The sequence below is a fragment of the Pseudomonas quasicaspiana genome, from assembly GCF_021147825.1.
GTDB classification, from domain to species: domain Bacteria; phylum Pseudomonadota; class Gammaproteobacteria; order Pseudomonadales; family Pseudomonadaceae; genus Aquipseudomonas; species Aquipseudomonas quasicaspiana.
Genome location: NZ_JAGTPI010000024.1, coordinates 1 through 57,671, shown reverse-complemented (window position 1 = coordinate 57,671; position 57,671 = coordinate 1). Strand labels below are relative to the sequence as shown.

Here is a 57,671-nt window from a genome sequence, read left to right as displayed (position 1 = left end):
CAGAGCAGTAAGCGCCCCCGTCAAAATGCTATAAGCTACCGCTCTAACAGGGTAAAGTGGCAGCAGATAGACCAATATTAACACAACCATGAAAACAACAATGGACCACTTAAAAAGCGTCTTTGGAATGACAGCGATTATCAGATTCACTAAAATAAATAGATAAAATACCATGTACATGGCAATCCCAATGGAAGCACCCCGAGAGGTCAAGCCACCAAAGATTACTTTGTAGAGAGAAACCCCGTAGTAATTAGCAATGGCATAAATCACGCAGGCAAAAAAATGTATTAGCAAGCCTCGCGCTATTCTGGCAATCATACTTTCAACACCGCACGCTGATCCAGAACTCCTTGCAAAATAGGATGTGGCTTCGCTGTAGAAAAGTCCCATAAGCGATTTATCCGGGCCGTGGGGTATAAAATAAAACTGTTCACCAGCGGAAAAACCCCTAATTTGACCCAAGCATTAGCTATCAAAACGAACGCTTTCGCCAAAGGAAATATGGAGAAAAAATAATGAGCTGAGTTTATTCCATCCAAACGTTTCACTGCTCCACTACTCCCCGACCACGTCATATGAGGTGTTGCTAATAAAAAAATTCAACCAATGCGATTCCCATTCGGGAAACCTGATAACGAACCGCTGGTTCTGCTTATAAAAATCAAGCCACACAATACCAAGGATCATGTCGTCCTCATGACTGCTCATATCGAGCGAGTCACTCGAATATAATGGGGAACGGAACACTGCATTCGAATCTCTCTTGTCCGTTATACGTAGATATGCTAAATCTTTAAATGGCACAAGCAACCCCCTAGCCGACACACTTTCAATAAGATATTCCCCCGTCTCACTCACTACAAAGCTACTGGCTTGACGGTGTTTAAGATTATTTATAGAAGCTACACACACGCCAACGACGGCAATTAATAAAATCAATAAAATTCTTATTTTCTTAGAAACCATTATTCCGCCCCATAAGCGCCGCACCGTATTGCTCGTCCAGCTCCCCACCGCCCAATTGGCTGAAATTCACTGAACCGGAATTGAAATAACCAAACTTCCCTGCCGCGCGCCCCTTACCGTTAAGTCTAACTGGGTAACATCCACGTCCAGACTGCTTAAAAGCAAGCGCTATTTTGGTGCCCGTTTCGGGCAGTGTTTTGGCGTGATTCCAAGCGCCACCCAAGATACGAGCAACATCTACCCTATCCGTAAACTCCGCCATCAGTTTTCTAAAACCTTATAAGGCGTATTACTGACAACAAAATCCAGCCAGTGCTCTCTAGGGTTGGGTAGTGCCAAAGTGAAATGCCTACTTTCCTTATTAAACTGTATAAAAATAATACCTACCGTACTGTGTCCCTCTTCCGTTTGCATATCCAAGGAGATATCAGAGAAAAGCGGTGTTCTATAAATCCTATCGGGATCCCTTAGGTCAGTGAATCGCAAGTAAACAGCATCTCTAGGGGTAAATAGAGAGCTTGCAGGAACCGACTCGATACGATAGTCCCCTGAAGGACTTCTTTTTGAAACATCAGGCACGCGGCTTAAAATACTGCTGACTAGAAAAGCAATTGCAATCGCCAAGCCAGTTATTACTGCCAAAAAATTTACTAAGATCTTATAGGAAGCTTTCATTTAGTAAGAATCTCGATGGACGTTGTGAACACTCTTTCGTATAGTGCGGCTCATATTGCGGCCCGCGAAATGAGTCGCTCTGCCATTAGACGAGCGACTATCGCAACCATACTCATAGTGCCTGTAATTACGCCATAAGCTATTGCGCGCACGGGATTCTCAGGAAGAAAATATAGCAGAACGGTACCCACCATAAGCCCTATAACGAGAAGCTTAACTAAAATTTTTGGAATCCAAAAAATAACAAAATTAGTAAGGATAAAAAAATAAAATGTCAACTCCGCAGTTATACCTACCCCTACACCCCGAGCAGTAAATCCCCCCATGTGCGTCTTATAAAAGTCAACGCCATAATCATGAACGGCGAAATACAACACCCCCACCAAGAGGTAAACTACCCATCCAACAAAAATTTTAAGCATCCTGGCCTCCACGTTTTATAGTTGGCAAGAGCATCGTATATCACAGCAATTCTCAGCCGCTCGTTTGAATATACAGCAAAAACAGCTTTCATGAATGGCGCGGCGTCGGGAGCACTTTAAACCATGCCTACCGCCAGACTGCCGTTTGCGCCGATTGCGTGAGCCCCCTTCAACGAGTAATTGCCCTGTATTGGCAGGTTCAGGTCTTCACCACATTCCGGTACATCCGCATTCTCACGTTCACTTCGCGCCACCGCGTCTTGCATCGCACCAGGTTTTGAAGTTCTGCCGATCAAAACCCTGACACTCGTTCACCTTCGAAATAAATATATAGGGAGCCACCGGCTCATAAGAAAAATAGTAATAGTTTTCGCGATCTTGCCCGTAGACCCAATACGATGAAGAACCTTGATTTATTTTAGACGGCTCAAAGAAAAAAACTGAAGACTCTGCCGGAATAAAGTTAACACTGTCCGTGATCAACATGAAGACATTCGAAAAAAACCTTGTCCACATGAGCACTCCTGCAAATAAAATACAGAGTATCAGTACCCAACTATTAGATCGGGACATCTTTTTATTTCTCACAAAAATATAACGAGGCACGACGCAACGTTGCGGCCTCTAACCATGCTGTTACGTCGCTCGAATACTTTGCCGCCAGTAGGTCAGAAACTTTATAAAAGCGGATCACTTTTTCCAGTAGTTCGGGCGTCAATGCTCCAGCGTGCCAGCGAGTTTTTGTCGCTCGTTCGATCAGTTCACGCAGATGGACTGCCGCGTAATAAAGATCCGTTTTCCAGTCGTCTCCTGGCATCTGCGTATCTGCTTCGTGCATGAACCGGACTGTATCCTGTTCGCCGAACTCAACCGAAAAGCGAACGTCATCATCCGCAAAACTCGGAGGCGGAACAGGAAACTCATTGGGTTCCAGGTAGTGGGCAGAAAGTTTACTTGAGTAGGACATCCATGACCTTCGATTACGATCCTACCCACGGCTATCAGAAAGATGGCATGAAGCAGAAAGGGTAGCGATCCGGGTTAATCGCGCCGAGAATGGCGCGCTTCCAAATAAGTAGTTATGTTAATCACGGTAATCGCTGCTAGCAAGCGTTGGATGAAACATCAAGGAGAAGCCCCTTGATTTTTTGTAGTAAATTTCTTTTGATAGTCACACCACGGTAGCACTTGACTATTTCAGTGATTGATAAATCAAGATCAACCTATTGAAAAATAAAAGTAATCGTTATGGCAGTCATCTATACGAACGGGTAGCTTCCGGCCACTGACCATGCTGGAAAGCGCAAAAGCCCTTCTATGGGAACCACGCCCCCTCGACATCGCCGAGATCGGCAAGCCGCTGCGCTTTCAGGATCAGTACTTCGATGCGGAAACGGGCTTACATTTCAACCGCCATCGCTATTACAATCCCGGCACTGGACGGTTTCTGACGCCCGACCCGATCAAGCTGGCGGTGGGTTGAACAACTACCAGTATGTGCCTAACCCTACGGGGTGGTTGGATCCATTGGGGTTGGAGTTCGTAGGGGCGAGTGGACATGAACCAGCGAATGGGACCAAGGATGCCAGTGCTAAAGCAGCCGTCGGTGAGCGCGAGCCAGAAGCACCAAGTTACAAACCCCCTTATAAACCTTTAAGCGGGCCGAACAAAAAGGCAATAGAAGGTAAAATTGCAAACAGAACGCCGACTCAAGATGAGATGGCTAATTATGACTGGGACAGACGCTTCAGCTTGAGAAGACGGGAAGGTGTTAGAAGTTTTTGGACTGATGAAAGAAATAGGCTCAAGAGAGGCTAACTTGGTACAAGGGATTGGTTACATGCCCCAAAAGAAGACATTCTAAACAAAAAGACTCCAAAATTTGATGGCAAGCCAATAGAGGGGCATCACATGTATAACGCTCTCGACTACCCACAACTGGCCGATAGCAAACTAAATACCTGCCCGACTACAAAAAGTGAACACCTGTATCGCTGGCATGGCGGCAACTTTCAAAATGACACGAAGGGCAAGCCACTTAACCCCCTAGTTCTAGAGGAGTTTTGACATGCCTAAGATAAGCATTTCGTGCAGCAATCCTGTAAAGGATATAGAGGCAACAAAGTTTTTGCACAAAACACTTGGGTGGGCTTTAGGCAGCGCATCAAACATGCTGGCCATGGGTGAGAGGGGTTTTTTTTACACCTGTCAACTTTACCTGAGCGACCACATGGAACATGACAAAAAAATAAGGGCGATAATTGCTTTTTTTCAAAGAAAAAAAATACCATTAACAATAATTGAAATTGATGATGACGAAGATTGGGGATCGGTAGATCCAAGTGATTTGGACGACCTAAAAATAAGTGAAGAGCTTATGCTAAATGAATTAAACAGCTCTGACGTTTAGGGAAATCCTGAAAAAGACTTCCTCATTTGGCAAAATCCCCGCACCCCAATCGCCGTGCTTTTCGATGATGAAGCAAATGACCTTCGCCGATGCCGAGTACGCCGGTAAGCGCAAGCAGACTCGCAAAGAACTGTTCCTGATCGAGATGGATCGGGTCGTACCCTGGAAGGGTTTGATTACCTTGATCGAACCCCAAGGCGGCCGTCCTGCCTATCCGTTGATGGCGATGCTGCGGGTTCACCTCATGCAGAACTGGTTTGGTTACAGCGATCCGGCGATGGAAGAGGCGCTGTGCGAGACGACGATCTTGCGCCAGTTTTCCGGCCTGAGTCTGGAGCGGATTCTGGATGAAACCACCATCCTCAACTTCCGTCGCCTGCTGGAAAAACACGAGTTGGCCGCTGGTATTCTCGGCGTGATCAATGGCTATCTGGGCGACCGTGGCTTGTCGTTGCGACAAGGCACCATCGTCGATGCCACGCTGATTCATGCGCCCAGTTCGACCAAGAACAAAGAAGGCAAGCGCGACCCGGAAATGCACCAGACAAAGAAGGGCAACCAGTATTACTTTGGTGCCAAAGCGCACATTGGGGGCGACGATGAGTCGGGGCTGGTGCACAGCGTGGTGGTCACTGCGGCCAATGTCGCGGACATAACCCAAGTCGACAAACTGCTACACGGTGCTGAGAACGTGGTCTGCGCCGATGCAGGCTATACCGGTGTCGAGAAGCGCGAAGAGCATGCAGGACGCCAAGTCATCTGGCAGGTTGCAGCCCGGCTGCAATACCTACAAAAAACACGGTAAACACAGCGCGCTGTACTAAGCGATGCGCAAGATCGAGAAAGCCAAGGCCCAAGTTCGCGCCAAGGTTGAGCATCCATTTCGGGTGATCAAGCGTCAATTTGGTTATACGAAAGTGCGCTTCCGAGGTTTGGTGAAAAACACTGCTCAGATGGTGACGCTATTCGCCTTGTCGAACCTTTGGATGGCGCGTCGATCTTTGCTCTCCAGCGCAGGAGAGGTGCGTCCGTAATGAGGGAAATAGCTACTGCGGGACGCGTGCAGCGGTAAAAATGGATGAAATAGGCGGCAGACTTGATCGATTTTGAACGGCTACCGTTTTTTGAAAGCGGCTATGGCTCAGCAGTCTAAAAATAGCGGCCTACTTCAGACCATCCCTAAGGTCAACGAAGTAAGCCCAGATGCTCCCGGGCCTCACAGCGGCAAGCATCCAAAGATCTTTAAAAAGAGACAATCTGGAAGGCCTTTGGCGGGGGGCAGTTCTATTTTCTATACACAGAAAAAACTGAGTATCATCTAATTGGTTTCGCTGTTCACTTCGCAGTTGCATCGTTCAGGTTTCAGAACATAACGAACAGCCACTCCCTTTTAACATTTACCCCGTCACGCGGGAAGAGCAAATATTTAGGTGCCATGATGGTAATGTCCAGGATGACACCTTGGGGAACCACTCAATTTTGCATATCCTGAGAACTTTTGAATTATGACTAAAATATGCATTGCGGTTGCATCACCGACTACTGACATTGAAGCAGCAAAATTTTTGCACCAGCGCTTCAAGATGTCACTAATCGGCTCTCAGAGGCGCCTGAGCATGGGTGAAAAAGGGGTTTTCTATACCTGTGGATTGTATGGCAATGACCATATTCAACGTGAAAAAGAAATTCGCGACATCCTCAATTTTTTCCACAAAAAATCGATAGACCTTCTTTTATTGGAGATTGACGACGACCAGGACTGGGGTGATTTGGACATGAACAATCTAAGTGAATATTCCATTCCTTCGGACGCACTATTGAATGTTTTGGACTCTACCGCTGGGCTTTATGAGTAAAGCTTTGCCTGTTGTTCTGCGCGAGAAAATTCACGCCGATCGTGCGGACACAAGAACCTTAAGACGGTAGTTGCTCATAGCGCGCGGTGGCCGATAACGTGCTACAGCCCTGCTAAGCCCGACTCCACACCACATTGCCCATTTGCCTATTCAGTGTGCCAGCCACCTTTCCATCACCAGCGTCAGATCACTTCGTGAAGCTGAAGCCTTCGGCCTTGTAGGTCTTAATACCTTTGGTTGAGCCCGACGCAGCGGGTGGCACTGAGACTAACGCAAAGGCTCTTGCAAGGTCGCATCGTTGCGGCAGGCGGCCAGAGGACGCGCAATGGCCTTAGTGAGGTTGTTCAGACGGTGGGTATCGGCATCGGCGCTAGCGGTGATGCAGCTACAGCCGTAGCCATGATTTCTATTGGTGGGGACCCACTGTTCATCGCTGAATTGTGGCCAATCGCCTTCGGCCTGGTACCCACCCTGACTGGCGATTTCCCAGACGCCGTCACGGTCGGTGAGTGTGGCGTTCGCAGGGGTCGGGTTTTCGAACCACCCGCAGCGGCGCTCGACCTTGTCGGCGGCGTGAACCGGCAAAATGAAACAGGCGAGCGCAACACTAAGCAGGGAAAGCCGCAGCATGGAACGTCCTTGTCTGTAATAATCACATGATCGCTGAGCCCTTGACTGGCCGCGAAAACAAGCCGTGATGATATCGAATGTTGAGCCTTTCCTGTAGCCCGACATTGTTCAGGTGATGGGGATCGTACCGCCGGAAGACTTGGCGACCACGTACGAATATTTCCATTGCTTTGTTAGAACGGTAAACCGGGGTAAAGCCAAGCGGGTTTACTTGGCGTAAAGACCAAGGCGACATCACTGAACAAGTCGACCCGGACGGCAACTCCACTCATTACAACTACGACCCATAAGGCCGCCTGGTGACAATCCCCCACCCCGACGGCAACCGTCAATGCCTATGGAAAGTCGCTTCCTAGCGCTATGAATCAGGTCGTGTCACCCGCTACGAATACGCCGACAACCTGCATCTGGTCATCCGCTGCATCTATCGCGATGGCAGCCAACTGCGCTATCGCAATGACAACACACGCCTGTTGCCCACCGAGATCGAAAACGAGCGTGCGAGCACTACCACCTCCCCACACCACAAGAACTGACCGACTAAAGCGGCGATCTTGTGTTCGTCGAAATCCGGCGGGTATGGCAACCTCGCCAACCTCGACGTAGCCAAAATCGACAACCCCGTTGCGCTTTCAGGATGAGTACTTTGATGCGGAAACAGGCTTACATTACGACCGGCATCGCTATTACAATCCGGGCACTGGACGGTTCTTGACACCGGCCCCGACCAAGCTGGGTGTGGGTTGAGTAGCTACCAGTACGTGCGTGATCCTGCGAGGTGGGTGGATCCGTTGGCGCTAGTATGGGTGACCGTGCAAAGCCATGGAAACGATGCTTCAAGCATCGAGCTCGAGTGGGACCAAACATAGCTGAAAGTGAGAAATCAAGGGTATCTCGAAATTTTAACAATCCTGAAGATGATCGAACGACTCGTGAACAACCTACTTATCTTGGGACAGTTGATCAAGTGGAAGCAAATTTGACGCTATTATCAGGAGTTAAAATTGAGAGATTTGTACCACCTAGAGACTTTTTTCTATCACCCACGGGACCCTGCCATCGAACAGGCATAAAAATGATCACTAACTTTGAAAAAGCTCTAAATAGAAATGAATTCCCAAAGTACTTCAAGGGGACCGGAATTTACTTCACTCCAGATCCAGACTGGGGCGACCAGCTCCACGCAATCAACTGGTCTGGTCTATGTAGCTTTTTAAGAACGCAAAAAAACCCAGACACCTTACTAAAAAATGCTTTTACGAGCTACGTACTGAGCATAGACGGCAGCGAGGAAGACGCCAGCAACCTGTTGGAAAATATCGTTTGCTATTATCATATGAAAAAGAAAATTCCAGTTCTATCTGAAAATAATTTTGATTTGGTTCGCGATCTGGAACCGGAAGGAAAACAGATCATTTCAGAATCCATGAAATTTTTAAAAAAACAAATAAGCAACGTTAGCGATCATCAGAAACTTAAAAACTACAGTTTAAGCATAAACAAACTCGCCAACGATGGTGGACCACAGGACATAGAGAATTTATAGTTAAAAATCTAGAACTCCTCAGTGAGCTGAAGTCATAGCATTGAAACGGTGCTCATGAGCCTGGAGCCTGGTATGCAAAAGTTTGCCTCCCATCATAACCTTTGGGGTGCGCTAATGGGAATGACAACAAAATCATAAAAGAGCCCTCATCCGATCAAGCCATGTTAATACCGGAGAAAAATGAGAGTTTTCTACGTAATAGCAAAGAAAGATTTAGAGCCCACCCTACCGCAGAGTTCTGAATGGCCAAAATTAATAGCCTACTCCTATAAACACAACTTATTTCTCTTAGTAGAAGGAAAAGGTCATGGACTCGCCTCAAACGATATGCCCAAGTCTAAAATCAAAGAATCCAAGTGGCGGGACCTCCTCATTACTTTAGATGCATTAGGGGTCATAGATTTTATAGACAATAATGAATCTTATGACGAAAAACACTTTTTAGAGAAACTTAAAACTTTAATAGGAAGCCCTGAGATGATAGAGCTCTGAAAAATCAGCCGATCAAATTTACGTCTCAAAAACCTCAAGCTACTCGGGAGAATCGGCGATGATACGAGGTGCTGATCAATTAATATCAACACGGTGAAAATTCACATTCTTAGGTAAAGAGGTTACTATCAGGGGATAGCCATAACACGACCTATGAACTGAAGTTACAAGCATTAATGGTCCTGGACGTTTGAGAATGACCGAGCCAGCGGTCAAATGTAATAAATTAAAGGCGACTTTGATGCATATTAAATATTCAATTGTTTTGATTTTTGCATTCACATCCCAAAGCCTGGCGGACAGCGGAGGGCTTGACATAAGGGTGCAAAATGAAAACGCGTTGAGCCTAAAAGACTTTAACGAGAAATATGGCGGCTGGAGTAAGGCCGAATATAAATCTCCCGATAAAAGCTTCTTGATATATCATTTTCCAACTAAGACGCCTTCCGAAATCGACGTGATCTCCAGTACAGATGAAGATATGATTTCGCCTGATAAAAAGTACATTTTAATTCAGAGGACAATTACCGGGGTGATGACCGATGAAGAAGGTAATGACGTTGACACTGAACAGACTTATTGCGACATGTTATCGCTAGTCGATGGTTGCCTGAAAAATGTAGGCTCAGCTTTACAATGTGATGGCTCATGGGCCGGAGGGAAATGGACACCCACTTCAGAAAATGGGAACGGTTTTGTGTTTTCTAAATCAGGCATGCCGCCAAAAACCTTACTATCTGATGTCTCCAGAATATCCTCTCCCGAGGCTCGAGCTAGCGCCTTGAGCGATTTGATGTTTATGGGTATTCCTTCTTACATGGCTTGCTATCCTCCACGGGGAAATGTAGCAGAATATAATGATCTTGCTTATTTTTTCTCCGAGGGTGGAGAGCACTTAATAGCCATGCAGATTTATGAAAAGCTGTTAACTCTCGCTCCGGATAGAATCCCATTGAAACTCAATGTAGCCGACTCACTTTGGGCGCTAGGAAGGCGAGATGAGTCGGTTAATTACTATGTTTCATACCGAGATGCTCTGCTGAAAAAAGGATTAGGCAATAAGGTTCCGAGTCGAGTGGAAAAACGGATCAAGTAGCATGAACGGATTAAAATCGGGGACTTTAGAATGATCAAGCGACAAAAATATTGTAGCCAAAACCATTATGACATATTCCTTAGGGAGTGTGACGAGGTCACGCAGTTCTTCGAGCAGAATAAATTCCAATCTGACTCTACTGAAGAGGAGGCATCTCTGCGTGCCGGTTTTTTTCAGAGATTGGCACTTCATAAGATTCTAGTATCCTATACAGCTGGGGTGGAGATTGATTTTCTGATTCCACTGTTAGACGAGCTGATAGCAAACTACGAGATACGTCAGAAAGCCCTCGCTATTTACGAACAGGTACCGGAAATATCTCCGCTCGCCATTGATGTGTATCCTGATCAATACGAGGAGTTCGCCCAAGTCGTCGGTCTGTGCATATTGCTTCACCGCACAGACTTGCTGCCGCGTTTCGTGAAACTTATAGATGAGGCGGGATATACCGGTGACGATACACTTTATGAGGATTTGTTGCGGAAGGTTTTGCCTAACAGGCATGATGTTGATCAATGGTATCACGGTGTATACACACCTCTTATCCAGGCTATCTATGTTGTAGACAAAACAGAAGCATCGAAGTTACTAAAAAAATATTGTCAGCAATGGTATCCCGCATTTGAACAAGCCCCGTGGCATGACACGCACCATCAGGGGGACGGTGGGAGCTATGTGGGTTACTGGGCAATTGAGGCCGGCGCTATAGCTTTTTTGTACGGCATAGACGACAGCGGTGTGGACCATATGGTTTATCCCAAGGATCTGGTCGAATACGCAAGAAATCACCAGAGCGACACTCAGATCAACCGCGTCGTCGCCGGTGGTCCTTGCGCCAAAACCGGTTACTGGTTTACTCCACTGCAAGCAAATTCGAGGCGTCACTTCCAGCAAGGTGAAATCATGCCGAGCATCAGTAAATCAACAGGGGACGGTACGCTTTGGTATTGGTCTGGGAAGGAATAGCACGATAATGCTGGTGCTAACGCCTGACGCAGGTATGCCGTGGTGTATCGAATGTTTAGGATCTCGAAGTGAAAGTCTTTGAACACCGGGCGGTTATCGGGATGGTCATGGCCGTCATCGGCTGGATTCCCAGACCGAGTGACGGCCATTGTCGAAAAGCATTTGGTGAAGTGGAAGGGAATGCGGCAGAAAAAATTCTGCTGCTTCATCCAGGTCCAGCTACCAGAAAAGAGTGGATAAGCCAGCTCGTGAGGACACAACTCTTGCGGCGCAGGGTGAGGAAAAACGCAAGTAGCACCCATTCCATGAGCGCTCCATCAACACCACATTTAAAGCGCTTGGCTGATCCCGGATGCTGTGCTCCCGGCGCCCTAAGGCTCCAACTCGTCATGACGCGACCCAATACCTAAGTCGAAAAAATTTACCTGTACCCCAAACCAGTGGGCTTCCGAAAAATCCATCGACGGCTTGGATAAGCTGGTAGAGCTGGATATAAATTTACGACAAACAAGGCCGTTTGCAGGCCCACAGCGTTAGCCAACAGGATCGCAACCTGTTCCAGCGTCGCTAAGCCTACGACGCCAGCGGTAACCTCCTCGGCCAAGGCGAACAACCAAGTGCCAACCTGGCCAACGTCAAAGGAAACCGCCTACTGATGCAGGGCAATCGCCATACCACTAAAATGCCTACGGCAACCAGGCCCGTGAACGACTCGGCACCGGGCAAAAGCTTGGCAATGAACACCACTATGACAGCCAGCACAAACTGATCGGCCTGAGTTTGCCGGGCGGCGGCGTGACGTCTTACAAAAACGACAAATTTGGAAGACGCATCGAGAAGATGCGCCGACGGACATACCACTGAGTTTTTATGGGAAGGGCGAGCGCTTCATCGCCAAAAGCACAGAGATCGCAGAGATCGCACCTACATCTACGAGCCGGGCACCTTCCGTCCGCAGACAATGCTTAATTGCGAATGTCCGGCCGAGCCCAGACCGTTTTATTACCAAATTGACCACCTGGGTACCCTCGCAAGAGATCACCAACTACAGCCGCGAGATCCTCTGGCCCGCGAAATACGGCACCTACCGCATCCTCGACATCAGCGAGATAGAGAACCCGCTGCGCTTTCAGGGTCAGTACCTTGATTCGGAAACGGGCTTACATACTACCGACATCGCCACTACAATCTGGGCACAGGACGGTTATTCACGTCGGCCCCAATCAAGCTGGCGGATGGGTTCAATAACTACCAGTACGTGCCCAACCCTACGGCCCGGGTGAATCCCTTAAGGTTGAGTGCCAATTTGCCAAGAAACAAACAGTACAGATATGTCCGAATGACGAACCGCACGCGCGAAAGCATTAGTCAATAAAATCGGGGACAAGAAAGTGCGCCTAAATTTAAGTGCCTATTGACAACCCGAGAATAGACAAACTACCGTGGATAAAAGCTCATTGCTATTTTAAGGGTTAAGCAAATGAACACTTGGAATGAACTTGACGGCAGTACCTTCTTCAACAAAATCTTCACTCATGCGATCCATATTGGAAAAGTAAAACTCTCCTCAATAAATATTGACAACATCAGGCCAATTATTATTTTAGAATTTGATATTTCCGACTTCCCAAGCGAGCCACCAGCAAAATGGAAGCAGTCTGGTTTTAACACATGTCGAATAGGGCTAAACTGCAGCGACGTTACCGAACTAAAAGTCAATAATGTGCCCACTCAAAAAAGTCTACTAGTCAAGGTATCCAAGCAAGGAAGCGTTTTTAAAATCACCTTATCTAATGATGAGTCGCTGATACAGTTCACGACAAAACATCCAATATTATGCGGCCCCTCTGGCTATGTAAATATGTCAAAATGACAGGCCTCACTTAAAAGTTAACTTACACAGATTGCGATGCGTGATGGTGAAGACCCGGTATATGATCGAAAAGAATGCAAGTGTAATTGATGTCAAACCGGAAACTCCGACTCGCCTATCAGGGAGAGGACAAAAAAATGAAGCGACAGTGATACGAACTATAAGCCTCGGCACCCTATCGCGATACAACAACGAATCAACTATTTAATGAAACAACAGAGGAATCGGGCAATGAAAACAAAAAAACGGGTATTGGCGACATCATATTGATCTCGGTCGAAGAAGGATTCAAGCCTGCGAAAGTTTTGTACGTATTGCAGCGTTATAAAGGCGTCATCTTGCTTGGAGTTTACAAAAAATCTGTAACGCTTCAACAATTACCTGACCAGCTTCCTGATACATTCGAGGTGTTGATCTATACATCAAAAGCACCTATCCAAAAACAACGCTGGCGTTATGTAGGGCATGAGGATTTGAGGTCAACCCAAGAAAATCTTGACCACCGGGTTGTGGCTGGGGAGCTCTGGCAAGGGAATAATCATCTAGGTTCGGCCTCAGTGGAGGACAAGAAAAAACTACCTGAGATGCTGGTGATGGGCGCTGGACTCGTCGAAAAAAAGGCTTCCGCAATAACGTGAGCGAAGCTTATCGCAGGATACGAATATAAGCCGGCTTGCACTTTCTATGCTTCCATGTATTTGCGGCGTACATGAGCCGTGCACGCCAGAAGCTCAAGAAACGGCTGCAACGCCAATGCATTGTAACCGAGTGAAGACTTTATACTGGGAGCGCAACAGCTTTTGCCTTTGGGAGCAACCTGCAAGAACTTAGGTGTATGAGGCATAGCTAAGGCTCATCAATCTCCTGAGTGTACGTAAGACGTATTGCTGATAAATAGATTCAGCCAATGCCAGTCCCACTGGGGCATGGCTATGTCGAATGTTTTTTCATTTTTATTGAAATACAACCAATAGACACCTACCGACGTATCATCTTCATATAGACGCATATCCAGCAACTGGGTTGAATACAGAGGAGTACGATAAACTTCTCCTGGATGCTCCTTGTCAATGACTCGTAGGTAGGCCATGCCACCCAACCCCAAAATCCGGCCGACGGGCACATTTTGCAAAAGATAGCGTCCAGAAGTGTCGACAGTAGTAACATTTGAGGGGTAATTACACATTTTATTAACTACGACGACTAACAGACCTACGAAAACAATGAGCACTGCAGCACCGCGAACCAGCACTCGCCTATAGCTGACAAATACTTCGTTTCGAAAAAACATAGTTACTCGCGCCCCTTGTTAATCAGCTAACCACGGTAGCAGTGTGTGAGTAACTAAGCAATTCAACCATTGCTCTGCCTTTCCAAAAGCCGCACCTCTGAGAACCACGCCGGATACGTTGCTCGACTGACCGTATCAGGCAGACAGTTTCCTCAGCGTCTTCTTCAGCAACAGCTCAGTCATGGTGCCGGACGCGCCCTCCTCGTTCGCTATGACCACAAGCATATCGTCGCAATCGACTACCAGCAGTATTAGCCCTCCTGACAATCTGGAAGATGTCTGGAGCACCGACTAGACGCTGATCACTCATCGCTCTGGACGCGCAATGGCGTCTGCTTGAAGCCAGAAATGCTAAGTGTGCGTGCATCTCAAAACCGAACACTTCTACTACCACCTCGATCACCTCGGCACCCCGCAAGAACTCACCGATTACAGCGGCTACAGCGGCTACAGCGGCGAGATCATCTGGTCTGCGACATACAATGCCTACCGCGACCTCGACATCAGCGACATCGACAACGCGCTGCGCTTTCAAGGTCAATACTTTGATGCGGAAACGGGCTTACATTAAAACCGGCATCGCTATTACAATCTTGACACTAAACCGTTCTTGACGCCGGACCCGATCAAGCTTGCAGGTGGGTTGAACACCGCAACTACGTGCCCAACCTGGCGGGGTGGATGAATCCGTTGGGGTTGAATGGATGCCCTGAGGACGGCGACGTTAATCATCCTGAAGGGGTCAAAGGCCCAGCAGCCAAGGCCAAAGTAAACGACGAAATTCCTTCTACACCAAAAGCCGAGGACAAATATTTATGGAGGGGTGATACGCTTTCGCGTGATGTAACACTTAAAGACGACTTTAAGAGCAAAGTAGATAGCATGGATCTTAGGCTGTATATGATAACCACACAACGCCAAGCAATTTTATCAGCACCTCGACTTCGCTTGATGTGCCAATATATTTAGGGCAGCATATAGAATGAAGCCCGGCAACCTATATATCCCTAGAAGAGTTCCTGGGCGAGATATTAATCACGAACCAGGTTCGGTAGCTACATTCCCAGAGAAAAAAAATGGCATACCAGGTCGCATGCAAAAGAAGATATTTTAGGTGTAACGCCTCTCACAGCAGACAGCAAATACATGGAATATTCAATACCTGATCCGGCAAGAAGGTAATCTATGGAAACCAGAGATATTTTTATAAAGATAGATGGGCATCAAAAAAAAGCGACAATGACGTATGACACAGATTTACCCTCTATAAGACTAGACATGGAAAACCTAAACAAGACCTGCTACGAGGTGGACTTATTCACTTGTTTTGTCAAACTCAGACAGGAACTTCCAGATATCACTTTTCTTTGCAAGGGTGCGAAAATAAATGTGTATCCCTCCAGAATGTCATCACAGATGTCCTCAGGCTTAATGGCGTACGAGCTGGAACTAGGCAAACAAGCTTTGAAAAATAACATTGTTAATATTTTTGATTACGAAGAAGAAGACCTCACAAACGACCCAACTATACAATCGACATTCTATGCGGACTGGACGAAATCTTTAAGAACACTCTGAGACATATTTCATTTTTTTAAAAACATTTTCCTCACCTGATATTATGCCTACTACGCAAACTGCAACATCCTCAGCCAAGGCTGACAGACTGGATGCCAATCTGTCCAACGTCAAAAGCAACCGCCTGCTGATGCAGAGCGACCACCATTACCACACGATGCCTAAGGCAATCAGATTCGCGAGCGACGGGGCGCTGGGCAAAAGCTTTGCACTAAATACCTACCTGACAGCCCACACAGACTGTGGCGTCTTACACATATGACGCATTCAGAAGACGCATCGAGAAGATGCGTTGAAGGATATACAACCGAGATCCTGCGGCAAGGCGAACGCCTCATCACCGAAAGTGCAGAGCACCGTTACCGTAAACACATCTACAAGCCGGGCATCTTCCGCCCGCTGGCAATGTTTGATGGCGAAGGCCCGGTCAAAGCCACACCATTCTATTACCAGCTTGATCACCTAGGTCCGCCCCAAGAACTCACCGACTACAGCAGCGAGACCCTATGGTCGGCGAATTACCGCGCCTACGTTAACCTCGCCAACCTCAATATCAACGAAATCCACAACCCGCTAAGCTTTCAGGGTCAGTACTTTGATGCGAAAACGGGCTTACATTACAATCGGCATCGCTATTGCAATCCGGGCACTGGATGGTTCTTAACCCCGGCCCAGATCAAGCTTACGGGCGGGTTGAATAACTACCAGTACATAGCTAATCCTACGGGGTTGAATGGATCCGCTGGGGGTTGAACTACTGTACCAGCCCAAAAAGCTCAGCGACCAGCCCAACACCGGTGGTGCTGGATGAAGGCGTTACTCCTCCTTCCTTAATTGAGTCGAAACCAGATTTTTGTGTAGGGTCCTCAGGGCTAGATTCAACGATGCCGTCCATCGGATACAGACACATGCGAATCAACATGACGATGGCACAGTCAATGCAAGAGCGCTCAGTACAATTGAGACGACATCTGCACGAGTGAAATATGAAGGCTTTGGAAAATACGATACTGGCTCTGGAGTCAGGACAGCATTCCAGCTTAAAGTAGTCGACATAGGTTCTGGTGGGGTAGGCTCATGAAGTGATGCACGGCCAAGGGGGAAATTTGACACGTTACAATTTTATTTAGATAGAGCGCCTGAAGTACCAACGCCATTCTGGAAAGGGGACTTAGAAAAGATAAAACTTCAAAAAAATACTGAGGTATATCCATAGCATGGAAAGAGTGGAGTACAACAGATTCACGCTTACTGCAAAGCTACAGAGTTCGATAAAGTTGAGACCCTTATGGAAATCATGAAAGAATACCACATATTAGCTGAAAGAAACGGCGCATCAAACATCCCCCACGATCCCGATTGGCCGAAGTCAATTTCATACTCATACGAGAACAGAAGTCTACTGTTTTCAGCAGGAAAAGGCCATGGCTTATCAGGGTTTGTGCTGCCCATGGATGAAGCTCTCGACTCTAAGTGGACGTCAATTTTCATTGAACTGAACGCACTATGGATATTGGATTTTTTAAAAAAATATAATTTACACTCTCTCGAAGAAGTCACATTCGCACTCAACGATGCAAAAATACCTACAAAAATAGTTAGAGCGTAAAATAGCCTCCTCATTTGGCACATTAGAATTCAGAGACTAAAGCTAACCAATATTAAAAGTAACCAACGGGGCATCTTGGCTCACCGCCGGAGAGTTTTGGCCACGACCCAGTAGGTAACGTCCTCAGCCAAGGCAAGCGACCGGCTGCCAACTTGGCCAACGTTAAAAGCAACCGCCTGCTGATCCAAGGCGGTCGCCGTTACGACTACGATGCCTACAGCAACAAAGTCCATGAGCGATGCGGCACCGGGCAAGTGCTTGTCGATGAATACCGCTATGACAGCCAGCACAGACTGATCGGCGTGCATTTGACAAACGGTAGCTGGCTTCTGAAGATTAGCAAAAAGCTTAATTTAGCTTCGGAAGGTTTTCCGAGACCGCTGTTTATCTAGCGCGCATAGCACCTGAGGACGTAAAATATAAATATGAAATGACAAAAGGATAAAAGGATAAAAGGGGTATGTGTGCAAATGAACGGGCTCCACGAAAAAAAAGAGCGGTATCTAAGAATCTGCCCTGACAGGCGCTGAAGAAATCACCCACTATGAAAACATTGACTGCACTCGAACATTCTCTCAAGGCGTAAAAAAACACAATGAAGACCAAATTTCAAATCGCATTAGAAAAAAAAGAACTCTCAGCGTTTTTCAAGGGCCAAGGAGAATACTTTTCTCGCGACCCTGATTGGGGCGATCATCTTTATATCAATAACTGGCAAGGCCTGTGCAACTACTTAAAGCACTCTCCAAGCAACGTATTGCTTGATGCATTTAGCATTTACTTACAATCGCTAAAACCGTGTTATAAAGACGCTGATTCCCTGCTACTCAACATAAGTTGCTACTATTTGATGCGCAGTGACACCCAGCTTATGTCATCGGAAAACTTTGATCTAGTCACAGAGCTTAACAAAGACAACAAAAAAATAGTTGGCGAACTATTTAGAATACTTCGTAGGGATTACGCTTCCAAAAACATGGGAAAGCCAGTAATCAGCCTCGATCAATTTCTTTCCGAAATCAAAGCAAACGGCTGTGTAGTTGAATTGGAAAATCTATGAGTACAATATAAAATAGCTAGTAGCGCGGAGTACTTCCCCCCAAAAGACTTACCTTTTATTTAACCTCTACGGCCGCCCTCATCATGAAATCATTGCTTATCACCTTTCTAATCACACTCGCCGCCGTTCTCTATATCGGCTACTACGAAAAGGTGGAAGATGCCTATCCGGAAAAAGTTTTCTTCATCAAAAAAAGTCCAACGTTTAAGATTGAGTTTGAAAATATTTTCGCTTACGAGTCCGATGATAAAAAACTGAGTCAATTAACAGACACCGAGCGCCAGCTAGTCATCCAGTACTGCAAGTATCGCTTAGGCTTGACTACAACTTTGAAAAACCAAAACGAGCTTGAAGAATGTAAAAAGAGATAGGCCTGAGACGCGTCTATATAGTCGCCTCTGAGGGCTCAGAGGCTAGTGTGCTGTTTTCGAAAGAAGCGCTGGACCCTGTTTATCCAAGAAATCGAGGTTGTTGTGAATTGAATATGAAAACGCCGATGCGTCGCCATCCAGGCTTTCACCGCGGCAACCTTTCAGGTCGCATAGTTATGCGACGATCGGATGAAGCTGGAGGTGCTTGGGCGGTTTTTTATTGATCTTCTTGAGCACGGCCAGTTAGTCTTGATGCCGGGGCTGACCCTCGATGCTGCTGATAAATGTCCCTTAGAGCTAATTCAGTGCGGAGAATAACGTGAGCGCGCTATGGCGGGTGTAACCATGGAATTGGGGTCTGGATATGACCGATGCCCAAAGGCAAAACCACGCCCCCCCAGATAAGCGTTGATGACCGGCAAAATAACGTCTGCCAACTCATATTTTTCCAATAAGCTCCAAAAGTTGAGAACGGTTGTTTCATTTGATGCTGGCCTGTTTGCCTTGATCGCCCTCGACTCTGACGCGTTGCATGATCGTACTCAAGAGCTCGACGAAGCCCTGCAAAGCCTTGGCCTGCAACCGGCCAACCGTGCCGGGCGGCCTTGGGCCGAACGTCAGCGCGGGGCGCTTAAACTGTTGCGCAATCAAGCTGTCCTTCTAGTCGCTCAGGTGCTGCCGACATTGGCGGTCATCCTGGCCAGCCCTTGGCTGCTCTTCATCGGATAAGGAAATCTTTTATGTTCGAACCTGTGGTCGCCACCCTCATAACCTCCATGGCCCGCACCGTCACCGGTGCCCGCAGCCTTTGGATGGGCTGCGCGCCAGAACCCGTGCAGCGGATTTATTTCGCCAACCACAGCAGCCACGGCGACTTCGTGCTGCTCTGGGCCTCTCTTCCTCCCGCCCTACGCAAACTGACGCGCCCGGTGGCCGGCAGCGACTACTGGAACAAGAGCGCACTGCGCCGTTACATCATCAATCGGGTATTCAACGGCGTACTGATCGACCGCGAACGCAAGGGCTTTGTGGGTAATCCCTTACAGCCGTTGCTCGACGCCTTGAAGGCCGGGCATTCACTGATCATCTTCCCCGAGGGCACACGCAATCTGGAAGACGGGCTGCTGCGGTTCAAAAGCGGTCTGTATCACTTGGCTGAAAGTTACCCACAGGCTCAGGTGATTCCAGTGTGGATCGCCAACCTCAATCGGGTTATGCCCAAGGGCCGGGTGCTGCCCTTGCCGCTGCTATGTACCACCAGTTTCGGTGCGCCGCTGCAGTTAGAGGAAGACGAGAACAAAGAACAATTCCTGACACGCAGTCGCGACGCGCTGCTGGCCCTCGCCCCGGAGCATTCCTGACATGGATAGGCAAACCCTGATGCTGTTCGGCGGGATCGGCATGATTCTGGTACTGGCCTCGCTGATTGGCCTGATCCTCAAATTGCGCACCCGTGGCACGCCGAATGCGGTTGTCGACAACCTCAACGCCCGCATCAACGCATGGTGGGTCATGGTGGTGGTGATCGGCATCGCTTTCTGGTTGGGCACTGGAGCGGTGATCCTGCTGTTTTACTCAGTTTCGTTCTATGCGCTGCGCGAATTCCTTACCCTCACACCGACCCGGCGCAGCGACTACCCTGCGTTGGTGGCCGCGTTTTACCTGGCGTTGCCGCTGCAGTATCTGCTGATCTATTTCGATTGGTACGGACTGTTCTCGATCTTTATCCCGGTGTACGTTTTTTTGCTGCTGCCGATCCTCGCCTCCCTGGGCGGCGACAGCACGCACTTCCTGGAGCGGGCGTCGAAGGTGCAATGGGGCTTGATGATTGCAGTGTTCTGCGTGTCGTTCGTGCCCGCCCTGTTGACTCTGGACATCGTCGGCTATGAAGGCCGTAACCTGTTGCTGATCGCTTACATGGTGATCGTGGTGCAGCTGTCGGATGTGCTGCAGTACGTGTGCGGCAAGCTGTTCGGTAAACACAAAATCGCGCCCAACCTGTCGCCATCGAAAACCGTGGAAGGCTTCGTCGGCGGCGTGCTGTTGTCCTCGCTGATTGGCGCCGCGTTGTGGTGGACTACTCCGTTCAACCCTTGGCAGTCGTTTCTGATTGCTGTGCTGATCAACCTGCTGGGCTTTGCCGGCGGGATCGTGATGTCAGCAATAAAGCGCGATCGCGGCGTGAAGGATTGGGGACACATGATCGAAGGGCATGGAGGGATGCTTGATCGGCTGGATTCGGTTTGTTTTTCAGCGCCGATCTTCTTTCATTTGGTGCGCTATTGGTGGACTTAAGAGTCTTTATCTAAAAGGGCATGCCCACACCTTTCGGAAAAATTTAAGGCTGAGGTTTCAGGGCCGTAGCAGTCTGAATTTCCTGTCTTCCTGTTTGTGGTTCTACTGTTGGAGCTGATTGAAAGCTGACCCACCCTGACATGGCTAAACAAGTTTAGACCAGAGCTATGAGTCTCACTTTTGAGACACCACACTAGAGGCGCCCTCAGGCGCCTATCACGTTAAGGCCTTATTAGATAAGCTGGATGATTAGAAATCAGAACGCGGGTTCTGGAAACACCATAGTGGCCTGATTGCCAATTAAAGGACTAAGCCGTGAAAAAAATAGCCCATCCCCTGCTGCTAACACTGTTGACTATAACTACTAACGCCACCGCCCTGTCACTTCACCCTGAAACACGCCCCGACGGCACAACCGCGTTATTGCTCACCACAGGCCCCGCACCTGAGCGACCACTGCACTTGAACGAGGATCCAGCGGTTCGTTCCGCGCTGGTAGATTTTCTCGGCTATACCACGGGCAGCTACACCAACGACAACACCTTGATTGTTCAGCAAGTACTTGAAGCACTTGATTCCGAATACTCGATATACACCGAGGGCGTGCCTGCTGGGCGCAAGGTCATAGCAGCCATGGATGACGGCAATAACGGCCGTGAACGAGCCGCTTTGATGCTCGATGATCAAGGTCAGATCAGGGCCGTCGGCCTGGTTAATGGACACTGCACAATTAAATCTCGTGAAGAACCGGTGACATGTAATGAGTTGCCGAATACGGTGCTCACTATCTTCCAGGCAAAAAATGAGAAAGCGGCTGACGCAGCACCTTTGATAGGCTGGAGCAAAGAGTTGCCGCCGATGCTGGCAATCCGGGCTGAGAGTGATGATCCAGAAACTCGCGCCAGCGCGCAGAAGATAGCCAAGGTGGAATACATCGTCACAGAGCCGCAGAATAAGGGATGGACGCCAGAGCAGTTACCCTCCGTATTTCCCAAAGCGATGCTTGCCATGCTGCCTCAACGTGCGTACCTGATTGGTGCTGGCGCCGACGGCGTCTTTACAACACCGGGCATGGAAGGCAGTCCTATTGATGGCGACTGGGATGCAATTGCTGGACGTCCTACACATGATTTCGAGGTCATTCTGCGAACGTTGACTGACTATTACAACGTCATTGAATTCTACAAGCATCAGGCCAAGGGTGCCCAGATCAGTGGCGATGATTCTAAAGCACTGATCGAAGGCGTCATGGACGGCGGCACCTACACAATAGAAATCAAAAACAAAGAAGAAGAAGGCACCGTCATCACGTTGTCTGCGTGGCGAAAGGAAGTCTGATCTGCGCCCGTATTGATGATCGCAGTATCAACAATACGGGCCTTACTTCTCTAGTGAGAATGTGCAGATTCAATCATCGCTTCTTCATGACGTATCTTGACAGTTCGAGCTCAACCCTAGACCGACTTTTTATATTTTCCCTGACTCATGAAAGCAGGCGCTTTCCAGTTAGGTCGCTTTTCTGCCGTTGCACAACCATGCCCCACGAGCAGACCGCGTTCAATCAAGTGATGATAGGCCCATCAAGCTCCCAAACCGTTTCGCTGGCACAGAAAAGGCGCCTGATAGAACAGTTCTACCCCAAGACAGGCGACGGAAGAACCCTATCCACTGGAAAGCATGCTGCGCATCCATCTGTTGCAGCACTGGCTTTCCCTGAACGATCCGGCCATGTCAAGAAGCGCTCTACCAAATCACGCCAGTTCGCACGTTTGACCTTAAGCGCCCCGATACTTGAAGACACCACTATCGTGAACTTGATGGAAGCATCAGTTGGCCCCTTAAGTCTTTGTGGTTATTAACGGTTATCTGCAATAAACAGGTCCCTCACTGCGCCAAGGCACAATCGTTGACTCCACCATTATTCATGCTCCCCGCTCGACCAAAAAAGAGGAAGGAAAGCGAGATCCCGAGAGGCATCAGATAAATAAAGGGAACCAGTATCTCTTCGGGATAAAGCCCCATATTTGCGCGAATGCCGAGTCAGGATTGGTTCATCACCGCACCGCCGCAAATGTGGCCGCTGTCACGCAGGTCGCCGAGCGGTTGCATGGCGAAGAAAACGCGGCGTACGCGGACGCTGGATAAACCGGTGTCCAGAAGCGTGAAGAACATGAGAATCGTGAGGTGATCTGGCAAATCTCAGCGCGCCGTAGCCTCTATTACAAGTTGAATAAACGCAGTATGCTTTACAAAGCCAAGCGCAAAATTGAGTACTGCAAAGCTCAGGCGCCAGCCAGCTTGAGCATCCATTTAGGGTGATCAAGCAACAGCATGGTTACGTGAAAGTGCGCAGTTGTAGTCTGGTGAAAAACATGGCTCAGTTAACTGCGCTGTTCGCTCTGTCAAACTTGTGGCTGGCTCGAAAACGGCTTATGGTTTAGGACAAGCTGCGCGCTTAACACCGTGAGCCGGACAAAAACTCACACGACACACTACACATGGAGCAGTTTTCCGCCGTTAGCGCCGAGCGTCAGGTAAATTCGACTTGCCGCCGCAACGCGGCAAATTGATTGAAGCCTCCCTAGCAAGATTAATGAATATTTAATATGTGGTGGAATATGAAATATAAAATCTTAACATCTATTTTTTTATTTGTGATCGCTGGGTTGACGTTCGCTCAAGATGACACGAAATATTTGCAGGGCAAGATAATACAAGGGCCTTATAATACGTCGGTAGTTGAGGGTCGTGGCGAATTATCCGTCTTGGAAACTGGTGATAAAAATTTCCCTTTGTCGCTGGTGCTGGATGTGTCAAATGCTGAGGGCGGCAGAATTAGGGAGTTGGTAGATAAGTACGATATTGCTGGATCTGATCCGACGGTGGAGTCGATATTTTTTTATCCTGTAAAGAATAAAAAACATGTTTTTTTATTGGTTTCCTGGGAGCTCACCAGTCGGGGTATCGGTACGTATGGGACGCTCTATCAAGTTTATGCGTACGAGAGAAATAAAAATAACAAATTGGTTCCTGATAAAACAATTACTTCTGACAAACAAATGAGTGGCATCGAAGGTTATCAAGAAGGCCAAGAACAGCACTTTGGCTATAAGAATGCAGAATCAATAAAAGCATACATAAAAAACAATATCAAATGATGTGAATGCAACCCCATCAAACTATTGGCGGGCAGTATTGGCTAAATCGTTTTGACGTGCCGACTAATGCGCTGTTTTCGAAATGACTTATTTTTTGCACTGATTCAAACGCCTCAAGCGTACGCTGAATTTTGCTCAAACTCTCTTCTGCCTTTGCGTTCCAAACGTACTGGTGCGGCTGAGCATTGCGTATCGCTATGAACGTTGTGATAGAGCTTCCTAAATCGCACACGGAAGCAAAGCTGCCGTCGCGCAAGTACACAGTGATGTCTCGAGAGAATCGCTCAACCATGTTCATCCGAGATTTCCCTTGGAGGTAATCCGGTGCGACGAATAACGTGACCGTACCATAGCGGGTGTAATCATGGGATTTCGTATGGATATGACCGATGCCCAAAGGCAAACCCGGCTATACTCGCTCTAATGCCTGAACCTGGCTTTTCTCATCACAACACAACACCAAAGCCTTATCCGGCAGGGCCAAGTAAAGTCCGATCACATACCAGCATTGCTCCTCTAACTGCGGATCGTTGGCCAACTTAAACGTGCGGGTGCAGGTGAGGCTTTAAATTATTGGCAGCTGACGGTTTATGGACGGTGGTCGAGGAAATACCCGCTGCCCTCGCGATGCTCCGACAGCTCCAGATCGGCTCTCAGATGCAGCATTGGGTGATCTATTCCAGAACACAGCGAACTTTCTCCGCAGGCAAAGATGATTAGCGTACACGCCCAAGTTCGTCGACCAGTCCGCCCAATCGACGTGCCTGGAAACGGTAACAACAAAGCTTGATAGTTGGGCAGGAGATCGTCAACCGTCCAATGTTGTCTCGGGTTATGCCTTCGACAGCCAGCAGGATTATGCGTGCTCGACGGCCTTCTCGTTGAGGGAGGGTGGCAGAGCGAACGCGTCGTTTGAGATCAATCTTTTCTTCAAGGCTAAGCGTGATATCCAGAGCGCTCACGATAAGCTGTGCAAGACTGGAATGACATATGAAGTGTAGCCGAAAATCACGAAAAGCTATTTCACCAACAGCACACTAGGATCTAAGATTTACATACTCCTCAAAGAACGAATAAAAATTATCAGCAATAATTTTTGAAATTTTCTTCTTGTTAAGATCGTAACTTAGAATTTTCCACCTCCAGAGGTAGAACAGTCAATGACTCAGCATATTTCATCATACCTAAAATAGACTACAACCATTGTTTTAGGAAGGCCGAAGTCTGACCGACAGTAGTAAGTGCTATAGTTTATAGTCCCTCCGGAGTCTAAGATTGCATCGTTATTTTCAATCCCACATATCTCTGAGTCAGCAACACCTCCGCCGCCACAAGCGGCCAAAAAATCCTTAAAGTCTTTTGGGGATTTTAGATTCAACATACTCTCAAGCTTTTCGATTTGATCGGGACTTGATGGGCCAAACCAAAAAGTATCTTCTCCAGAATTTTCAAGTTTTTTTATCAGCTATTCATATCTATACACTTTTTTCTCACTCAAAGTCTTTGATTCGTTCTTTCCAATAAGCTGGTCTGAACTTGGAATATTGTAGCTCGAGTTTCGGGGCGTTTCTGAGACTATTGCCGTCTTCAATGGTTCCATGTAATTCTTTGTTGTATTTTTATGAGTACTCCCCGTCAGCTCTACCATCGGCCCTGGTTTATCTCCAGTTACATGATGCAGATTTATGTATTTTACATCTAGCCCGATTAGCGCATTTCCATTTTTCATCAAGTCCAGATTGGTGGTGATCCCCCGGCCTGTGTGAACCCCACTGAAATTGATTGGCAAGCACCTCGCCAAAAAAAGTGTGCACTCCAAAAAAGCATAATGCATACTGGGGGGCAACACAAAAAAAAAGAAGATGCCTGTTATCCCAACTCTGAACTCAACACGTTCGGCGATGGTGCTGATACCGGGCGCTCTCTCGTTTGATGCATATCTCTCTGACACGCGCTCCTACCACTGTGTGAGTAATACAATGCTTAACTCCAACAGCCGATGGCTATGGCTTTACTATACGGTGAGCTGGATTACCGTATGTGTTGTGCTTCTGCACATCGCGTTCTTCAGTTGGGCCCTTCTGACCCCCAAGGAAGTCGGCGGCACCCTGTTCGGCGGCGTCATGGGCACCCAGTTGAATCTTACCGGCTGGGGCGTTGCCACAGTTGGCTTGATAGTGGCCATCTTGCTGCGGCTACCGGGGTCGATCCTCGCATGGATCGCCGCTGGGCTTGTACCGCTATGCATTGGCGGCTGGTGGCAACTGAACTACCCGGACGATGCCAACGGCAATCTGATATACAGTCCGGTACAGTCAGACATCAAGGTTGCCATGCTGATCGGCGCAGCGATCCTCGCCAGCGGTGTTTACGCCTATCTAAGAGCAAAAACAGCGAACAAAAAAGCCTCAATTTCCGGGTTAAAAATATTCGGAAAAATAGTGGTTGCAACAGCACTAATTGGATTTTTTGTAGGCGTACCACTGTCCGTTCTGAAGCAGCAAGCAATGCCCCATTGCGCCTTCAGCAAGGAAGGCCAGCAATTGACGATCTGTTTGGATGCCGGGGATACACATACGATTGTAGAGTAGGCACGCTAGTATCCAGTTCGGGTAGTTCGTTAGTCTTAAGACCCGGAATCATTTGGCGAAACAAATAACGCCACCTCTTCCTAGTGTACTGTCTCAAAATTAACTTCCCTTATGCCTGCGAGATCATCGCCTCGCGGGCTCGCTGTATCTTGTTCAGCTCCTGAGCACCCGGCGGATCATCGCGGGCCTGCTGCAAAAATATTGGGCGCTGCGGGTGGCCTTTGATGCTGGCCTGCTTGCCTTGATCGCCCTCGACTCTGACGCGTTGCATGATCGTACTAAAGAGCTCGACGAAGCCCTGCAAAGCCTTGGCCTGCAACCGGCCAACCGTGCCGGGCCGCCTTGGGCCGAACGTCAGCGCGGGGCACTTAAACTGTTGCGCAATCAAGCGGTCGTTCTAGTCGCTCAGGTGCTGCCGACATTGGCGGTCATCCTGGCTAGCCCTTGACTGTCCTTCATCGGATAAGGAAATCTGTTATGTTCAAACCTGTGGTCGCCACCCTCATAACCTCCATGGCCCGTACCGTCACCGGCGCCCGCCGCCTATGGATGGGCTGCGCGCCAGACCCCGTGCCGCGGATTTATTTCGCCAACCCCAGCAGCCACGGCAACTTCGTGCTCCTCTGGGCCTCGCTTCGTCCCGGCCTGCGCAAACTGACGCGCCCGGTGGCCGGTAGCGACAACTGAAACAAGAGCGCGCTGCGCCGTTACATCATCAATCGGGTATTCAACGGCGTAATGATCGACCGCGAACGCAAGACGTTATGGATAATACCTTACAGCCGATGCTCGACGCCTTGGAGGCCGGGCCACAAGCCAGGATTCCTTTTTGGAAAGGTGATAAGGTTAGATTAGAGTCCACGGCTGAAGCCTATAGACAGTATGGCGACGGCAATGCTCCGCAAATTAAGTATACCTCGATAGACGAACAGTGAAGTTTGATAGAGTAGACACGTTCCCGGAGACAGAATGAAAAATTACTACGTTATTGAAAAAAAGGAATTCGAGCCAGAAATCCCAAACAGTCCAGAATGGCCAAAAATCATTGGCTATTGCCATGAAAATAAATCATTTATTTTTGTTGAAGGCAACGGCCACGGATTTAATGGTATTGTTGTATCAGAAACTATCGCCAATGAACCACAATGGGATAGAATTTTTAAAATGCTAGACGCCTACTGGTTCCTAAAAATGATTAATACCCCCCCAGAACTAGACAAAATATCACTTGAAAACCATATCAAGGCAAAACGCAATGTTATTGAAATTATAAAATCATAATATATAAATTAAAATTCTTTAACCTTTTATAAACGTACGCCCGACAATCCTGGATTTAAACATGAAATGCCTCCTGAATATGAAGCAGTAACTTATCAGAAAGCGTGCGCCGCAAGAGGTGAACGTAAAGCAGAGCCAAGGAATCAGGTTTACAGGATCAGAAAAATTGATCACGGCAGGGGTATCAACAAACTGGTAAGCCAATGTGGTGTTACAAACGTAGCGAATAGGCGATGCATTGCGCAGCGCCAAAAAGGTAGTAATGGCGCTTTCCAACTTTCGCACGCAGGCAAAGATACCACCGCGAAGGTACACCGTCACATCACAGCATATCACCAGCAACTTGTTTGACAGATTAATTTATAGCCGGTCATATCCCAAAATTTCTTTCAAAGTGCGGATCATTCGAGAGTTTAAAGGTGCTTATCAGATGCGGTTTGACGCCACGACTGAGTTCACTATGCTTTTAGGGTGTTCAGGGTAATCTTCGGCGAGTTCATCTCACCGTCTCCGGTCTGTTGCTGACAGGAAAACATAAACAATTTCTAAAAAAATGTTATTTCTGAGACAGAACATGAGCCCTGGCAAAGAAATCACATGGCATCACGTACCGGGAACAGATAAACTCCAACTGCTATGGCGATATCAAAATGAACAATCAAAATGCTACAAGTGGGATACTCTTCGACAGAGCTATTTCAGCTTAGAAATCGAGGGAGATTTGCAGATAAAAAAATAACTGGAGTTTGACATGAAGTTTGACTGGAGCTTTTTTGGAATTGAACAATGCTCTTCAGTGGACGACAGTACGATTACCCAAGTACAGAAATTGCTGGGCGTAGTTTTTCCAAAGTCCTATTTAGACTTGGTTAAATATGCCGACAACGCCTCTCCAGAGGTATCTTCATTCCCATATGGCGACGCAGCTACCTGTATAAGCGAATTCTTTTCTTTCTCCCCTGATGAGACCCCGTATACCATTTCATGGTACGTAGGTGCGGGAATCCCCCCAGGGCTCTCCGATGGCATGGTCCCTATTGCAAGGGATGCAGGTGGACATCTGGTTTGCCTGAACTTTAAAGTGCCTTCAATAGCTGTTGAGATTTTTGATCCTGATTCTGGCAGCGTTCACTTTGTAACTAATGATTTTGACGCTTTTGTTAATTTGTGGAGTGAATAAAGAAACGTACGTCTGCCGTGAGACGATCTGATATGTGATCTACGCCCTGCCGGTCGGTGAACTTCGCAAGGACCTGATCATCTGTTTGCGTCAGGGCAAAACCGTTCGTAGGCCGCGCTCTGGTGGCGTGGATCGGCGCGGGCGGATCCCGGAGATGATAAGTATTCATGGGTGACCATCAGAAATTGAGGGCCGCATGATGCCGGGACATTGGGAAAATGATCTGATCAAGAGTAAGGCTAATGCTTCGTGTGTAGGCACCTTGGTGGAACGAACCAATGGTTAGGTGATGTTGGTCAAGATGAATGATCCGACAGCGATCTCTCCGATGGAGGGTTTAAGTTCCGCGCTCAATGGCATGCCGCTGACGATGCGTAAAAGCATGACTTACGACCAAGGCCGGGAAATGGCGAGGCACTTTGAAATTACCCAAAGGACCGGTGTCACGATCTACTTCTGTGACCTGCACAACCCTTGGCAGCGCGGCAATAACGAAAATATCAACGGGGTGATTCGTCAGTATTTACCGAAGGGGACTGACTTGTCAGTACACAGCCACGAAGAGTTCGACGCCGTAGCGCTGCAACTGAACATGCACCCACGTAAGCGCTTCGATTTCAAATGTCTAATTGAAGTCATGGCCGAGGTGATGCCAGCGGCCATCGCGATGCAGCATACTGCGCCTGCTTCAAGTCAAAAACCGTGTTGGATGTCAGCTCCAGCATCCGCTCTTACGAGGATCAAATCGATGCTACGGCTAACTATCGCCATTACTGTTCTGCTTACCGCAATCAACGCTTTTGCGAAAGCACCCATTGAGGAAGATTTCCGATGCCTGACGACTGAAGGGCCAAATCCTATAAAGCTCGAATTTCGAGTCCTTTCCGACCCTGGCTCGAGCTGGGTAGGTGGCTACATCAAGTATCGAAAGTCCAATACGGTCATCCCGCTGGTCCTCAAGTCAACTGAAGTTACAGACAAGCCGCAAGGGCACCCCTGGGACTACACGGATGTTTGGGTCGAGGTATCCGACGGCCAGATCACTGGGGAGTATGAAGTTATGCATCAGGGCGCACTCATTAATAGCTTTGTCTATCGCAATCGTAAGAGCGGAAAGCAGTACTCTTTTGAGATGGATATCGATGATCGCGATGTTGACATAGACAGCGGTGTCTGCACTTGGAAATAACCGTACTGCACTCATCTCCAGCATCCCCCAAGTGTATAAGATCACATGCCAAGTAGGAAAATCATCGCGCCAGTGGTGCGAAAAATCGAATCGGAACAATCAACCGGCATTTCGTTGCATGCCCGCGACTGGAATAGAGCGCTGCGGAATAACGCAGTTATTGGGGTGGCTTTTTTTCAAAACATTAACCCTGACGTCAGTCCGTTGATCCATGGAACCAAGGTCGGCGAGCTCATCTTGGGGGGGAGTAGCACCAGCATCATCGCGCTATTCCTCCCCAGACCAATACCAGAACGTATCGCCCCATGTCGAATCACTAATGCTCGGCATGATTTCGCCTTGCTGGAATTGGCGTCTGGAGTTTGCTTGTGCTGGAGTAAACCAGTAACCGGTTCTGGTGCAGGGCTCACCAGCAACGACACGGTTAAACTGAGTGTCATTAGTACCTTGGTAATTTCTTGCGTACTCGACCAGATCTTTTGGATAGACAAAATGATCTACTTTACTGTCGTCTATATTGTAAAGAAAAGCGATCGCGCCAGCTTCGAAAGCCCAATACCCGACATAACTCCCATCATCACCTTCAATGTCTAAATGGCTGTCATGCCAACTAGTTTGATGCTTTTTAAAAGAAGGATACCATTCATTACAATATTGCCTCAGCAACTCAGAAGCTTCTTTAGCGCCCGATGCATACATAGCTTTTATTAGCAGCGTATAAGGTTCATGAAACCATGCGTCCAAAGTCGTCCGATCAGGCATACATTTATTTAGCAAGTCTTCGTAAAGAGTATCCTCGCCAGAATATCCTGCACGATCCATTAGACCAACAAATCTAATCAATAAATCTACGCGATGCAACAATATACATAGACTCATTACCTGAACACATTCTTCATACTGCTCAGGCCAGTCATCAATAGCCAGTGGAGAGATGTCTGGCTCACCTTCTTCATCCGCAAGTGCACGTTGATAAGCCTCATAGCTCCCGACCAACTTTTCTAATCGAGGAGACAAGCTATCAATCGACTCGCCGGCAGTGTAACTTATTAGCAGCGCGTTAAACGCTGCCTCTTTAAAATATCCAAACCGCAATGACTTTTCTTGTAATGTAGAGTCGGCCTGCATAGCCTTTCCCTCCCAACGCAACTCAGTAGCATCGTAGAGGCTTATAGATTTCTTATAATAGGAGTCGGAAAGAAATTTTTGCCGTCTATTCATAATACAAACTTATCCTCTTCTTTCAAAACAGCCAATCATCAAATTTCTTCTTAAAGAAGTAAATTTTTAATCAAACGCCAGGCGCATCTCTTCTGCATAACCATGATAAGCTACATGTTCTCGATGCGTCGTTTTGCTTAACAATGGCATTTTTTTGCTCTCGTTATTTTCGGGCGTTGCTCGACAAATCGAATCGATACCCACGCCTTAAGCGCTAGCTGTGTGCTTATAAAGCACATCACCGGATTTCGGATGACCACCTTTAGAAACGTTGCCAAGGTTACTACCGCGTGGATTCCCGCTCAACCATTTTTCTTTTAACACCTTGGCATGCCCATCCCACTACTTTCCCCAATCAACGCTTTCTGCGCATATACAGTCTGCAATGTGCTCGCCACATACTTCCAGACCCTCATTAACATATCGGAGGTTTGAATACCCAATTTAGAACTAATAGGTTGATTAGAGTAACCTGCACTTGGATGATCCTTACCCTGTAATGCAACGGGGATGTCTTCTACTGGCAGGCTTCTCCGATCTTTTCGGTGACTGGACGGGGACGACCCAGCCAAGCTGCTTCGCTGCTTCCCCTTCCATTTCACCAAGCGCTTTTCGACAATTCCGACCATCGTCGGCATGTTGTAGCAGGACGCGGCGAGAATGCTGGCGACGGACGTTTTTGTCCAGTTGGGCAGCCCTTGGAATGTCGATGAACCCTTGACGCCCGTGATCATCTCATTCCGCTCACCGCGCAGCTTTCCGGCATCGAATACCTGCTTGAGGAGTTCTTCAGGGCTGGGCTTGATACCACATTCTTGCAGCGTGAAGCGCAGCACGTCAAAGAGGGCCGGGCATGACGATCGGGAACCTTGTTGACGATTCGCATGCTTTTCTTCAGGCCCTCACCCGGTCCTGGAATCTAGCCGATGACGGCCATGACCATCCAGATGTCCGCCTGGAGTTCAAAGACTTTCACTTCGAACTCGTAAACATTCGATACACCACCGCAAACCAGCGTCAGGGAGTAACACTAGCATCATCGTGCTATTCCTCCCCAGACCAATACCAAAGCGTATCACCCCCTGTCGAATCATTGATGCTCGGCATGATTTCGCCTAGCTGGAAGTGGCGCCTCGAATTAGCTTGTGCTGGCGTGAACCAGTAACCGGTGTTGGTGCACGGATCCCCAGCAACGACAAGATGGTCCTGAGTGGCGTTAGTACCTCGGTAATTTCTCGCGTACTCGACGAGATCCTTAGGATAGACCATGTGATCTATCTTGGTATCATCTATCCCATATAAAAAAGCGATCGCCCCCGCCTCAAAAGCCCAATAACCTACATAACTTCCGCCTTCGCCCTGCAAGTGGGTATCATGCCACGGTGCTTGCTTGAATGCGGGGTACCATTGCTTACAGTATTCGTTCAGAAGTTTAGATGATTTTTCTTTAGAGTCTGAATATATGGCTTGGATTAAAGGCGAGTATACATCATGATACCATCGATCAATATCTTGTCGATTGGGCAATGTTTTTCTTAGTAAATCCTCATACAAAGTGTCGTCGCCCGCATATCCTGCTTCGTCCATTAGAATTACGAAGCGCTTCAGTAAATCAGTGCGATGGAATAGTACGCATAGGCTAATTACTTGAACACATTCTTCATACTGATCCAACCAGTCATCTATTGCTAGTGGGGATATTTTTGGTGATTGCTCATAAATTGCTAATTTAGCTTGGCGACACTCATATTTGTCTATCAGCTCTTCAAGCAATGGAATGAGTGATTCCACCTTTTCTCCAGCTGTATAGCAGGAGAAAATTTTATCCAGTAAGAATTCTTGCATGTGCCATGCTCGAAGCGAGGCCTCCTGTTCTATAGAGTCAGACTCGAAAGTATTGGTTTTACAAAACTCAAGAACTTCTTCATATTCTTTTAGGAAGGTCATATATTGATTTTCAGTGTAGAATTCTTGTCTTTTTTTCATGCCTTAAGCCCCAATTGTCAATGTCTCTAGTTCGTTGGCATGTTGTCGCAGGACGCGGCGAGAACGTTGGCGACGGACGTTTTTGTCCAGTTGAGCAGCCCTTGGAATGTCGATGCCCCCTGACGCCCGTGGTGATCTCATTTCGCTCACAGCGCAACGTTCCGACATCGAATACCTTCTTGGGCAGTTCTTCAGGGCCGGGGTTGATGCCGCATTCCTGCAGCGCGAAGCGAAGCAGGTCAAAGAGTACTGGGGGCATAGCGTTCGGGATCCTTGTTGACGATACGTATGCTTTTCTTCAGGCCGTCACCCGGTCCTTGAATTCAACCGATGACGGCCATGACCTTCCAGATATCCACCCGGTGTTCAAAGACTTTTACTTCGAAACCCTAAACATTCGACACGCTACCGCACACCTGCGTCAGGGAGTAGCGCCAGCATTGTCATGCTATTCCTTCCCAGACCAATACCATAGCGTGTCGCCCCATTTCGAGTCGCTAATACCAGGCATGACTTCGCCTTGCTGAAAGTGACGTCTTGAACTGGCTTGGGCTGGGGTGAACCAGTAGCCTGTTTTGCTGCACGGATCGCCAGCAAGGACACGATTGACCTGAGTGTCATTAGTACCTTGGTAATTTCTTGCGTATTCGACGAGGTCCTTAGGGTAGACCCCATGGCTTATCCTGCTGTCGTCTATGTCGTATAGAAAAGCGATCGCACCTGCTTCGATGGCCCAATAGCCTACATAGTTACCTTCATCTCCCTGAAGGTGAGTGTCATGCCAAGGGGCTTGCTTGAAAGAGGCGTACCACGTACGACAATACTCCTCAAGGAAATCAGCGGCTTCATCTTTAGTTTTTGCATAGATGGCTTGGATCAATGGCGAGTATACATCGTGGTACCACTGATCAACATTATGCCTTCCTGGCAACACTTTAAAAAGTAGATCTTCATATAATGTATCGTCGCCTTCATAACCTGCACGATCTACAAGTTTTACAAACCGTTTTAGTAGATCAGGGCGATGCAATAGGATGCAGAACCCAATAACCTGAACACATTCCTCATACTCGTGAGACCAATCATCTATTGCTAAAGGGGATATTTCAGGAGAGCGCTCTAATATTGAAAGTTTTTGCTGTCGCACTTCATACTTCTCAACCAAATCTTCTAGCAGGCCATTAAGAGAGGCGATATCTTCTCCTGCTGTATAGGTTGCTGTAAGTTTTCGGAACGCTAGATTTTGAATAAAGGCTGAACGGAGCGCTGCTTCTTCTTCGGAAGACTCCGACTTGAAGGTCATAGTCTTCAGAAGTTCTACCGCCTCATCATGTTCCCTTAAAAGATACTGATAGTGCCCTTCACTAAAAAATTTTTGTCTTTTTATCATTTATTTAAACCTCAAATTTTAGCGAGTCAAGCGTAACATATTTTTTTGTCAAATATTTTTTGAGCTTATTCAGGAAACTCTTGATTTACTCTCCATAGTGAAATCCCTTGTGGTTCCTGTGAGTGGACTCGTGAGTGCTGGTCATGCGCACACTGGTATGCTCTTGGGCTAAGACTTGTGTGATATAGAGGAGTGCAGAACAGATGACATCTGCATGATCCAGCAATCTGAAGCAGCAAGGAATACCCAAGACCGGCTTTTTTTCAGATTTTTTCTTATCCATTCACTGCTTATTGGAACGACTCAAACCATGTTGCATCACTATTGAAATTTAAACCAATACCTGAATGGGAACTGACCAAGAATAGGTAACGATTCATTAACAAGCCTTGCCATTTCTCAGGTCAACCGCGTGCTGTTTCTTGACTGAAGTGGTTTCCATTGCAGGACTTTTTTTCTTGAGCGCTGTCCCGACCGGTAAATGAAGGTACTGCTCCCTTTCTTCAAGCCAGCCGTATTTTTTGAGAAAGTCTTTGACCCCTGCTTCGGCGGTAAAAATCTCAACATGAACCTGATACTTGCTGGAGACACCGCCACCCTCACCGGTCAGATTATATGTTTGCCCCAGTTAACCGTTAGGGTCTCCTGCCTTAGTCCCTGTGCGGGCGGTTTGGGTTGAGCTGCGAAAAAACAAGCAAAGCGCCTGCCGGTTTACCGTTCTCTGCAACGGCAGGATCTCCGTACATATCCAGTTTTTTGAGTATCTGGGCCCTCTTTTCGCGAAAAAGGGATGATCCTTCGGGGCATTCTAAAGCTGGATCACAGGCTCAAAATTCCCTGGTTTCCCAAAACGAAAAATTGCAGGGCTGTTCTCGTAGATGGAAAATGTCCTCGCAAAATATCGAGCTGACACAAGATTTCGCTACGTAATGCCTAATGGAAAGAAAATGGTGCGTATCCGAACGAAAAGGCTCTTGGCGGGGCAACCAAAAATGGGACGAAATAAGCTGCTCTCATCAGATTAGAGAGCGTTTACAATATTAGCGACATAGGGACGTTGTTGAAAAATTTTGATGACTGGGAAAAGCCTAGATGAAAACCACTTTCGAAACTGCTCTGGATCAGCATGAAGTCGCCGATTTTTTCAAGGGCACCGGCATTTATTTCGCAAGGGGATCTGATTGGGGCGATCATCTTTATGTCAGCAACTGGCAGGAAATGTGCGGCGTACTTAAAATGCGACGGTCAGCAAAAAGCGTATTGACAAGCATATTTGGAGAGTATGCAAAGTACCTCAGCGAAAATTATGAAGACGCGGCAGGATTACTTTCGAACATCACAGCGCATTACGTAACAAAACACAAATTTGAGTTCTTATCTACCAACCGCTATGACCTCATTGACAGTCTCGACAGCAAAACAAAAGAAAACATAGGCAGACTATTTAGACTTCTAAGAAGCGAGTATGACAAAAAAAACAACCACCTGGCAAACTATACATTCGAACAAGAAATCCAGAGACTTAAACAACTTGGCTGCTCGACCGAGCTCGAACTTCTTTAACTCTTTTAAATAAATAAAACGGACAGGACTACCGCGACACTATTATAGAGCATCAGGTTGCTTCCTCCAGCGTCACGAATACGACAGAGAAGGAAAAAGCAAAACAGAAAAGTTGAAACATCAACTCCGCAGAGCAACAGAACTACACGCTCACGTGCCCGAAACTGGATATAGTAACTATTTTGCTGGAGATGTAAAAATGCTAACCGATCTACAGGCACGCGCATCACTCATAGAGCTGATCGAAAAATATCTTAAGGGAGTAGATTCTGATTACGACCGTCTGATCGAAATCGTGCGGAATCCTTCGCGGCAAATACCGATCAGAGGTGTCCTTGAGGGCATTCGACGGTACAACAAGGTGCAGTACACGAAACAAGAGCTTGAGCTGGTCGATGAGCTTTTGTACATGTTTGGGTGAGTAGCCTACACGTTTGCGGCCGTGCTGATACTTACAGCGCCAACTTTTCTGTGGGTATCATCTGACCAGGGCCGGAGGGGCAAACGGCGCCATTATTTTTCTCCCACGATCACACCTCCGCGATCGGCCCAAAACGCAGGCACCGTTGCGGTGAAAGCAGTACAGCTAACTGCCCCTCTACGTAGAACGCCCCCAAATCGCGAAGCAACACAAGCTCAACGCCGAGCTGACGGAGGACGTGATTAAGCCGTACGCAGGATTGCTTTCAAAGCCTTGCATGTAGCGGGGGGTAAGAAATATGATGCAAAGGCCTTGGCCAGAAATGCCAACGAGCACTTCAAGTGCTATTAATGTTAAGCCCGTTACTCTGACTTGTATACTCGGAAATAGACGAAAGTGACAATTGACAAGAGCATCGAACTAGAAATTATTGATCTAATGGACGCACTCGTTCATGGTAATTTTGATAAAATATCCGCTAAAAATTGGTACGGCAGACTTAACAGACCGGATATTGAGGCAAGACTCGCTGAGTACTGCAATACATTGGCATTACCTCCTGCATTTTTCGTAGAGAAGATAGATAGTTATGAGTACAATGATGGCTCTGGCTTGGCTCTGAATGTACCACTATGGACCAAGGAAGAAGGAATGAGCGACCTGACTCTTTCCCTTGAGTTGCTATATAGCGAAACAAAAGCGAAGCTTCAAATGACAGACCTTCGTGTTCTATGAAAACCTGCATGGGTTTTCTCGCCAGCTTCAGTTGCGCCCCTCCAAGCAAAATACGAAGGTCCCGTTTTTTTGAGCTAAGAAGTGAGACTAACCTGACCACCTTAAAAAGCAAGGACCGAGAAACAGTACACCTCTTAAAAATTAAGCCAACTAGCAGAATATTCAATACAAAGTTCGGAGCGGAAATCAAGCAGTTATTTAAAAGAAAGAATAATTATCCGAAGAAAAAATCGGCACTAAGCAAAAGCCCCTTATCGACGCTGAACTATCGCTGCTGGAAAGACATGCAAAAACTCGCCAACCAAACCGATGCCCGGAAACAACTTCAATGATTACAAATTTTGAAAAAGCCTTAAACCGAGGTGAGTTCCCTGCATACTTTAGAGGGCATGGCGATTACTTTAAAAGAGAACCAGACTGGGGCACTCATCTACATGTAATTAATTGGCAAGGACTCTGTGCTTTTCTAATAAACGCAAAGAAACCCCCACATCCTGTTAAGCACTGCATTTTCAAAATATCTAACTACGATCACCAAAACCAACAAAGACGCAGAAGGTCTGTTAGAAAACATAGGGTGCTACTACTATATGAGAAAAAAAAACGATACCCTGCGCACTAACGGATTTGACCTGATTCGCGACCTTTCCATAGAAGAGAAGCTAATAATCTCCAGCACAATAACTTTCCTCGAACAAAATATAAACAACACGCAACACGAGCAAGACATTGAAAGCTACAACCGAAGGATCACAAATCTCATTAATGATGGCGGGCCAAAAAACATTAAAAACCTTTAAACCTCCGAATAGTAATATTTTTATGCTATAAATAAGATCCGACGCCTTAGGTCGTCGAATAGAAAAACCGTTGATGTGCAAAAGACAGAGTTCATGTGGAAAGGTGATCACCTCATCGCAGAAAGCGCCGAGCATCTTTATCGAGCCTACGTCTACAAGCCGGGCACCTTCCGTAGGCTGGAAATTCTTGATGGCGAAGGTCCGGCCAAAGTAATGCAGTTATAGTACCAACTTGGCCACCTGGTTTTAGCGCTGATGCAGAGTTGCGCCTGCTGCCGATTTGGCGTTGCCCTATAAGTATTCAGGCCAAAGTCCGACCTGCTAATGCTTTGCGAAGTAGAAGCTTGGCTCAGCAAAACTTCGGCAACTGGGTCAATTCTTCATCAGCGGCATCACTTCCCTTCTTAACTGGACGCTTCGAATGATTCTTGAGGTCCTCACAAAACAATCGGGACGATAGATTCAATTAGCGACGCCAGTCACCAAATGACTCAGCTGCGTCAATGTAACGTATAGCCGATTGCACATCCCGCCAACCAACGTAGTCCATCAACGCTTTGGTTCCCCAACAGCGCGTTGTCAGGTACACCGAACGGCTCCTGTCGAAAAAGCACTCCAGATCAGGTTGTTCTTTTTTGACAGGAGCAAGCCCCAGCATCAGCCCATCCAATTCTGCAGCCAGTAGGCGTAAGGTATCGGCAGCACCGAAGCCGGATCAGAGAGGCCTAACACTCGCGCTGCGGGAAATGGCCAGTGAGGATTAGCCAGCAGTGTCCGTGCAAAACAGACCAGGTCCAGAGCTCCGGAGCGTACGAACTCATCCGCTTCATGAGCGTCCGTGATCATCCAGCTCATCAGTGCGAATACTTGCCTTTGGAGACAGGAAAGCCTGACCGAGAAAACCGTGAGCAAAATGCAGTTCCAGCCATTCAAACCCCGCACCAAGTGCCCGCGCAGCGGCGCTGGTGAAGTCAGCTTGTATATGACGAATGCCTTCGTGGGTCAGCTCGTCAGGAATGTAGGAAGACTCAGGCACGTAAGGCAGCACACTCGATGAAACAGGCTTCCAGCTTTGCGGGTCTGAAAGATCGAGTGGATGCCCGCCTTCCCAGGGAGGCGTGCATCCGGCTTTGCGTCCTGCGTGCCCCAGTTGAATGCCGGGTACTGCTCCGGCGTTTTTGATCAGTGCGACGACCTCGGCAAAGCCAGCCACTTGACTGTCGCTCCAGAGCCCTGCATCACCCGGTGTGATCCGGCCCTCCGGGTTGACTGAAGTTGCCTCGACCACCACCAGACCGGCTCCGCCTTTCGCCAGGGTTTCATAGTGAGTTTTATGCCAGCCATTCAACGCGCCATCTACGGCTTGATACTGGCACATTGGTGAGGCCACGATGCGGTTACGCAGCGTCACATCCTTTAATTGATAGGGTGAAAATAGCGAGGTCATGAGTTCATCCGCTGGTTGATATGAATCAGCAGATTATGGCTTTCGAGAGGGGGACATTATTTGCCTGAAGGAAGCTAAAGACTGCACAAAATGACGGTCTTCAGCGCAGCAGCCCTGCCGTCCCCGTTTACTTCCGGGTGCCTCCAGAGGATATATTCGGTTACTTTTCACGGAGGATCGAACCATGCCGTTTCGTAACTACCTGCGAATGTTCACGCTGCTCACAGCGTTCAGCCTAGCCCTCAGCACAGTCTCCACACCAGCCTGGTCAGCCACTAAAAGCGCAAAACGCGGCATCGCTTATGACATAGCGTCACCTGCGGACTTGAGTGCTTTGTCCCCGGGAATCAGTTGGTGGTACAACTGGAGTCCAAAGCCACACGACCGGCTCGCCGCGTATAACTACTCCTCCACCTACGGGGTCGACTTCATCCCCATGGTCTGGAACGCCAATGTCGATGACGGTCAGCTCAAACTCTACCTGCAGGCCCACCCGGATATCCGCTACTTACTGGTGATCAATGAGCCCAATCTCGTTGATCAGGCCAACATGACACCCGAAGCGGCCGCGCGATTCTGGCCAAGGCTGGAACAGATATCCGCGCAGACCGGGGTAAAGCTGGTTGGCCCCGCGATGAACTGGGGAACGATGTCGGGTTATGGCGACCCGGTTGTGTGGCTTGACGCCTTCTATGCTGCGTACCGTGCGCAAAATCAGAATCGCGATCCGAAGATCGACTATCTGGCGTTTCATTGGTACGACTATGGGCTGTCAGGCATGCTCGACAGGCTATCCAAATATGGCAAACCCTTTTGGGTCACCGAGTTCGCCAACTGGCACTCCCCGATTGACGGGGTGCAGATCGACACGCTTGAAAAGCAAAAGCAGCAGATGGCGGAGATGGTGGCGGTCTGCGAGAACCGCGCGGATGTGTTTCGGTATGCCTGGTTCACGGGTCGCATGAATGATGACCCGCACTTTTCAAGCCTGTTGAACGATGAAGGAAGGCTGACAGAACTGGGTAAGCATTATCTTTCGCTGCCATTCAATCAGTAGCGGGTACCAGCGGTCATCGGGACCTGGAGCCTGCCCATGCGCGTCAAAGTCGAGCTGGATGCCCGTAGGTGTCCAGCGCGTACGAGGCCGCCAGGGACGCTGAACCTATCTCGGTCAGCCCACTGATGATGTGCTGGGTGTAGGGAAAAGCAGGGTCTTCATCCAGCACTCTCTCCGACACCAACAGCCCTTCTTTCACAAGCACGTCTATCGCCAACACACAGCGCACGATGGACGGAAAGTTTGGCTGGCCGCGCACCAGTTGCATGTATATCTGACCGCATGTCAGCTTTCGCGGCGCACCGCCGCGTGGCTTTCCATCACTTAATAACCAGACCGCTTTTAAAATGGCCAGATCCACCTCGAGAGGGTCTGTAAGCTCTGAGCTGAATCCAAAGCCGGGTAACAGAAAGGGACGCGCTTGGGATGTCACAGTTAAACCTCTGAGTGTCATTAGCCTGAACCACCGCACTTATTCACCCTGGACGCTTTTCTTACCTGTAGGCATGAGCAGCGTGGCACGCCCGAATTCTTCACAAGGCGACAGGACGGCGAGCACTTTTATGGCCCGACTACTTTAACACCGCTGAAAACAGAGCTCTCACTCTGTTTTTCAGAAAGATTTTTTATAGCTGATAACTGAGAATGTACAGCAGAAATAACCAATAAATACTTTTAAATCAGATAAAATCAATATTAATTTTAAATAAATTAAAAACACACGATAAAAACAAATCAAATATTTAACTTCATTTTTTTGCCGCCACAGAACTTTAAGCTCACACTGCTGACTTACTGTCTGCAGCCTGTAGTAAACCTCCACGCGCTGACACTTCTTCGTTACCCACTTCTATTTGGAGATTCTCCCGATGGCTAGAAGCTTGCTGCCTCTTGCTGCCATTTTTCTGATGGGCCTCACCACACTTTCTGTATCAGCCGCCGAAAACAAAAATCCCCTGCCGTCGACATCGAGTGATGTGCGCGTGGAAGTCGAGGCCAAACGCGAGCAGATCACTGGCGCCGAAAGCGCTACAAAAAGCCAGTCGACAGGCGCGCAGACGGTGCTGGACGCCCCGGTCGTGACCGACGACGCCCCAACGACCGATGACGAGAAATGAGTCTTCGTTTGATACGCAGCACACACCCTATCGAACGAATTCAGGAGTAGCTCCATGTCCATGATCAAACAAGGCTTAGGCCTGAGTCTGCTTGCGTTGAGCATTGCTCAGGCAGGCACCGTAATGGCTGTCACCCCGATGACGGGCAATGAGGTCGAAGCGCGGGTTGGCGCGATGCTCGACAACATGACCCAGTCGGAAAAAATCAACTTCTCGCGCGTCGATGACGGACGCATGATTCCCAAGCTGGACAAGTTCAACCTGCAAGGCACAGTCGCCTACGACTCGGCCATGGGCGTGCTGGTCGGCGGCAAGACCTTCGGTGCGCAGTACCCGTCACCTTCGGCATTGGCCGCGACCTGGAGCATCAACCGGGCCAAGGAATTCGGTCTGGCGATTGGTTACGAAACCCGGATCGCTGGCGGTCAGCAAATGCTGTCTCCGGCCATCAACCTCTATCGCACCCCGTTCAACGGGCGCTCCGCCGAGTACATGAGTGGTGAAGATCCATTCCTCGGCGCAGTGTTGGCTCCGGCCGTCACTAACGGTATTCAGGTTCAGGGTGTTCAGTCTGCCGCCAAGCATTACCTGATGAACGAGCAAGAGGCGAACCGGCACTATCTGGACGTCAAAATTGACGAGCGCGCCATGCAGGAACTGTATCTGCCCGGCTTCGAATCGCTGGTCAAGAACTCGAACATTGCCTCGATCATGTGCGGTTACAACAAGATCAATGGCGAATATGCCTGTGAGAATCATCACCTGATCACTGACATCCTGAAAGGCCAGTGGGGCTTCCAGGGCAACGTGATGAGTGACTTCAACTCGGTTCAGGACGCGTTCAAAGGCGCCTGGGCAGGCACCGATATCGACATGCCAAGCGGCCTGCAATTCACTGAAGCCAAGTTGCTGCCCTATGTCTGGAACGGCCAACTGCATCAGAGCGTGATCGACGACAAAGTCCGCAGGAATCTCAGGGCACTGGTCAGCTACGGCTTTGACAAGGGCATCAACAAGGCTCAGCCTCTGGAGCACCGCGAGTACGGCCAACTGGCTGCGCTGAACGTCGCGAGGGAGTCGATTGTGCTCCTGCGCAACGAACCCGTAGACGGGCAGAAACCTCTGCTGCCACTGCCGAAAACGGCGAAGATCGCTGTCATCGGCGACCTGGCAATGCAGCCACCGACTGCGCCATTCGGTACCGCTTACTCAGCGCCTGCCAGCTATGTAACCGAACTCAGCGGCCTCAAGCAGCTGGCGTCGAGCACAAGCAATGTCGATTACCTGCCGCAGATGAGCCTCGATCCGAAATCGTCGGTCTGGTATCAGCCGGGTACGGGTAAAGGCAAAGGGAAAGAAGCCATCAGCAACACGGGTGTGAAAGCCGAGTACTACGCTAACACCACGTTGTCCGGCGATCCTGTTGCAACCCGCATCGAGCCAGGCCTCAACCTGAGCTGGATCACCAACACCAACGTAACCGACAGCGGCACCAGCGCGGTAACCGGTTACAACCCGGCACCGGGCGCGTTCTCGGCTCGCTTCACCAGCAAGATCAAACCTACCATCACCGGCCCGCACGTCTTCAAAGTCCGTGCCGATGGTGCCTACAAGCTCTGGATCAACGACGAGCTGGTGGTTGAGGATGAAGACAAGCAGGTTTCATTCGACCTGATTCCTGTGGTGCCACGTACCGTCAAGACTGTCGCGCTGAAAGCCGGCACCGAGTACAACGTGCGCCTGGAATATCGTCGACTCAAAGGCAATTACACCCCGGTGCTGGGCGGCATGAATGGCGTGCAATTGAGCTGGGCGTCGCTGCGTCCACCGACCAATCTGGCTGACTATGACGCAGTCGTGGTGGCAGCGGGCAGCAACTTCGAATACGAAGGCGAGTCCCTTGATCACCCGTTCGAACTGCCGCAATTTCAGTCTGAGTTGATCAGCTTCGTGCAGAGAGCCAACCCTAAAACCATCGTCGTGATGCACGGCGGCGGCGGTATGGATATGCAACCGTGGGCAACCAAGGTTGCTGCTTCCCTGCACGCCTGGTTCCCGGGTCAGCAAGGCGGTCAGGCACTGGCGGAAATCCTGTACGGCAAGGTCAACCCATCTGGCAAGCTGCCTATCACGCTGGACAAGAAAGTGCAGGACAACCCGAGCTTCGCCTCGTACTCCGATCCGGCACCGTACTACTTCAGCAGCCCTAAACCGCCGACTGAAATGACCTACAGCGAAGGCCTGTATCTGGGCTACCGCGGTTACGACAAGAACCATGCGAAGCCGCTCTACCCGTTCGGTTTCGGGATGTCGTACACGACATACCAATACAGCGACCTGAAGCTGTCGAGCAACGTTCTTGCACCTGGCGCAACCATCAAGGCCACGTTCACCGTGACCAACACGGGCGACAAGCCTGGTTTCGAAGTCGCTCAGCTGTATGTGCAGCCTTCAAAGCCACAAGTTGATCGTCCGGAAAAAGAGCTGAAGGGCTTCTCCAAGGTTTACCTGAAGCCGGGCGAAAGCAAAACCGTAACGATCCCGCTGGACTCCCGTTCGTTCGCCTACTATTCGCCTGACGCTGTCAGCTGGATCGTAGACCCGGGCAAGTTCAAGGTTCTGGTGGGCAAGGATTCGGAAGACCTGGCACTGAACCGCACCGTCGTCGCGCTGTATGGCGAGAAATTATCGACGCGTGAATCCAACCCTCTCCCGATTCCGCTGCGCAACGCAGTTCAGGTCAAGCCAGAACAGGCTTACTGAGTCACCTTCAAAAAGGCTTGATCGGTGGTTGCAACAACCACCGGTTACTGACCATCGAGCGGCCGTACTCAGTCGAGTCCGGCCTGCTTGAGGTCTGACGCCAAACGCTCAAGAAACCTCGCAAAAGCACGCTCGATCGGTACGTAATCGGGGGAGCGTAGCCATTGAATCTGCATTCCGTCCATCATCGACGCAATCTCAAGACTGACCTGCTTCACATCGGTGTCCGCGCGAATTTCGCCCGCTTCGATCAGCAGATTGAGTTGAGCGTTAATGTGGCCATGCACAATCTCAAAGCGTTCGCTGAACCACCGGTTGGCCGGGTGAGTCACGGACAGGCTTTCTGTGTTGATGATCATCAACGCCTGACTGACAGCAGCGTCTTCGGTACTGAACTTCATGATGAACTGCAGAAACGCTAAAAACCCGTCCAGCGACGCAACCTCATCAGCTTCCTGTAACCGGGATGCGATGTACTGATCCCGATGCTGCAAGACGGCGTGCAACAACGCGAGCTTATTAGGAAAGTGATGTAGCAACCCGACTTGCGATATGCCCGCGACCTTGGCAACGTTGGTCAGCGTAGCGCCCGCAAACCCGTCCCTGGCAAAAATCACCATGGCGGCCTGAATGATTTCCAGCTTGCGCATATCCCCTTTGGGGATGTGGCGACGCTTGGGAGGCGCGACCGGGTCAGGAATGGGAGTATTTTTTGGCATTTGAATAGCACTGTCCGTTGCGCAAATATGAAACCTGTCAGCGTATGGATTTCGCGCTGAAGCGTTCACTTATAGGCCAAACAGTACCCATAGAGAAATTTTCGGAAAATTCATCAGCGATGCACCAATGGATGTAACCCTACGCCCATGCAGTACGGGTGAAAAGCGTCCAGAACTGCACGTAGATCCAGTCGGTCGCGGAACATACCATGTGCCCTTGAAGCTGACAAATACACCACCGTTCGTAATACATGACCACAAAGGACTGCCCTCCATGGAAACACGCAAGGTTCGAATCACAGGCGAACATCTTCTGTCGGATAACTGGTATCTGCTGAAAAATATCGAGTTCGAAATGCCGCGCCGGGACGGCAGTTGGCAGGCAGTCACCCGCGAGGTATACGACAGGGGCAATGGTGCCACGATCGGGCTTTACAACCTGGCAAAACGGACGGTTATTCTCACTCGGCAATTTCGCATCCCGGCTTTCGTCAACGGGCACGATGGTTACTTGATCGAAGCGGCTGCGGGCCTGCTGGATAACGCCAGTCCCGAAGAGCGAATCCGCCTGGAAGCCGAAGAGGAAACCGGTTACCGGGTCAAATCGGTGCGCAAAATCTATGACGCGTTCATGAGCCCGGGCTCAGTGACTGAGCGCCTGCATTTCTTTGTCGGGGAATACCAGCCGGAAGATCGCATCAATGACGGTGGTGGACTGGTTGAAGAAGGCGAGGACATCGAAGTGCTGGAACTGCCCTTCGATCTGGCGCTGGAGATGGTCGACGACGGCCGGATCATGGACGGCAAAACCATTATCCTTCTGCAGTACATCAAACAGCTCATGCCTCCCTCTTCCGGCCTGATGATTCTGGTGGCAGGCCCTTACCGTTCGGGCACCGGCGATGACCCCGCCTTGCTGGAAGCCAATGTACAGGCCATGCAAGCAGCCGCCGCAGAACTGCTGAGTGCCGGGCACTTCCCGATGGTCGCAGAATGGGTCGCGCTACCTTTGGTGCAACTGACGGGTTCCAAAAGCATCGGTGACGAAGTGTTCCAGAAGCATTTCCATGAATACGCGAAAAAGCTGCTGCAACGCTGTGACGGCGTATTGCGCATCGGCGGCCCTTCCGAGGGCGCGGACCTGATGGTTGAACTGGCTCAGCAGCGGGGCTTGGCGGTGTATCGCGGCCTTGATGAGGTTCCACATATTCAATAAGGGGCTGACAACATTGGGCCTTTAGGCCCGCACCGAGGTTACGAGGCCAGCGATGGCGGCGTGTCTGACACACCGCCATCGCAGCCGTCGTGACCTCCGACAGCTCCTACAGAGGCCGGAGCGTGCACTCCATCTGTAGGAGCTGCCGAAGGCTGCGATTGGGATATGTCAGACACACCGCTATCGCAGCCGTCGTGACCTCCGACAGCTCCTACAGAGGCCGAAGCGTGCACTCCATCTGTAGGAGCTGCCGAAGGCTGCGATTGGGATATGTCAGACACACCGCCATCGCTGGCCTCGTAACCTCGGTGAGCTTCTACAAGATTGATTTGAAATGCCCTTAAACCAACACCTCCTGCCGATACTCAAGTGGCGTACAGCCAAACTCTCGACGGAATACGGTGTGCAAATACTGCGCAGATTTGAAACCGCAATTGCGTGCCGTGTCTGCAATGGTCGAGTCGGTGTTCTTCAGGCCATTGGCCGCTGCCTCAAGTTTGAAGCGCAGGATTTCGTCATGCACGCTGCAGCCCCGCGCCTGGCGAAAGTGCGACTCCAGCGATGAACGCGACACACCCACGTAAGCCGCGACTTGCGCGGTCTTGATGCCCTGGCAGGCATATTGGCGAATGAACAGCAGCGCTTGCATCACATAAGGATCCCCTAACGGCTGGTGCAGGCTCGATACCTGGACGTTGATCGAGTCCGGCGGAATCAGAATGTGCGTGCCCTTGGCTGGCATGCCGTGCAGCATTTGATGCAGCAATTGCGCGGCCGTGCGCCCCATGGTTTCGGTGCCCTGGCTGACGGAGCTCAAAGGCACGCGGGTCAGGCTACGCGTGAGCGGATCGTTATCGATGCCGATCAGCGCCACCTGCTCCGGAACAGAAATCCCTGCCGTCAGACAGGCCTGCAACAATTGCCGTGCGCGGGCGTCACTGACGGCAATGATGCCGATGGGTTTAGGCAGGCTGTGCAGCCACGCGATCTGCTGCTCGACGGCGCTGTTCCAGAGTGGCGCGCTGGTACCCATGCCGCGGTAGATCTCGCCGTGCAGGCCATCGCGCTGCATCAGCTTGCGAAAAGCTTTTTCCCGCTCCTGAGCCCAACGATTGGCTTGCGCTTCAGGCAGGCTGAAGCAGGCAAAACAGGTCAGTCCGGCTTCGATCAGGTGCTCATACGCCAGCGTCATCAGCGCCTGATTATCAGTGGCGACGTAAGGAATACCTTGCGGATAGTCACGCTCGTTTTCATATGAACCGCCGACCGCCACCACCGGCAACCTGATTCCGGCCAGCGCCTCGCCAATCATCGGGTCATCGAAGTCGGCAATGATCCCGTCGCCCTGCCAGCGCTCGATACCTTTCAGGCGGCAGAGAAAGTCCTCCTCCAGAAACAAATCCCAGGAGGCGCGAGTACTGCTCAAGTAGTTGCCGATACCGCTGATGATGCCGCGGTCGTAGATTTTGCCGCCGTTGAACAACAGTGCAACGCGGTGAACAGGCGGTACGGTTTTCATTGTTATTGTCCTGGGCCGGCCCGAGGTTATCGAAACAGACTAGGCGCGGCGCCGCAGAATCTCAATACGCAAAATCGCACTCCGTGTTGATGATTTTCATAATCGGGAGCAACTGGACCGTTGCTAGTATCGAAGCACCGACAAGAGCAATCGATTAGAACATTCGATTAGAACAACCGATAAAAACAAAAAGGACATTGCGAATGCCATATTTCCCCGATATCGACCGAATTCGCTACGAAGGCCCCGACAGCGATTCGCCCCTCGCCTTTCGCCACTACGATGCGAACAAAATCATCATGGGCAAACCGATGCGCGAGCACCTGCGCATGGCGGCCTGTTACTGGCACACGTTCGTCTGGCCCGGTTCCGATGTGTTCGGCGCAGGCACCTTCAAACGCCAATGGCAGCGCCCCGGCGACCCGCTGGAAGTGGCGATGGGCAAGGCGGAGGCGGCATTCGAGTTCTTCACCAAACTGGGCATCGACTATTACTGCTTCCATGACACCGATGTTGCCCCGGAAGGCAGCTCACTCAAGGAGTACCGCAATAATTTTGCGCAAATGGTCGACCATCTGGAGCGCCATCAGGAACAAAGCGGCATCAAGCTTTTGTGGGGCACCGCCAACTGTTTCAGCAATCCGCGCTTTGCTGCTGGCGCTGCGAGCAATCCTGATCCGGAAGTCTTCGCCTGTGCCGCTGCGCAGGTGTTCAGCGCCATGAACGCAACCCAGCGTCTCGGTGGCGCCAACTACGTGTTATGGGGCGGACGCGAGGGCTACGAAACGCTCCTCAATACGGACTTGAAACGCGAGCGCGAGCAGCTGGGCCGCTTTATGCGCATGGTGGTTGAGCACAAGCACCAGATCAATTTCAAAGGCGACCTGCTGATCGAGCCCAAACCGCAGGAGCCGACCAAACACCAATACGATTACGACAGCGCCACCGTGTTTGGCTTTTTGCAGCAGTTCGGCCTGGAAAACGAAATCAAGGTCAACATCGAGGCCAACCACGCGACCCTGGCCGGTCATAGCTTTCATCACGAAATCGCGACGGCTGCCTCTTTAGGGATTTTCGGCAGCATCGATGCCAACCGCGGCGACCCACAAAACGGCTGGGACACTGACCAGTTCCCCAACAGCGTCGAGGAAATGACTCTCGCCACTTACGAAATCCTCAAAGCAGGCGGGTTCAAAAACGGTGGGTTCAACTTCGACTCCAAGGTGCGTCGTCAGAGCCTGGACGAAGTCGATCTGTTCCACGGGCATGTCGCGGCGATGGATGTTCTCGCCCTATCCCTGGAACGCGCTGCGGCCATGCTGGAGAACGACCGGCTTCAGCACTTCAAGGACCAACGCTACGCGGGCTGGCAGCAGCCATTGGGCCAGGGAGTGCTGGCGGGCGAGTTCACCCTTCAGTCACTGGCCGAACATGCCTTTGCCAAAGAGCTTAATCCGCAAGCCGTCAGCGGCAGGCAGGAAATGCTCGAAAACGTTGTTAACCAGTTCATTTATCGCTGATCGCAATCGAGGTCTACGGGCACCGCAATCCGGTTACATTCGCGCGACAAATCTGTGCTCGCGGTGCCTTGCGAGTCTCTACAGTTCTACCAGCACGATATTCATCGTCAGGCAGTCGCTTCTAAAAACAACAATAAAAGGACGCACCACTATGAAGAGTTTTAAACGCACGCTACTGGTTGGCGCTTTGGCGCTGCTGTCTATTCCGGCCATGGCCGACCCTGCTCATCCGAAAATCGGCTTTTCCATCGATGACCTGCGCCTGGAACGCTGGTCCCGCGACCGCGATTACTTTGTCGCGGCGGCGGAAAAAATGGATGCCAAGGTCTTTGTACAATCGGCCGATGCCAACGAGCAGAAGCAGATTTCGCAGATCGAGAACCTCATTTCCCGTGGCGTCGATGTCATCGTGATCGTGCCATTCAATGCCACAGTGCTGACCAACGCAGTGGCCGAGGCGAAGAAAGCCGGGATCAAGGTCGTGTCCTATGACCGGTTGATTCTCAATGCTGACATCGACGCGTACATCTCCTTCGATAACGAAAAGGTGGGTGAGATGCAGGCCAGCGGCGTGTTGAAAGCAGCGCCCAAGGGTAATTACTTTTTGCTCGGCGGCGCGCCGACCGACAACAACGCGAAAGTGCTGCGCGAAGGCCAGATGAAGGTGTTGCAGCCAGCGATCGACAAGGGCGATATCAAAATCGTCGGCCAGCAGTGGGTAAAAGAGTGGAACCCGACTGAAGCGCTGAGCATCGTCGAGAACGCCCTGACCCGTAACGACAACAAGATCGACGGCATCGTTGCCTCCAACGACGCCACCGCAGGCGGTGCCATTCAGGCACTGGCCGCACAGAAGCTGGCGGGCAAGGTGCCGATTTCGGGCCAGGATGCCGACCTCGCAGCGGTCAAGCGCGTGATCGATGGCACGCAGACCATGACTGTCTACAAGCCGCTGAAACTCATCGCCTCCGAAGCGGCCAAGCTCTCGGTGCAACTGGCGCGCAATGAAAAACCCACCTACAGCTCGCAGTACGACAACGGCAGCAAGAAAGTCGACACCATCCTGCTCACGCCGACCCCGTTGACCAAGGACAACATTGATCTGCTGGAAAAAGACGGGTTCTACACCAAGGCGCAGATTGAGGGTAAGTGATCTGAGCGCGCACCTCGCTCCGATCAAAAAATGCATTCCTCTGGATTGAAATGCATTTTCTGTAGGAGCTGCCGAAGGCTGCGAAGGCATCCGTCCTGACACACCGCCATCGCAGCCTTCGGCAGCTCCTACAGAAACCGTGTCTGCCTGCACCCGCTTATTTCTGAGCATTCGCCATGTCCGAATACCTGCTGCAAATGAATGGCATCGTCAAAACGTTCGACGGGGTAAAAGCCCTCAACGGCATTGATATCAATGTCAGGCCAGGAGAATGCGTCGGCCTGTGTGGCGAAAATGGCGCGGGTAAATCCACGCTGATGAAAGTGCTGTCGGCGGTCTATCCGCATGGCACCTGGGAAGGCGAAATTCTCTGGGACGGTCAGCCGCTGAAAGCACAGTCGATCAGCGAAACCGAAGCGGCCGGGATCGTGATCATTCACCAGGAACTGACCCTGGTACCCGATCTGTCGGTGACCGAGAACATCTTTATGGGCCACGAGATGACCCTGTTCGGCGGGCGCATGAATTACCCCGCCATGACCCACCGCGCCGAAGCCCTGATGCGCGAGCTGAAAGTTCCGGACATGAACGTTTCGCTGCCGGTTTCCCAATACGGCGGCGGCTATCAGCAACTGGTGGAAATCGCCAAAGCGCTGAACAAGCAGGCGCGGCTGTTGATCCTTGATGAGCCCTCGTCAGCCTTGACCCGTTCTGAGATCGAGGTACTGCTGGATATCATCCACGACCTCAAGTCCAAAGGCGTTGCATGCGTCTACATCTCTCACAAACTCGATGAAGTCGCCGCTGTATGCGACACCATTTCAGTGATCCGTGACGGCAAACACATCGCCACCACCGCGATGGCAGACATGGACATTGCCCGGATCATCACCCAGATGGTCGGGCGTGAAATGAGCAACGTGTACCCCACCGAACCCCATGACATTGGCGAAGTGATTTTCGAGGCGCGCCATATCACCTGCTACGACGTCGACAATCCAAAGCGCAAACGTGTCGACGATATTTCATTCGCCCTCAAGCGTGGCGAGATACTCGGCATCGCCGGGCTGGTCGGCGCAGGCCGCACGGAACTGGTCTCGGCATTATTCGGTGCCTACCCCGGCCGCCACGAGGGCGAAGCCTGGCTGGACGGAAAACTCGTCGACACCCGCACGCCGCTGAAATCCATTCGTGCCGGACTGTGCATGGTCCCCGAAGATCGCAAGCGCCAGGGCATCATTCCCGATCTGGGGGTCGGCCAAAACATCACCCTCGCAGTGCTGGACTCATACTCCAGACTGACCCGCATTGACGCCGAAGCCGAACTGGACAGCATCGACAAGGAAATCTCGCGCATGCACCTCAAGACCGCGAGCCCGTTCCTGCCGATCACCAGCCTGTCGGGCGGCAATCAGCAAAAAGCCGTCCTGGCGAAAATGCTGCTGACCCAGCCCCGAGTGCTGATTCTCGATGAGCCCACCCGAGGCGTGGATGTGGGCGCCAAATACGAGATCTACAAATTGATGGGAGCGCTGGCGGCCGCGGGCGTGTCGATCATCATGGTGTCTTCGGAGCTGGCCGAAGTACTCGGCGTCTCCGACCGGGTGCTGGTCATCGGCGAAGGCCAGCTACGGGGTGACTTCATCAACCACAACCTCACTCAGGAGCAGTTACTCGCCGCAGCCCTCAGTCAAACCGCTGACCCTAACAACAATAATGATCGGAAGTCCGCGTAGATGAATCAGGTCAAACAGCTCTTCACACGCTACAAAATGCTTGCGCTGGTCATCGCCGTGGCGGTCATCTGGCTGTTCTTCAGTTGGCAGACCGACGGTGGATTCCTGACCCCGCGCAATCTTTCCAACTTGCTGCGGCAAATGTCCATCACGGGAATACTTGCCTGCGGCATGGTGCTGGTGATCATCAGTGGCGAAATCGACCTGTCGGTCGGATCATTGCTCGGGCTGCTCGGTGGACTGGCGGCCATTCTTGACGTGGTTTATCACATCCCACTGTTGGCCAACCTGAGCCTCGTCGCGCTGTGCGGGCTGATGATTGGCCTTGCCAATGGCTACATGACGGCGTACCTGCGCATCCCGTCGTTCATCGTCGGTCTGGGCGGCATGCTGGCGTTCCGCGGCATTCTGCTGGGCATTACCGGCGGCACAACTATCGCCCCGGTCTCGCCGGAACTGGTGTACGTCGGTCAGGGATATCTGCCGCATTCGGTCGGAACGGGACTGGGCATCGTGCTGTTCGCGCTGACGCTTTACCTGACCTGGAAACAACGTCGCAATCGCGCCGTCCACGGTCTGGCGGCACATTCATTGGTGCGGGACGTCTTGCGTGTCGTGTTGATCGGCGCGGTGCTGGCCGGATTCGTCCAGACCCTCAACAGCTACGACGGCATCCCGGTGCCGGTGCTGCTCTTGCTGGTCCTTTTGGGTGTGTTCAGTTACGTCACCAGCCAGACCGTGTTCGGCCGACGGGTTTATTCGGTGGGCAGCAATATGGAGGCGACGCGGCTGTCCGGCATCAATGTGCAGGCCGTCAAACTGTGGATCTTCGGGATTATGGGCGTGATGTGTGCGCTAGCCGGCATGGTCAACACCGCACGCCTGGCGGCGGGCTCGCCTTCTGCCGGAAGCATGGGCGAACTCGACGCCATCGCCGCCTGCTTCATCGGCGGCACCTCGATGCGCGGCGGCTCCGGCACCGTTTACGGCGCGCTGCTCGGTGCACTGGTCATCACAAGTCTGGACAACGGCATGTCCATGCTCGACGTGGACAGCTACTGGCAGATGATCGTCAAAGGCAGCATTCTGGTATTGGCGGTTTGGGTGGATGTCAGTACCCGGATGGGGCGGCGTTGATCGCGCATGTGGCTTGAAATGCATTCCCGGTAGGAGCCAACTTGTTGGCGAGGCTTAATTCCTGACGATGCAGGCCTGACGTCTCGCCAACAAGTTGGCCTACAGGTCAACCGTTTGGCCTATCACGAGGCATTACGCCTCAATGCGCACCCAACTCACGAATATTCGCCTTCAATTCCTGGAAGTCATACTCGGACAAGCCGACGTAATCGAGTACCAGGTGGCTGATGGAGTTCCACTCATGATCGGCGCTTTCCTTGCCCAGTATCCGGTAGGACTCGCAGATGTGTTCGGCCATTTTCAGAATCGCCAGCAGATTCTTCACCTGACTGTGCTGTCCCGAATCATCACTGAACACCGCGTAGGCGTTGTGATGCCGGGCGATGGTCGTTGACATGTGTTCCGGCAACCGCCAGGCCTTTGCGGTGTAGTAACCCACGACGGCGTGGTTGGTGTTGAAGGCTTTGTTTTCCACGTCGACGATGCGCTGCTGGTCACTGGCGCCCGCGTACCCCTGCTCCAGCACCGACATGTAGCCCGGGAATTTCTTGTACATCAATGGCACGCCGCAATCATGGAACAGGCCCAGGGCGTAGGCTTCATCGACGGCCTGCGAGCCAAGCCGTTTGGCCAGCGCCAGACACGTCATGGCGATGTCTTGCGCGGTGTCCCAGAAGCGGTTGAGGGTCACGATGGACTCATCGTTCATGCCGCCGCGAATGGACAAGCCGTTGACGATGTTGATCACCGAACGACTGCCCAACAGATTCACAGCGCGCTGAATCGACGAGATCCGGTTGCTCAAACCGAAGTAGCTGGAGTTGACGATCTTGAGCAGCGCCCCTGCAATACCGGGGTCCTGGGAAATCAAGCGGGCGATCTCGGCCAGATCGGGGTCCGGCATGTACTGCTCGATCTGCAGGTCCACCAGGATCTGTGGTTGCGGCGGCACGATGATGCCCTGCAAGGCCTGTTTGACTTTCTCGTCGGTAAACTCGGGCTCTGATGACATACGCTTCCCTGGACACTCACTCAATACGTGATATGGCCCGACTCTAGCGAATAGAAAAGACATTTGCGATGGGGCATTGCCTGATTGACAAAGCCACCGGCTACTGACGATGGTTGTGTAACTGATACCACTCGACAAAAAACCCGGCCATGAATGGAAAAAAGTTCGTTAAGCCGTTGTTTTCCCGTAGTCTCGGCACACATAACCTTACACAGCAACTACTCGGGATTGTCAGCACTCCAACTTACTTATGCGTACATTTTTCACTATTGCTTTTGGCTTCGTACTCACGGCTGCGCTTGTCGGCTACGGCTTCTGGACTGAGCAGCGTCCTGTGGGACACTACTTGTCCGACCTGCGAATCAAACTCGTGGTCGACGAAGGACAACCCAGTGAGCGCGGCAATCTGCTCGGCATTCAGCCGGAACTGTTCCCCGCCGATTATCAAAGTATCCAGCGCCTGCATCGCAAACTGGCAGCCTATCTGCAACAGGCTCGCGAGCAGGGTTTGATCAACAGCCGAACCATCGTCGTGCTGCCCGAACATGTGGGCACCTGGCTGGTTGCCAGTGGCGAGAAAAACGAGGTTTATCAGGCTGCCAGCATGGACGAAGCGCTGACCTGGATATCCCTGAGCAATCCGCTGAAATTCCTCGGTGCACTGCTTGGCGCCAAAGGTGACAGTCGGCTCGACGACGCCCACTTGCGCATGAAAGCCCCCGGTATGGCCGAGCAGTATCAAACTCTGTTCGGCGGTCTGGCCAAAGAGTTCGGCGTCACGCTGGTCGCAGGCTCCATCGTGCTGCCTGAGCCGGCCATCGACAACGGGAAACTGAAGCTCGGCAGCGGCCCGCTCTATAACAGCAGCGTGACGTTCGGCAGCGACGGCCAACCCCTCGGTCAGCCGCAACGGCAGTTGTTCCCGATGGCTTATCAACGCCGCTACGTGCACCCGGCCACTGACCTGAATGTACTCGACACTCCCGCTGGAAAGCTGGGCATATTGATTGGCAGCGACAGCTGGTACCCCGGCAATTACGCCAGCCTGAATAAACTGGGCGTCGAGCTGATTGCAGTGCCCGCCTTTGTCATTGGCACCGGCCACTGGGCCAGCCCGTGGCGCGGCTATCGCACCCCGGACCTGATCGGCGCAACAGGGCTGAACACCGGCAATATCACCGAGGGTGAAGCGTGGCAGCGTCTGACCCTGACCAGTCATGCACCGCTCAGCACCGCCAAAGCCGGAGTCAGTGTGTTCATGCGCGGTCAGCTATGGGATCAAGGCAGCTCGGGACACAGCTTCGCCAGCCGTGACGGCCAGCACATCGTCGAGCCATCGCCGGATGACAAGGCCCACCTGGGCGCACGCCTGATCAATATCTGGTTATGAGCATGACCCCATCACCCACTCGTCTTGGTGATCTGTCGGTGGGGTTTGTTCACAGCCTGGCCAATGCGGTGCGCAGTTTCGGGCAGGATCCGCAACCGTTGCTGGAGCAGTACGGCCTGGATCAGGCAAGACTGGCCGAAGCCGGGGCGCGCTTGTCCATTCCGCGTTACATGCGCCTGGGTCATGCCGCGATTCAACTCACCGGCCAGCCAAGCCTTGGTTTGCGCATGGGCCGTTCAAGCCATATCAGCCAGTGCGGTCTGGCAGGTGTGACCGCGGCGCAAGCCCCCAACGTCCGCGAGGCCGCTCGCACGCTGATCCGCTTTGAGGCGCTGTACGGTTCCAATTATCGCGGCCAGTCGAGCTTTCACGAAGACGCAGAAGGTGCCTGGTTGCGGTTCTATTCGATCAGCCCGTACAACGGCTATAACCGCTTCGTGGTGGACTCGATCATCGCCAGCTGGCTGCAGCAACTGTCCAGCCTTAGCGAAACTGAAGTGCGAGCGGAAAAGATCGAGATTGAGTTTGATGCGCCCGACTATGCCACCGAATATGCCGACCTGAGCGCACAGCCCATTACCTTCGCCGCCGCCACCAATCAGCTGCGTCTGAACCAGCACACGTTGAGCCTGCGCAACCCGCAGCATTGCCCCAGTACCTGGACCCATCTGCTGCAGCTGTGTGAAAAAGAACTTGAGCAACTGACCCGCACCCGCAGCTTGCGAGAGCGCATCACCCGTCTGCTCGGGCCTTTACTCAATGGTGGGAGCGAACCGGATCTGGAGGAGATTGCTGCCAGACTGAAACTACCCGCCTGGACCTTACGCCGCAAACTGGCCGAGGAAGGTACGGGCTTTCGCACTATCCTCAACGATACGCGGCGCGATCTGGCGATGACGTATATACGCGACACCGAGCTGGCATTCGGGGAGATTGCCTACTTGCTCGGCTTCGCGTCCGCTGAAGCGTTTCAACGAGCCTTCAAGCGCTGGACCAGCCAGACGCCTGGCGAATTTCGGCGTAGCCAGCGTGGACAGGGTTGAATAATCCGCCCGGCAAATACTGACCTGTAGGAGCTGCCGAAGGCTGCGATAGCAGTATGTCAGGAAATTTGCTTTCGCAGCCTTCGGCAGCTCCTTGTATGTTGCTCCTGCACCAAGGAGAAGGGTTAGTCTCTAAGGTGTGACATACGAGAAATACGTTTCTGGGGGAGGCCGATCGCTCCTGAAG

General features: G+C 50.5%; 51 protein-coding genes and 17 pseudogenes (1 of these 68 running past the window's edge). 47 read left to right on the top strand and 21 right to left on the bottom strand.

Annotated elements, in window-relative coordinates; translation table 11 throughout:
• The 5 genes from KDX30_RS15670 to KDX30_RS29790 form a co-directional block, all read right to left on the bottom strand.
• Nucleotides 1-321: the 5' portion of a hypothetical protein gene (locus tag KDX30_RS15670; protein WP_319946088.1), read on the bottom strand. It extends 57 nt beyond the left edge of the window; the window shows 321 of its 378 coding nt (coding positions 1-321); it begins with the start codon at nt 319-321; the stop codon falls past the left edge of the window.
• A gap of 637 nt (nt 322-958) precedes the next feature.
• Nucleotides 959-1,231 (bottom strand): hypothetical protein, encoded by a 273-nt coding sequence (locus KDX30_RS15665; protein ID WP_231676825.1) that lies wholly within the window; start codon nt 1,229-1,231, stop codon nt 959-961.
• Entirely contained in the window at nt 1,231-1,644 is a 414-nt protein-coding gene (locus KDX30_RS15660) for a hypothetical protein (RefSeq protein ID WP_231676824.1), read from the bottom strand. The genes KDX30_RS15665 and KDX30_RS15660 overlap by 1 nt, the downstream gene beginning before the upstream one ends.
• 50 nt (nt 1,645-1,694) lie before the next feature.
• On the bottom strand, nt 1,695-2,066 hold the full coding sequence (locus tag KDX30_RS15655; protein WP_231676823.1) for a hypothetical protein: 372 nt from the start codon (nt 2,064-2,066) through the stop codon (nt 1,695-1,697).
• A 577-nt stretch (nt 2,067-2,643) separates the two neighbouring features.
• Nucleotides 2,644-3,033, bottom strand: coding sequence for a hypothetical protein (locus tag KDX30_RS29790; protein ID WP_406643899.1), 390 nt, complete (start codon nt 3,031-3,033; stop codon nt 2,644-2,646).
• Between the two features lie 366 nt (nt 3,034-3,399).
• Between KDX30_RS29790 and KDX30_RS15645 the strand changes: the two are divergent.
• From KDX30_RS15645 to KDX30_RS15630, 4 genes and pseudogenes are all read left to right on the top strand, one after another.
• Nucleotides 3,400-3,602 (top strand): annotated as a pseudogene (locus KDX30_RS15645) (RHS repeat-associated core domain-containing protein); the annotation flags it as partial.
• Between the two features lie 532 nt (nt 3,603-4,134).
• On the top strand, nt 4,135-4,476 hold the full coding sequence (locus KDX30_RS15640) for a hypothetical protein (protein ID WP_231676822.1): 342 nt from the start codon (nt 4,135-4,137) through the stop codon (nt 4,474-4,476).
• 67 nt (nt 4,477-4,543) lie between these two features.
• Nucleotides 4,544-5,510 (top strand): annotated as a pseudogene (locus tag KDX30_RS15635) (IS5 family transposase).
• A 471-nt stretch (nt 5,511-5,981) separates the two neighbouring features.
• Nucleotides 5,982-6,332 carry a hypothetical protein gene (locus tag KDX30_RS15630; RefSeq protein WP_231676821.1) on the top strand — a complete coding sequence of 117 codons (351 nt, stop codon included), beginning with the start codon at nt 5,982-5,984 and terminating at the stop codon, nt 6,330-6,332.
• 267 nt (nt 6,333-6,599) lie between these two features.
• Here the strand turns inward: KDX30_RS15630 and KDX30_RS15625 are convergent, their stop codons facing one another.
• Entirely contained in the window at nt 6,600-6,962 is a 363-nt protein-coding gene (locus KDX30_RS15625; protein WP_231676820.1) for a DUF4087 domain-containing protein, read from the bottom strand.
• Between the two features lie 511 nt (nt 6,963-7,473).
• Here KDX30_RS15625 and KDX30_RS15615 point away from each other — a divergent pair.
• The 8 genes and pseudogenes from KDX30_RS15615 to KDX30_RS15580 form a co-directional block, all read left to right on the top strand.
• Nucleotides 7,474-7,762, top strand: a pseudogene (locus tag KDX30_RS15615) (RHS repeat-associated core domain-containing protein); the annotation flags it as partial.
• Between the two features lie 2 nt (nt 7,763-7,764).
• Complete coding sequence (locus KDX30_RS15610; protein WP_231676819.1) at nt 7,765-8,508, top strand: hypothetical protein; 744 nt, start codon at nt 7,765-7,767, stop codon at nt 8,506-8,508.
• A gap of 180 nt (nt 8,509-8,688) precedes the next feature.
• The gene (locus tag KDX30_RS15605; RefSeq protein ID WP_231676818.1) at nt 8,689-9,000 is read left to right on the top strand and encodes a hypothetical protein; all 312 of its coding nucleotides are present in this window, start codon (nt 8,689-8,691) and stop codon (nt 8,998-9,000) included.
• 196 nt (nt 9,001-9,196) lie between these two features.
• Entirely contained in the window at nt 9,197-10,096 is a 900-nt protein-coding gene (locus tag KDX30_RS15600) for a tetratricopeptide repeat protein (RefSeq protein ID WP_231676817.1), read from the top strand.
• Nucleotides 10,097-10,126: 30 nt separating this feature from the next.
• On the top strand, nt 10,127-11,062 hold the full coding sequence (locus tag KDX30_RS15595; protein WP_231676816.1) for a PoNe immunity protein domain-containing protein: 936 nt from the start codon (nt 10,127-10,129) through the stop codon (nt 11,060-11,062).
• A gap of 499 nt (nt 11,063-11,561) precedes the next feature.
• Nucleotides 11,562-12,374 (top strand): annotated as a pseudogene (locus KDX30_RS15590) (RHS repeat domain-containing protein); the annotation flags it as partial.
• A 168-nt stretch (nt 12,375-12,542) separates the two neighbouring features.
• A complete protein-coding gene (locus KDX30_RS15585) occupies nt 12,543-12,935 on the top strand; it encodes an Imm50 family immunity protein (protein WP_231676815.1) in 393 nt (130 codons plus the stop codon).
• A 266-nt stretch (nt 12,936-13,201) separates the two neighbouring features.
• Nucleotides 13,202-13,573 carry a hypothetical protein gene (locus KDX30_RS15580; protein ID WP_231676814.1) on the top strand — a complete coding sequence of 124 codons (372 nt, stop codon included), beginning with the start codon at nt 13,202-13,204 and terminating at the stop codon, nt 13,571-13,573.
• 218 nt (nt 13,574-13,791) lie between these two features.
• On the opposite strand, the gene KDX30_RS15570 is transcribed toward KDX30_RS15580, so the two are convergent.
• Nucleotides 13,792-14,226 (bottom strand): hypothetical protein, encoded by a 435-nt coding sequence (locus KDX30_RS15570; RefSeq protein ID WP_231676813.1) that lies wholly within the window; start codon nt 14,224-14,226, stop codon nt 13,792-13,794.
• Nucleotides 14,227-14,593: 367 nt separating this feature from the next.
• Between KDX30_RS15570 and KDX30_RS29785 the strand changes: the two are divergent.
• The 7 genes and pseudogenes from KDX30_RS29785 to KDX30_RS15535 all read left to right on the top strand — a co-directional run.
• Nucleotides 14,594-15,195, top strand: a pseudogene (locus KDX30_RS29785) (RHS repeat domain-containing protein); the annotation flags it as partial.
• A gap of 216 nt (nt 15,196-15,411) precedes the next feature.
• Nucleotides 15,412-15,804 carry a hypothetical protein gene (locus KDX30_RS15560; protein WP_231676811.1) on the top strand — a complete coding sequence of 131 codons (393 nt, stop codon included), beginning with the start codon at nt 15,412-15,414 and terminating at the stop codon, nt 15,802-15,804.
• Between the two features lie 88 nt (nt 15,805-15,892).
• A pseudogene (locus KDX30_RS15555) lies at nt 15,893-16,533 on the top strand (RHS repeat domain-containing protein); the annotation flags it as partial.
• Between the two features lie 559 nt (nt 16,534-17,092).
• Nucleotides 17,093-17,413, top strand: a complete 321-nt coding sequence (locus KDX30_RS15550) for a hypothetical protein (RefSeq protein ID WP_231676810.1) — start codon at nt 17,093-17,095, stop codon at nt 17,411-17,413.
• 77 nt (nt 17,414-17,490) lie between these two features.
• Nucleotides 17,491-17,736, top strand: a pseudogene (locus tag KDX30_RS15545) (hypothetical protein); the annotation flags it as partial.
• Nucleotides 17,737-18,008: 272 nt separating this feature from the next.
• Nucleotides 18,009-18,473 (top strand): hypothetical protein, encoded by a 465-nt coding sequence (locus KDX30_RS15540; protein WP_231676809.1) that lies wholly within the window; start codon nt 18,009-18,011, stop codon nt 18,471-18,473.
• Nucleotides 18,474-18,556: 83 nt separating this feature from the next.
• Nucleotides 18,557-18,844, top strand: coding sequence for a hypothetical protein (locus tag KDX30_RS15535; protein WP_231676808.1), 288 nt, complete (start codon nt 18,557-18,559; stop codon nt 18,842-18,844).
• Nucleotides 18,845-18,900: 56 nt separating this feature from the next.
• Here the strand turns inward: KDX30_RS15535 and KDX30_RS15530 are convergent.
• Nucleotides 18,901-19,229 (bottom strand): annotated as a pseudogene (locus KDX30_RS15530) (IS630 family transposase); the annotation flags it as partial.
• A 92-nt stretch (nt 19,230-19,321) separates the two neighbouring features.
• Here KDX30_RS15530 and KDX30_RS15520 point away from each other — a divergent pair.
• The 6 genes and pseudogenes from KDX30_RS15520 to KDX30_RS15495 all read left to right on the top strand — a co-directional run.
• Nucleotides 19,322-19,573, top strand: a pseudogene (locus KDX30_RS15520) (hypothetical protein); the annotation flags it as partial.
• 11 nt (nt 19,574-19,584) lie between these two features.
• Nucleotides 19,585-20,205: a lysophospholipid acyltransferase family protein gene (locus KDX30_RS15515; RefSeq protein WP_231676807.1), complete on the top strand. Its 621-nt coding sequence runs from the start codon at nt 19,585-19,587 to the stop codon at nt 20,203-20,205.
• Between the two features lies 1 nt (nt 20,206).
• Entirely contained in the window at nt 20,207-21,139 is a 933-nt protein-coding gene (locus tag KDX30_RS15510; RefSeq protein ID WP_231676806.1) for a phosphatidate cytidylyltransferase, read from the top strand.
• A 315-nt stretch (nt 21,140-21,454) separates the two neighbouring features.
• Nucleotides 21,455-22,477, top strand: coding sequence for a hypothetical protein (locus KDX30_RS15505; protein ID WP_231676805.1), 1,023 nt, complete (start codon nt 21,455-21,457; stop codon nt 22,475-22,477).
• 281 nt (nt 22,478-22,758) lie between these two features.
• A pseudogene (locus KDX30_RS15500) lies at nt 22,759-23,580 on the top strand (IS5 family transposase); the annotation flags it as partial.
• Nucleotides 23,581-23,757: 177 nt separating this feature from the next.
• Nucleotides 23,758-24,297: a hypothetical protein gene (locus tag KDX30_RS15495; RefSeq protein WP_231676804.1), complete on the top strand. Its 540-nt coding sequence runs from the start codon at nt 23,758-23,760 to the stop codon at nt 24,295-24,297.
• A gap of 94 nt (nt 24,298-24,391) precedes the next feature.
• Here the strand turns inward: KDX30_RS15495 and KDX30_RS15490 are convergent.
• The 3 genes and pseudogenes from KDX30_RS15490 to KDX30_RS29775 form a co-directional block, all read right to left on the bottom strand.
• Nucleotides 24,392-25,259: pseudogene (locus KDX30_RS15490) on the bottom strand (hypothetical protein); the annotation flags it as partial.
• 203 nt (nt 25,260-25,462) lie between these two features.
• The gene (locus KDX30_RS29780) at nt 25,463-25,759 is read right to left on the bottom strand and encodes an SMI1/KNR4 family protein (RefSeq protein WP_406643903.1); all 297 of its coding nucleotides are present in this window, start codon (nt 25,757-25,759) and stop codon (nt 25,463-25,465) included.
• Nucleotides 25,760-25,762: 3 nt separating this feature from the next.
• Nucleotides 25,763-26,131, bottom strand: coding sequence for an HNH/ENDO VII family nuclease (locus KDX30_RS29775; RefSeq protein WP_406643902.1), 369 nt, complete (start codon nt 26,129-26,131; stop codon nt 25,763-25,765).
• Between the two features lie 145 nt (nt 26,132-26,276).
• Between KDX30_RS29775 and KDX30_RS15485 the strand changes: the two genes are divergently transcribed.
• From KDX30_RS15485 to KDX30_RS15470, 4 genes and pseudogenes are all read left to right on the top strand, one after another.
• The gene (locus KDX30_RS15485; protein ID WP_231676803.1) at nt 26,277-26,888 is read left to right on the top strand and encodes a hypothetical protein; all 612 of its coding nucleotides are present in this window, start codon (nt 26,277-26,279) and stop codon (nt 26,886-26,888) included.
• A 157-nt stretch (nt 26,889-27,045) separates the two neighbouring features.
• A pseudogene (locus tag KDX30_RS15480) lies at nt 27,046-27,336 on the top strand (hypothetical protein); the annotation flags it as partial.
• A 29-nt stretch (nt 27,337-27,365) separates the two neighbouring features.
• Nucleotides 27,366-27,697: pseudogene (locus KDX30_RS15475) on the top strand (1-acyl-sn-glycerol-3-phosphate acyltransferase); the annotation flags it as partial.
• A 160-nt stretch (nt 27,698-27,857) separates the two neighbouring features.
• Nucleotides 27,858-28,169 (top strand): hypothetical protein, encoded by a 312-nt coding sequence (locus tag KDX30_RS15470; RefSeq protein ID WP_231676802.1) that lies wholly within the window; start codon nt 27,858-27,860, stop codon nt 28,167-28,169.
• 210 nt (nt 28,170-28,379) lie between these two features.
• Here KDX30_RS15470 and KDX30_RS15465 read toward each other — a convergent pair.
• Nucleotides 28,380-28,493, bottom strand: a pseudogene (locus KDX30_RS15465) (IS630 family transposase); the annotation flags it as partial.
• A gap of 427 nt (nt 28,494-28,920) precedes the next feature.
• On the opposite strand from KDX30_RS15465, the gene KDX30_RS15460 reads away from it, so the two are divergent.
• Nucleotides 28,921-29,349: an SMI1/KNR4 family protein gene (locus KDX30_RS15460; RefSeq protein ID WP_231676801.1), complete on the top strand. Its 429-nt coding sequence runs from the start codon at nt 28,921-28,923 to the stop codon at nt 29,347-29,349.
• Nucleotides 29,348-30,046 (top strand): annotated as a pseudogene (locus KDX30_RS15455) (IS30 family transposase); the annotation flags it as partial. The gene KDX30_RS15460 and the pseudogene KDX30_RS15455, both read left to right, overlap by 2 nt.
• Before the next feature lie 759 nt (nt 30,047-30,805).
• Here the strand turns inward: KDX30_RS15455 and KDX30_RS15450 are convergent.
• Both KDX30_RS15450 and KDX30_RS15445 read right to left on the bottom strand, forming a co-directional pair.
• On the bottom strand, nt 30,806-31,759 hold the full coding sequence (locus KDX30_RS15450; protein ID WP_231676800.1) for a PoNe immunity protein domain-containing protein: 954 nt from the start codon (nt 31,757-31,759) through the stop codon (nt 30,806-30,808).
• 317 nt (nt 31,760-32,076) lie between these two features.
• Nucleotides 32,077-32,595 (bottom strand): hypothetical protein, encoded by a 519-nt coding sequence (locus KDX30_RS15445; RefSeq protein WP_231676799.1) that lies wholly within the window; start codon nt 32,593-32,595, stop codon nt 32,077-32,079.
• Nucleotides 32,596-32,693: 98 nt separating this feature from the next.
• On the opposite strand from KDX30_RS15445, the pseudogene KDX30_RS29580 reads away from it, so the two are divergent.
• A pseudogene (locus KDX30_RS29580) lies at nt 32,694-32,783 on the top strand (DNA adenine methylase); the annotation flags it as partial.
• Between the two features lie 20 nt (nt 32,784-32,803).
• Here KDX30_RS29580 and KDX30_RS15440 read toward each other — a convergent pair.
• Together KDX30_RS15440 and KDX30_RS15435 are read right to left on the bottom strand one after the other, a co-directional pair.
• Complete coding sequence (locus tag KDX30_RS15440; protein ID WP_231676798.1) at nt 32,804-33,745, bottom strand: PoNe immunity protein domain-containing protein; 942 nt, start codon at nt 33,743-33,745, stop codon at nt 32,804-32,806.
• Nucleotides 33,746-34,193: 448 nt separating this feature from the next.
• Complete coding sequence (locus KDX30_RS15435; protein ID WP_231676797.1) at nt 34,194-35,135, bottom strand: PoNe immunity protein domain-containing protein; 942 nt, start codon at nt 35,133-35,135, stop codon at nt 34,194-34,196.
• Between the two features lie 1,092 nt (nt 35,136-36,227).
• Here KDX30_RS15435 and KDX30_RS15430 point away from each other — a divergent pair.
• The 5 genes from KDX30_RS15430 to KDX30_RS29495 all read left to right on the top strand — a co-directional run bounded on the left by KDX30_RS15430 (nt 36,228) and on the right by KDX30_RS29495 (nt 38,879).
• Entirely contained in the window at nt 36,228-36,698 is a 471-nt protein-coding gene (locus KDX30_RS15430) for a hypothetical protein (RefSeq protein ID WP_231676796.1), read from the top strand.
• Nucleotides 36,699-36,897: 199 nt separating this feature from the next.
• Nucleotides 36,898-37,119, top strand: coding sequence for a hypothetical protein (locus KDX30_RS15425; protein ID WP_231676795.1), 222 nt, complete (start codon nt 36,898-36,900; stop codon nt 37,117-37,119).
• Nucleotides 37,120-37,515: 396 nt separating this feature from the next.
• Entirely contained in the window at nt 37,516-37,854 is a 339-nt protein-coding gene (locus KDX30_RS15420) for a DUF7668 domain-containing protein (protein ID WP_231676794.1), read from the top strand.
• Nucleotides 37,855-37,862: 8 nt separating this feature from the next.
• The gene (locus KDX30_RS15415; RefSeq protein ID WP_231676793.1) at nt 37,863-38,186 is read left to right on the top strand and encodes a hypothetical protein; all 324 of its coding nucleotides are present in this window, start codon (nt 37,863-37,865) and stop codon (nt 38,184-38,186) included.
• 561 nt (nt 38,187-38,747) lie between these two features.
• Complete coding sequence (locus KDX30_RS29495; protein ID WP_263271205.1) at nt 38,748-38,879, top strand: hypothetical protein; 132 nt, start codon at nt 38,748-38,750, stop codon at nt 38,877-38,879.
• A gap of 432 nt (nt 38,880-39,311) precedes the next feature.
• Here KDX30_RS29495 and KDX30_RS15410 read toward each other — a convergent pair.
• A pseudogene (locus KDX30_RS15410) lies at nt 39,312-40,101 on the bottom strand (oxidoreductase).
• Between the two features lie 208 nt (nt 40,102-40,309).
• Between KDX30_RS15410 and KDX30_RS15405 the strand changes: the two are divergent.
• A complete protein-coding gene (locus tag KDX30_RS15405) occupies nt 40,310-41,158 on the top strand; it encodes a glycoside hydrolase family protein (protein WP_231676849.1) in 849 nt (282 codons plus the stop codon).
• Nucleotides 41,159-41,201: 43 nt separating this feature from the next.
• On the opposite strand, the gene KDX30_RS15400 is transcribed toward KDX30_RS15405, so the two are convergent.
• Nucleotides 41,202-41,519 carry a hypothetical protein gene (locus KDX30_RS15400; protein ID WP_099269657.1) on the bottom strand — a complete coding sequence of 106 codons (318 nt, stop codon included), beginning with the start codon at nt 41,517-41,519 and terminating at the stop codon, nt 41,202-41,204.
• 508 nt (nt 41,520-42,027) lie between these two features.
• Between KDX30_RS15400 and KDX30_RS15395 the strand changes: the two genes are divergently transcribed.
• Both KDX30_RS15395 and KDX30_RS15390 read left to right on the top strand, forming a co-directional pair.
• Entirely contained in the window at nt 42,028-42,276 is a 249-nt protein-coding gene (locus tag KDX30_RS15395; protein ID WP_027901776.1) for a hypothetical protein, read from the top strand.
• Nucleotides 42,277-42,336: 60 nt separating this feature from the next.
• Nucleotides 42,337-45,039, top strand: a complete 2,703-nt coding sequence (locus KDX30_RS15390; protein WP_027901775.1) for a beta-glucosidase — start codon at nt 42,337-42,339, stop codon at nt 45,037-45,039.
• Between the two features lie 68 nt (nt 45,040-45,107).
• Here the strand turns inward: KDX30_RS15390 and KDX30_RS15385 are convergent, their stop codons facing one another.
• Nucleotides 45,108-45,758, bottom strand: a complete 651-nt coding sequence (locus KDX30_RS15385) for a TetR/AcrR family transcriptional regulator (RefSeq protein WP_027901774.1) — start codon at nt 45,756-45,758, stop codon at nt 45,108-45,110.
• Between the two features lie 274 nt (nt 45,759-46,032).
• Between KDX30_RS15385 and KDX30_RS15380 the strand changes: the two genes are divergently transcribed.
• The gene (locus KDX30_RS15380) at nt 46,033-46,974 is read left to right on the top strand and encodes an NUDIX hydrolase (protein WP_231676792.1); all 942 of its coding nucleotides are present in this window, start codon (nt 46,033-46,035) and stop codon (nt 46,972-46,974) included.
• Between the two features lie 340 nt (nt 46,975-47,314).
• Here the strand turns inward: KDX30_RS15380 and KDX30_RS15375 are convergent, their stop codons facing one another.
• Nucleotides 47,315-48,493: a XylR family transcriptional regulator gene (locus KDX30_RS15375; protein ID WP_231676791.1), complete on the bottom strand. Its 1,179-nt coding sequence runs from the start codon at nt 48,491-48,493 to the stop codon at nt 47,315-47,317.
• Between the two features lie 203 nt (nt 48,494-48,696).
• On the opposite strand from KDX30_RS15375, the gene xylA reads away from it, so the two are divergent.
• The 4 genes from xylA to KDX30_RS15355 all read left to right on the top strand — a co-directional run bounded on the left by xylA (nt 48,697) and on the right by KDX30_RS15355 (nt 54,039).
• On the top strand, nt 48,697-50,013 hold the full coding sequence (gene xylA, locus KDX30_RS15370; protein WP_231676790.1) for a xylose isomerase: 1,317 nt from the start codon (nt 48,697-48,699) through the stop codon (nt 50,011-50,013).
• A gap of 151 nt (nt 50,014-50,164) precedes the next feature.
• On the top strand, nt 50,165-51,166 hold the full coding sequence (gene xylF / locus KDX30_RS15365) for a D-xylose ABC transporter substrate-binding protein (RefSeq protein WP_231676789.1): 1,002 nt from the start codon (nt 50,165-50,167) through the stop codon (nt 51,164-51,166).
• Between the two features lie 176 nt (nt 51,167-51,342).
• Entirely contained in the window at nt 51,343-52,902 is a 1,560-nt protein-coding gene (gene xylG / locus KDX30_RS15360) for a D-xylose ABC transporter ATP-binding protein (protein WP_231676788.1), read from the top strand.
• Nucleotides 52,903-54,039, top strand: a complete 1,137-nt coding sequence (locus KDX30_RS15355) for a sugar ABC transporter permease (RefSeq protein WP_231676787.1) — start codon at nt 52,903-52,905, stop codon at nt 54,037-54,039.
• A gap of 139 nt (nt 54,040-54,178) precedes the next feature.
• Here the strand turns inward: KDX30_RS15355 and KDX30_RS15350 are convergent, their stop codons facing one another.
• Nucleotides 54,179-55,051, bottom strand: a complete 873-nt coding sequence (locus KDX30_RS15350; protein WP_027901767.1) for an HDOD domain-containing protein — start codon at nt 55,049-55,051, stop codon at nt 54,179-54,181.
• A gap of 250 nt (nt 55,052-55,301) precedes the next feature.
• Between KDX30_RS15350 and KDX30_RS15345 the strand changes: the two genes are divergently transcribed.
• The gene (locus tag KDX30_RS15345) at nt 55,302-56,441 is read left to right on the top strand and encodes a carbon-nitrogen hydrolase family protein (protein ID WP_122397558.1); all 1,140 of its coding nucleotides are present in this window, start codon (nt 55,302-55,304) and stop codon (nt 56,439-56,441) included.
• 2 nt (nt 56,442-56,443) lie between these two features.
• Nucleotides 56,444-57,484, top strand: a complete 1,041-nt coding sequence (locus tag KDX30_RS15340) for an AraC family transcriptional regulator (protein ID WP_231676786.1) — start codon at nt 56,444-56,446, stop codon at nt 57,482-57,484.
• Nucleotides 57,485-57,671: the final 187 nt, after the last annotated feature.

Coding starts and splice junctions, on each gene's coding strand:
- KDX30_RS15665 (WP_231676825.1), bottom strand. CDS start 1,231: ATGGCGGAGTTTACGGATAGGGTAGATGTTGCTCGTATCTTGGGTGGC.
- KDX30_RS15660 (WP_231676824.1), bottom strand. CDS start 1,644: ATGAAAGCTTCCTATAAGATCTTAGTAAATTTTTTGGCAGTAATAACT.
- KDX30_RS15655 (WP_231676823.1), bottom strand. CDS start 2,066: ATGCTTAAAATTTTTGTTGGATGGGTAGTTTACCTCTTGGTGGGGGTG.
- KDX30_RS29790 (WP_406643899.1), bottom strand. CDS start 3,033: ATGTCCTACTCAAGTAAACTTTCTGCCCACTACCTGGAACCCAATGAG.
- KDX30_RS15640 (WP_231676822.1), top strand. CDS start 4,135: ATGCCTAAGATAAGCATTTCGTGCAGCAATCCTGTAAAGGATATAGAG.
- KDX30_RS15630 (WP_231676821.1), top strand. CDS start 5,982: ATGACTAAAATATGCATTGCGGTTGCATCACCGACTACTGACATTGAA.
- KDX30_RS15625 (WP_231676820.1), bottom strand. CDS start 6,962: ATGCTGCGGCTTTCCCTGCTTAGTGTTGCGCTCGCCTGTTTCATTTTG.
- KDX30_RS15610 (WP_231676819.1), top strand. CDS start 7,765: ATGGGTGACCGTGCAAAGCCATGGAAACGATGCTTCAAGCATCGAGCT.
- KDX30_RS15605 (WP_231676818.1), top strand. CDS start 8,689: ATGAGAGTTTTCTACGTAATAGCAAAGAAAGATTTAGAGCCCACCCTA.
- KDX30_RS15600 (WP_231676817.1), top strand. CDS start 9,197: ATGACCGAGCCAGCGGTCAAATGTAATAAATTAAAGGCGACTTTGATG.
- KDX30_RS15595 (WP_231676816.1), top strand. CDS start 10,127: ATGATCAAGCGACAAAAATATTGTAGCCAAAACCATTATGACATATTC.
- KDX30_RS15585 (WP_231676815.1), top strand. CDS start 12,543: ATGAACACTTGGAATGAACTTGACGGCAGTACCTTCTTCAACAAAATC.
- KDX30_RS15570 (WP_231676813.1), bottom strand. CDS start 14,226: ATGTTTTTTCGAAACGAAGTATTTGTCAGCTATAGGCGAGTGCTGGTT.
- KDX30_RS15560 (WP_231676811.1), top strand. CDS start 15,412: ATGGAAACCAGAGATATTTTTATAAAGATAGATGGGCATCAAAAAAAA.
- KDX30_RS15550 (WP_231676810.1), top strand. CDS start 17,093: ATGGAAATCATGAAAGAATACCACATATTAGCTGAAAGAAACGGCGCA.
- KDX30_RS15540 (WP_231676809.1), top strand. CDS start 18,009: ATGAAGACCAAATTTCAAATCGCATTAGAAAAAAAAGAACTCTCAGCG.
- KDX30_RS15535 (WP_231676808.1), top strand. CDS start 18,557: ATGAAATCATTGCTTATCACCTTTCTAATCACACTCGCCGCCGTTCTC.
- KDX30_RS15515 (WP_231676807.1), top strand. CDS start 19,585: ATGTTCGAACCTGTGGTCGCCACCCTCATAACCTCCATGGCCCGCACC.
- KDX30_RS15510 (WP_231676806.1), top strand. CDS start 20,207: ATGGATAGGCAAACCCTGATGCTGTTCGGCGGGATCGGCATGATTCTG.
- KDX30_RS15495 (WP_231676804.1), top strand. CDS start 23,758: ATGAAATATAAAATCTTAACATCTATTTTTTTATTTGTGATCGCTGGG.
- KDX30_RS29775 (WP_406643902.1), bottom strand. CDS start 26,131: ATGCATTATGCTTTTTTGGAGTGCACACTTTTTTTGGCGAGGTGCTTG.
- KDX30_RS15485 (WP_231676803.1), top strand. CDS start 26,277: ATGCTTAACTCCAACAGCCGATGGCTATGGCTTTACTATACGGTGAGC.
- KDX30_RS15470 (WP_231676802.1), top strand. CDS start 27,858: ATGAAAAATTACTACGTTATTGAAAAAAAGGAATTCGAGCCAGAAATC.
- KDX30_RS15460 (WP_231676801.1), top strand. CDS start 28,921: ATGAAGTTTGACTGGAGCTTTTTTGGAATTGAACAATGCTCTTCAGTG.
- KDX30_RS15450 (WP_231676800.1), bottom strand. CDS start 31,759: ATGAATAGACGGCAAAAATTTCTTTCCGACTCCTATTATAAGAAATCT.
- KDX30_RS15440 (WP_231676798.1), bottom strand. CDS start 33,745: ATGAAAAAAAGACAAGAATTCTACACTGAAAATCAATATATGACCTTC.
- KDX30_RS15435 (WP_231676797.1), bottom strand. CDS start 35,135: ATGATAAAAAGACAAAAATTTTTTAGTGAAGGGCACTATCAGTATCTT.
- KDX30_RS15430 (WP_231676796.1), top strand. CDS start 36,228: ATGAAAACCACTTTCGAAACTGCTCTGGATCAGCATGAAGTCGCCGAT.
- KDX30_RS15425 (WP_231676795.1), top strand. CDS start 36,898: ATGCTAACCGATCTACAGGCACGCGCATCACTCATAGAGCTGATCGAA.
- KDX30_RS15415 (WP_231676793.1), top strand. CDS start 37,863: ATGGGTTTTCTCGCCAGCTTCAGTTGCGCCCCTCCAAGCAAAATACGA.
- KDX30_RS29495 (WP_263271205.1), top strand. CDS start 38,748: ATGTGGAAAGGTGATCACCTCATCGCAGAAAGCGCCGAGCATCTTTAT.
- KDX30_RS15405 (WP_231676849.1), top strand. CDS start 40,310: ATGTTCACGCTGCTCACAGCGTTCAGCCTAGCCCTCAGCACAGTCTCC.
- KDX30_RS15395 (WP_027901776.1), top strand. CDS start 42,028: ATGGCTAGAAGCTTGCTGCCTCTTGCTGCCATTTTTCTGATGGGCCTC.
- KDX30_RS15390 (WP_027901775.1), top strand. CDS start 42,337: ATGATCAAACAAGGCTTAGGCCTGAGTCTGCTTGCGTTGAGCATTGCT.
- KDX30_RS15385 (WP_027901774.1), bottom strand. CDS start 45,758: ATGCCAAAAAATACTCCCATTCCTGACCCGGTCGCGCCTCCCAAGCGT.
- KDX30_RS15380 (WP_231676792.1), top strand. CDS start 46,033: ATGGAAACACGCAAGGTTCGAATCACAGGCGAACATCTTCTGTCGGAT.
- KDX30_RS15375 (WP_231676791.1), bottom strand. CDS start 48,493: ATGAAAACCGTACCGCCTGTTCACCGCGTTGCACTGTTGTTCAACGGC.
- xylA (WP_231676790.1), top strand. CDS start 48,697: ATGCCATATTTCCCCGATATCGACCGAATTCGCTACGAAGGCCCCGAC.
- xylF (WP_231676789.1), top strand. CDS start 50,165: ATGAAGAGTTTTAAACGCACGCTACTGGTTGGCGCTTTGGCGCTGCTG.
- xylG (WP_231676788.1), top strand. CDS start 51,343: ATGTCCGAATACCTGCTGCAAATGAATGGCATCGTCAAAACGTTCGAC.
- KDX30_RS15355 (WP_231676787.1), top strand. CDS start 52,903: ATGAATCAGGTCAAACAGCTCTTCACACGCTACAAAATGCTTGCGCTG.
- KDX30_RS15350 (WP_027901767.1), bottom strand. CDS start 55,051: ATGTCATCAGAGCCCGAGTTTACCGACGAGAAAGTCAAACAGGCCTTG.
- KDX30_RS15345 (WP_122397558.1), top strand. CDS start 55,302: ATGCGTACATTTTTCACTATTGCTTTTGGCTTCGTACTCACGGCTGCG.
- KDX30_RS15340 (WP_231676786.1), top strand. CDS start 56,444: ATGACCCCATCACCCACTCGTCTTGGTGATCTGTCGGTGGGGTTTGTT.